The sequence below is a fragment of the Morganella morganii H1r genome (genome assembly GCF_000633515.1).
In the GTDB taxonomy this organism is placed as follows: domain Bacteria; phylum Pseudomonadota; class Gammaproteobacteria; order Enterobacterales; family Enterobacteriaceae; genus Morganella; species Morganella morganii_B.
Genome location: NZ_AYMP01000034.1, coordinates 1 through 44519 on the forward strand (window position 1 = coordinate 1; position 44519 = coordinate 44519).

At 51.9% G+C, this 44519-nt stretch carries 38 protein-coding genes and 1 riboswitch; of the genes, 14 read left to right on the forward strand and 24 right to left on the reverse strand.

The genetic code is table 11. The features are described from left to right. Positions 1 to 399 precede the first annotated feature (399 nt). Together purH and purD are read left to right on the forward strand one after the other, a co-directional pair. Positions 400 to 1989, forward strand: coding sequence for a bifunctional phosphoribosylaminoimidazolecarboxamide formyltransferase/IMP cyclohydrolase (gene purH, locus U868_RS0118290; protein WP_025154561.1), 1590 nt, complete (start codon positions 400 to 402; stop codon positions 1987 to 1989). 16 nt (positions 1990 to 2005) lie between these two features. Continuing rightward, a complete protein-coding gene (gene purD, locus U868_RS0118295; protein WP_025154562.1) occupies positions 2006 to 3289 on the forward strand; it encodes a phosphoribosylamine--glycine ligase in 1284 nt (427 codons plus the stop codon). A 25-nt stretch (positions 3290 to 3314) separates the two neighbouring features. Here purD and U868_RS0118300 read toward each other — a convergent pair whose 3' ends face one another. The 6 genes from U868_RS0118300 to nudC all read right to left on the reverse strand — a co-directional run bounded on the left by U868_RS0118300 (position 3315) and on the right by nudC (position 7782). Further along, positions 3315 to 3947 (reverse strand): DUF1481 domain-containing protein, encoded by a 633-nt coding sequence (locus U868_RS0118300; RefSeq protein WP_345840334.1) that lies wholly within the window; start codon positions 3945 to 3947, stop codon positions 3315 to 3317. Positions 3948 to 4018: 71 nt separating this feature from the next. Next, positions 4019 to 4291, reverse strand: coding sequence for a nucleoid-associated protein HU-alpha (gene hupA / locus U868_RS0118305; RefSeq protein ID WP_004242271.1), 273 nt, complete (start codon positions 4289 to 4291; stop codon positions 4019 to 4021). A 182-nt stretch (positions 4292 to 4473) separates the two neighbouring features. Continuing rightward, positions 4474 to 5064, reverse strand: a complete 591-nt coding sequence (locus tag U868_RS0118310) for a YjaG family protein (protein WP_025154564.1) — start codon at positions 5062 to 5064, stop codon at positions 4474 to 4476. Positions 5065 to 5070: 6 nt separating this feature from the next. Next, entirely contained in the window at positions 5071 to 5805 is a 735-nt protein-coding gene (gene nfi, locus U868_RS0118315) for a deoxyribonuclease V (protein WP_025154565.1), read from the reverse strand. Between the two features lie 34 nt (positions 5806 to 5839). Beyond that, a complete protein-coding gene (gene hemE / locus U868_RS0118320) occupies positions 5840 to 6907 on the reverse strand; it encodes a uroporphyrinogen decarboxylase (protein WP_025154566.1) in 1068 nt (355 codons plus the stop codon). A 92-nt stretch (positions 6908 to 6999) separates the two neighbouring features. After that, positions 7000 to 7782, reverse strand: a complete 783-nt coding sequence (gene nudC, locus U868_RS0118325) for an NAD(+) diphosphatase (protein WP_029991326.1) — start codon at positions 7780 to 7782, stop codon at positions 7000 to 7002. Positions 7783 to 7982: 200 nt separating this feature from the next. On the opposite strand from nudC, the gene U868_RS0118330 reads away from it, so the two are divergent. The 6 genes from U868_RS0118330 to U868_RS0118355 are packed head-to-tail and all read left to right on the forward strand — an operon-like array spanning position 7983 to position 13284. Next, complete coding sequence (locus tag U868_RS0118330) at positions 7983 to 9053, forward strand: ABC transporter substrate-binding protein (RefSeq protein ID WP_025154567.1); 1071 nt, start codon at positions 7983 to 7985, stop codon at positions 9051 to 9053. Between the two features lie 10 nt (positions 9054 to 9063). Further along, a complete protein-coding gene (locus tag U868_RS0118335) occupies positions 9064 to 9888 on the forward strand; it encodes an alkaline phosphatase family protein (RefSeq protein WP_025154568.1) in 825 nt (274 codons plus the stop codon). Positions 9889 to 9910: 22 nt separating this feature from the next. After that, positions 9911 to 10774: an ABC transporter permease gene (locus tag U868_RS0118340; RefSeq protein WP_430623538.1), complete on the forward strand. Its 864-nt coding sequence runs from the start codon at positions 9911 to 9913 to the stop codon at positions 10772 to 10774. 22 nt (positions 10775 to 10796) lie between these two features. Continuing rightward, complete coding sequence (locus U868_RS0118345; RefSeq protein WP_205275535.1) at positions 10797 to 11561, forward strand: ABC transporter permease; 765 nt, start codon at positions 10797 to 10799, stop codon at positions 11559 to 11561. A gap of 10 nt (positions 11562 to 11571) precedes the next feature. Continuing rightward, positions 11572 to 12600, forward strand: coding sequence for an ABC transporter ATP-binding protein (locus tag U868_RS0118350; RefSeq protein ID WP_025154571.1), 1029 nt, complete (start codon positions 11572 to 11574; stop codon positions 12598 to 12600). A gap of 9 nt (positions 12601 to 12609) precedes the next feature. Further along, positions 12610 to 13284, forward strand: coding sequence for an HAD family hydrolase (locus U868_RS0118355; protein WP_025154572.1), 675 nt, complete (start codon positions 12610 to 12612; stop codon positions 13282 to 13284). Between the two features lie 74 nt (positions 13285 to 13358). Here U868_RS0118355 and U868_RS0118360 read toward each other — a convergent pair whose 3' ends face one another. Further along, positions 13359 to 14936: a methyl-accepting chemotaxis protein gene (locus U868_RS0118360; protein ID WP_025154573.1), complete on the reverse strand. Its 1578-nt coding sequence runs from the start codon at positions 14934 to 14936 to the stop codon at positions 13359 to 13361. A gap of 255 nt (positions 14937 to 15191) precedes the next feature. Continuing rightward, positions 15192 to 15311, forward strand: a riboswitch (TPP riboswitch). Between the two features lie 142 nt (positions 15312 to 15453). Between U868_RS0118360 and thiC the strand changes: the two genes are divergently transcribed. From thiC to thiH, 6 genes are read left to right on the forward strand one after another with little or no spacing between them, the layout of a single operon-like run. Continuing rightward, entirely contained in the window at positions 15454 to 17403 is a 1950-nt protein-coding gene (thiC, locus tag U868_RS0118365; RefSeq protein ID WP_025154574.1) for a phosphomethylpyrimidine synthase ThiC, read from the forward strand. Next, positions 17390 to 18055, forward strand: a complete 666-nt coding sequence (gene thiE, locus U868_RS0118370) for a thiamine phosphate synthase (protein WP_025154575.1) — start codon at positions 17390 to 17392, stop codon at positions 18053 to 18055. Before thiC ends, thiE begins: the two co-directional genes overlap by 14 nt. Then, a complete protein-coding gene (locus U868_RS0118375) occupies positions 18045 to 18803 on the forward strand; it encodes a HesA/MoeB/ThiF family protein (RefSeq protein WP_025154576.1) in 759 nt (252 codons plus the stop codon). The genes thiE and U868_RS0118375 overlap by 11 nt, the downstream gene beginning before the upstream one ends. After that, the gene (thiS, locus tag U868_RS0118380; protein WP_025154577.1) at positions 18794 to 18994 is read left to right on the forward strand and encodes a sulfur carrier protein ThiS; all 201 of its coding nucleotides are present in this window, start codon (positions 18794 to 18796) and stop codon (positions 18992 to 18994) included. The genes U868_RS0118375 and thiS overlap by 10 nt, the downstream gene beginning before the upstream one ends. A gap of 2 nt (positions 18995 to 18996) precedes the next feature. Beyond that, complete coding sequence (locus U868_RS0118385; protein ID WP_025154578.1) at positions 18997 to 19764, forward strand: thiazole synthase; 768 nt, start codon at positions 18997 to 18999, stop codon at positions 19762 to 19764. Next, positions 19764 to 20891 (forward strand): 2-iminoacetate synthase ThiH, encoded by a 1128-nt coding sequence (gene thiH / locus U868_RS0118390; RefSeq protein WP_025154579.1) that lies wholly within the window; start codon positions 19764 to 19766, stop codon positions 20889 to 20891. The genes U868_RS0118385 and thiH overlap by 1 nt, the downstream gene beginning before the upstream one ends. Before the next feature lie 68 nt (positions 20892 to 20959). Here thiH and U868_RS0118395 read toward each other — a convergent pair whose 3' ends face one another. The 17 genes from U868_RS0118395 to tuf all read right to left on the reverse strand — a co-directional run. Next, entirely contained in the window at positions 20960 to 21373 is a 414-nt protein-coding gene (locus U868_RS0118395) for a hypothetical protein (RefSeq protein WP_025154580.1), read from the reverse strand. 65 nt (positions 21374 to 21438) lie between these two features. Beyond that, positions 21439 to 22131, reverse strand: coding sequence for a CPBP family intramembrane glutamic endopeptidase (locus tag U868_RS0118400; RefSeq protein ID WP_025154581.1), 693 nt, complete (start codon positions 22129 to 22131; stop codon positions 21439 to 21441). Positions 22132 to 22563: 432 nt separating this feature from the next. Continuing rightward, on the reverse strand, positions 22564 to 23340 hold the full coding sequence (locus tag U868_RS0118410; protein WP_025154582.1) for a hypothetical protein: 777 nt from the start codon (positions 23338 to 23340) through the stop codon (positions 22564 to 22566). A gap of 32 nt (positions 23341 to 23372) precedes the next feature. Further along, positions 23373 to 24152, reverse strand: coding sequence for a hypothetical protein (locus tag U868_RS0118415; RefSeq protein ID WP_025154583.1), 780 nt, complete (start codon positions 24150 to 24152; stop codon positions 23373 to 23375). Next, entirely contained in the window at positions 24139 to 26082 is a 1944-nt protein-coding gene (locus U868_RS0118420; protein ID WP_025154584.1) for a lipase family protein, read from the reverse strand. The genes U868_RS0118415 and U868_RS0118420 overlap by 14 nt, the downstream gene beginning before the upstream one ends. Further along, positions 26063 to 26884: a DUF4123 domain-containing protein gene (locus U868_RS0118425; protein ID WP_051583081.1), complete on the reverse strand. Its 822-nt coding sequence runs from the start codon at positions 26882 to 26884 to the stop codon at positions 26063 to 26065. The genes U868_RS0118420 and U868_RS0118425 overlap by 20 nt, the downstream gene beginning before the upstream one ends. Beyond that, positions 26881 to 28875 carry a type VI secretion system Vgr family protein gene (locus U868_RS0118430; RefSeq protein ID WP_051583082.1) on the reverse strand — a complete coding sequence of 665 codons (1995 nt, stop codon included), beginning with the start codon at positions 28873 to 28875 and terminating at the stop codon, positions 26881 to 26883. The genes U868_RS0118425 and U868_RS0118430 overlap by 4 nt, the downstream gene beginning before the upstream one ends. Before the next feature lie 623 nt (positions 28876 to 29498). Further along, the gene (locus U868_RS0118435) at positions 29499 to 30812 is read right to left on the reverse strand and encodes a polysaccharide deacetylase family protein (protein ID WP_025154587.1); all 1314 of its coding nucleotides are present in this window, start codon (positions 30810 to 30812) and stop codon (positions 29499 to 29501) included. Positions 30813 to 30896: 84 nt separating this feature from the next. Then, complete coding sequence (rpoC, locus tag U868_RS0118440) at positions 30897 to 35123, reverse strand: DNA-directed RNA polymerase subunit beta' (protein ID WP_025154588.1); 4227 nt, start codon at positions 35121 to 35123, stop codon at positions 30897 to 30899. Positions 35124 to 35231: 108 nt separating this feature from the next. Further along, complete coding sequence (gene rpoB / locus U868_RS0118445; RefSeq protein ID WP_025154589.1) at positions 35232 to 39260, reverse strand: DNA-directed RNA polymerase subunit beta; 4029 nt, start codon at positions 39258 to 39260, stop codon at positions 35232 to 35234. A gap of 348 nt (positions 39261 to 39608) precedes the next feature. Next, positions 39609 to 39974: a 50S ribosomal protein L7/L12 gene (gene rplL, locus U868_RS0118450; RefSeq protein WP_004242306.1), complete on the reverse strand. Its 366-nt coding sequence runs from the start codon at positions 39972 to 39974 to the stop codon at positions 39609 to 39611. 66 nt (positions 39975 to 40040) lie between these two features. Then, positions 40041 to 40538, reverse strand: a complete 498-nt coding sequence (gene rplJ, locus U868_RS0118455) for a 50S ribosomal protein L10 (RefSeq protein WP_004242307.1) — start codon at positions 40536 to 40538, stop codon at positions 40041 to 40043. Positions 40539 to 40858: 320 nt separating this feature from the next. Beyond that, positions 40859 to 41560 carry a 50S ribosomal protein L1 gene (gene rplA / locus U868_RS0118460; RefSeq protein ID WP_025154590.1) on the reverse strand — a complete coding sequence of 234 codons (702 nt, stop codon included), beginning with the start codon at positions 41558 to 41560 and terminating at the stop codon, positions 40859 to 40861. Between the two features lie 3 nt (positions 41561 to 41563). Continuing rightward, entirely contained in the window at positions 41564 to 41992 is a 429-nt protein-coding gene (gene rplK, locus U868_RS0118465; protein ID WP_004238484.1) for a 50S ribosomal protein L11, read from the reverse strand. Between the two features lie 149 nt (positions 41993 to 42141). Then, on the reverse strand, positions 42142 to 42687 hold the full coding sequence (nusG, locus tag U868_RS0118470) for a transcription termination/antitermination protein NusG (protein WP_025154591.1): 546 nt from the start codon (positions 42685 to 42687) through the stop codon (positions 42142 to 42144). Between the two features lie 10 nt (positions 42688 to 42697). Further along, positions 42698 to 43075, reverse strand: coding sequence for a preprotein translocase subunit SecE (secE, locus tag U868_RS0118475; RefSeq protein ID WP_025154592.1), 378 nt, complete (start codon positions 43073 to 43075; stop codon positions 42698 to 42700). 274 nt (positions 43076 to 43349) lie between these two features. Then, on the reverse strand, positions 43350 to 44519 hold a 1170-nt coding region (tuf, locus tag U868_RS23770), incomplete at its 5' end, for an elongation factor Tu (RefSeq protein WP_025154593.1).

Sequence of the window (44519 nt, forward strand, 5' to 3'; positions counted from 1 at the left end):
AGGCTGCGTATATTACGTTTTCAGCCCCTTCGAGTCAAGCGTTGTTTTTCAACTTTTCGCTTTTTTTCTTTCTGCCGGACCGCGTGTTAGCGCGTTGTTCCGTGTCAGTGGAGGTGCATTATAGGGAGTCGCTTTCAGAAGACAAGTATTAATTTTATATTTTCTGACTGTTTGCTGCATTCCCCAGCAAAACCCCTGTTTATACCGGGTTACACACAAAGTTATCCACAGATGGTAAAAAATCACAAAATTCACAAGCAACACGCAAACGTTTGCGTTACAATCTGCTGCATTCGTGTACCGTTGCTTTTTACTCCGGGTTTTGAAATCTTATGAGATACACCGATTTCACCTGCAACCTATTGTCATTTATTCGTTGAATTCAAGGGATCCAAACTCATGCAACAGCCTCGCCCTATCCGTCGCGCCCTGCTCAGTGTTTCTGACAAAACCGGCATCACTGAATTTGCTCAGGCTCTTTCCGCCCGTGGTGTTGAATTGTTATCAACCGGCGGTACTGCCCGCCTGCTGGCTGATGCCGGTCTGCCGGTGACTGAAGTCTCCGATTACACCGGTTTTCCGGAAATGATGGACGGACGTGTCAAAACCCTGCATCCGAAAGTACACGGCGGGATCCTCGGCCGCCGCGGCACCGATGATGAAATTATGGCGAAGCATCAGATTTCCGCTATTGATATGGTGGTTGTGAATCTCTATCCGTTTGCGGAAACCGTGGCAAAACCCGGCTGCACATTGGAAGACGCGGTTGAAAATATCGATATCGGCGGGCCGACCATGGTGCGCTCCGCCGCCAAGAACCATAAAGATGTGGCGATTGTGGTAAAAAGCAGTGATTACAGCAATATCATTGCTGAGATGGATGCCGGACAAAACAGCCTGAGTTTCGATACCCGTTTTGACCTCGCCATCAAAGCCTTTGAGCATACCGCAGCCTATGACAGCATGATCGCCAACTATTTCGGTCAGAAGGTAAAACCGTACTTCGGCGATACCACTCAGCCTTCCGGTCAGTTCCCGCGTACCCTGAATCTCAACTTTATTAAGAAGCAGGATATGCGCTACGGCGAAAACAGCCACCAGAATGCCGCCTTCTATATAGAAGAGAATATTCAGGAAGCCTCCATCAGTACTGCTGTACAGTTACAGGGCAAAGCCCTCTCTTATAATAATATTGCGGATACAGATGCCGCCCTTGAATGTGTGAAGCAGTTTGATAAACCGGCCTGCGTAATCGTCAAACATGCCAACCCGTGTGGCGTAGCCGTTGCCGATACTTTACTGACCGCCTATGACAATGCCTTCAAAACTGACCCGACCTCCGCATTCGGCGGTATTATCGCCTTTAACCGCGAACTGGATGCCAAAACGGCGGCTGAAATTATTGAACGTCAGTTTGTGGAAGTGATTATTGCCCCGTCTGTCGCAGAAGATGCGCTGCCGGTTCTCGCGGCAAAACAGAATGTCCGCGTGCTGACCTGCGGTCAGTGGCAGCATCCGGTTGCCACCCTTGATTTCAAACGGGTAAACGGCGGCCTGCTGGTGCAGGATCGCGATCTCGGGATGGTCGGCGATAACGACCTGAAAGTGGTCAGCAAACGTCAGCCGACAGAACAGGAACTGAAAGATGCCCTGTTCTGCTGGAAAGTGGCGAAGTTTGTTAAGTCCAATGCCATTGTTTATGCGAAGAATAATATGACTATCGGCGTGGGTGCCGGTCAGATGAGCCGTGTTTACTCCGCGAAAATTGCCGGGATCAAAGCCGGTGACGAAGGGCTGGAAGTAGCGGGATGCGCTATGGCATCCGATGCGTTCTTCCCGTTCCGTGACGGGATTGATGCGGCTGCCGCCGTCGGTATTACCTGCGTGATCCAGCCGGGCGGCTCTATCCGTGATGATGAAGTCATTGCGGCGGCAGATGAACACAATATCGCGATGATTTTCACCGGCATGCGCCATTTCCGTCATTAATACCCGGAGCTGACTTATGAATATCCTGATTATCGGTAATGGCGGACGCGAACACGCGCTGGCCTGGAAAGCCGCACAATCCCCGCTGGCAGCCAATGTTTATGTCGCGCCCGGTAATGCCGGTACCGCACAGGAACCAAACCTGACCAATGTGGATATCAGCGCGACAGATATTGACGGCCTGGTGGCCTTTGCCCGCGCCAATAATATCGGCCTGACCATTGTCGGCCCGGAAGCCCCGCTGGTACTGGGTGTGGTCGATGCATTCAATGCCGCCGGTCTGACAATCTTCGGCCCGGCTAAAGGCGCCGCGCAGCTGGAAGGCTCCAAAGCATTCACCAAAGATTTTCTGGCGCGTCACCATATCCCGACGGCGGACTATCAGAACTTTACTGAGGTCGAACCGGCACTGGCTTATCTGGACAAAACCGGTGCACCGGTGGTGATCAAAGCTGACGGACTGGCGGCCGGTAAAGGTGTGATCGTCGCCATGACCCTGAAAGAAGCACAGGACGCGGTACATGACATGCTGGCCGGTAATGCTTTCGGCGATGCCGGGCACCGCATTGTGATTGAAGAGTTCCTGACCGGTGAGGAAGCCAGTTTTATCGTCATGGTGGACGGTAAAAACGTCGTGCCGATGGCAACCAGCCAGGATCACAAACGGGTCGGTGATAATGACACCGGGCCGAACACCGGCGGCATGGGCGCTTACTCCCCGGCACCGGTGGTGACCGATACCGTTCATCAGCGCGTGATGGAAAAAGTGATTTACCCGACCGTTGAAGGTATGGCGGCGGAAGGTCATACCTATCAGGGCTTTTTATACGCCGGGCTGATGATTGATGAACACGGCGAGCCGAAGGTGATTGAATTTAACTGCCGCTTTGGTGACCCGGAAACCCAGCCGATTATGATGCGGTTGCAGTCAGACCTGGTTGAACTCTGCCTTGCCGGTGCACAGGGAAAACTGGCGGGAAAAACCTCGCAGTGGGATCCGCGTCCGGCGCTTGGTGTGGTGATGGCAGCCGGTGGTTATCCGGGGGATTACCGCAAAGGTGATGTGATCAGCGGGCTGGATGTTCAGGAAGCAGACTGCAAAGTTTTCCAGGCCGGAACGGCGCTGAAAGAAGGTGTGGTTGTGACTGACGGCGGCCGGGTGTTGTGTGTGACTGCACTGGGTGAGGATATTGCTCAGGCGCAGAAACAGGCTTATGCCGCACTGAAACACATTCACTGGGATGATGCATTTTGCCGCAGTGACATCGGTTACCGCGCTGTTGCCCGTCTGAATAAGTAAACGACGTTAATAACCTGCGGGAGATTTACAGTGAATCTTCCGTAGGTTCCCACTTACAGAAGTTATCATTTGCTGCCAGCAGTATTTCCCGTCCTTCCGGTGAATCCAGCCATGCAATGTAGATAGGTGATGCACTGCTGCGCTGACGCTTCGCCAGGAACTGTTCTGTTTCCGCATCAAATTCAATGTAGGATTTATTACCCCGGCAATCCGTGACATAGCTGTCGCGCCACTGCCCCTGCTTCAGCCGGATATCACCGACCACCAGTGCGCTGTTGAGCATCAGCTGCCTGTCAGCCACAAAGGTCATCCGTGTGATTTCATCCGTGGTCAGCGGGGATTTATGCCCGTCTTTATCACGCTGCATAAAGATGGTATTGCCCTCGTGATCCAGCCGTATCTGTTCAGAGAAGCCATTATCGCCCAGATATTCTGCGCGGATTTGCCAGAGCCGGCCTCTGCGGTATTCATAGACGGTGACGACAGTCTGCTGTCCGCTGCGGTAAGGACTGAAAACACTCATCAGGACACGGGGTTGGTTGTCGGCGTTGAGACGCCACATTCTGACAGCGCCGTCATCCGCGACATAACCGGATGCGCTGAAGGGAGGAAACTCAGGCTGAACAGAGCAGGCGCTGAGCAATGAGCCAAAACCCAATGCAAGCAGCCCCTGTCTGATCAACAAAAGGGGACGAAATCCCCCTCTATCAATCTGTTTTTGCAACGCAATTATTTTACTGAGTCTTTCAGTGCTTTACCGGCAGTGAAAGCAGGCACGTTTGCTGCTGCAATTTTGATTTCTTTACCGGTCTGCGGGTTACGGCCAGTACGCTCTGCACGATGGTTAACTTTAAAAGTACCGAAGCCAACTAATTGTACAGCATCGCCTTCTTTCAGAGAGTCAGTGATGGCCGCCAGAGTTGATTCCAGCGCTGCTTTAGCTTGTGCTTTAGACAGCTCTGCTTTTTCTGCGATAGCATCAATCAATTGAGTCTTATTCATAAAATATCCTTACAGTGTGTTTATCGTTTGCAAAGCATCGAGTGCGTCGGATGTGCCTTTTGACAGCCCTGATACACGCGCCCCGATAGCCACTTCTTTTCGCCCCCCACTGTAGACCAGAGACGGGGCAAATGTGAAGCCTTTAACACCGGCATTTATAGGCTTAAATCACGTTTTTTGATTTAATCGCCTAAACTAACGCCAATATTGCTGATCCCCGCATCACGGAGATCGGATTTCAAGCCTTTTATCAACTCAATATCGCGCTCTTCGCAGGCGGCCAATAAGCGGTAAATTTCCCACTGAATGTCCCACTCTTCTTCCACGGCGGGCAATTCATTTAATTCGTCGTCGGACATTTCGCGTCCGGCGTGTGTCATTTCCAGTACCGCGACAGTGCCGACAGAAATCTCACTGACCGCAATCGCATGCTCCAGTGTTTCCCCGCTCAGACGGGTATGGATAAGCTCACTGAGTGCCGCGCAGGCATCAATCGCCGGATACACACCGTAAATATCATAGTTATCTGCATCAGGGATGACATCTTCCAGCTTTTCCAGCTGGTTATCAAAGTTCACTTTTGCGTCTTTGACGGTCAGGATTTCCCAGATGAGATCCAGAATACGCCGGTAAAGCGATGGATCGGTAAACCCGGTCTGCTGACAAAAAACGGCATAATTCGGGTACATTCTCTCGCACAGACAGGCCGTGAAAGTGAGATGCTGCCAGCTTTCCAGTTTTTCCAGCCGTAAGTGGATCGGGTTCTTTAACATTCCGCTTTACTCGTTACTCTGATGTGAGCCGCAGTTTACCTGAAAATCCGTGATATCCACATCTTTACGTGGAAAATCGGGAAATTTCTGTTTCAACCGGACAAAAAATGTTCGATTTGAGGCAATACCATCAGCCCAGCGGGTCGGTTCCGGCAGGCGGTAACCGCGTGTCAGGGCTTTTACCCAGGTCAGCGCGGTATCGATGCTCATATGATGACCGGGGGAAATGAACAGCGGATTACAGCGGTTTTTGCTGCGCCAGACCCAGCCGAGCGGCTCACCTTTGTCTGTCAGCAGTGACTGCGCCCCGGCCTCTTCCGCCAGCGGTTCAAATGTGCCGCATAACCGGCTTTTGGCCACACCGATGGCGGGTAAGTCCAGCAAAACCCCGAGGTGACCGGCAACACCGAGACGACGGGGATGGGCACGGCCCTGCCCGTCCACCAGCACCAGATCCGGTTTTAACGTCAGTTTCTCCCATGCGGCAAGTGCGGCGGGAATTTCACGGAAGGAGAGCAGCCCGGGGATATAGGGCAGTTGGGTGGGAATACGGGCGGTCTGATACTCCGCCACCTCCAGCTCAGGCCAGGTGAGGATCACCACAGCAGCCCGGGTGATATCTCCCCCGTCCTCAAAGCCGATATCCACCCCCGCAATATAGCGGGGATTAAGCGGCACATCCTGCAGACTGACCAGCTGTGCCAGTTCCGTCTGCCGGGCTTTCAGGGCGCGGGTGTCAATGGCTGTCATGGTGACCTCCGTGGTCTGTCAGTGATCAGCCCTGATGATATTTGGCTGACAGGCGGTGTACCGATTCAACGAATGCCCCGGCATGCTCAGGCGGAACATCCTGGTGGATACCGTGACCGAGGTTGAACACATGGCCTTCGCCCTGACCAAAGCCGGCCAGGATAGATGCCACTTCCGCTTCAATACGGGCAGGTGATGCATAGAGCATGGACGGATCCATATTACCCTGTAACGCCACTTTGCTGCCGACGCGGCGGCGGGCATCCGCGATATCCGTGGTCCAGTCCAGCCCCAGCGCATCACAGCCGGTTTCCGCCATCGCTTCCAGCCACTGTCCGCCGCCTTTGGTGAACAGGGTAACCGGCACACGGCGGCCATCGTTTTCGCGGATCAGGCCATCGACAATTTTATGCATGTAATTGAGTGAAAACTCACGGTAATCACGCCCGGTCAGCACACCGCCCCAGGTGTCGAAAATCATCACGGATTGTGCACCGGCTTTAATCTGCGCGTTGAGATAGAGGATCACGCTGTCCGCCAGTTTATCCAGCAGCAGGTGCAGGGTCTGCGGTTCGGCATACATCATCTTTTTGATTTTGGTAAAGGCTTTGCTGCTGCCGCCTTCCACCATATAAGTAGCCAGTGTCCACGGGCTGCCGGAAAAACCGATCAGCGGCACATCACCGTTCAGGGCTTTGCGGATGGCGCGCACGGCGTTCATGACATAACCGAGTTCCTGCTCCGGGTCCGGCACCGGCAGTTTTTCAATATCACGGGCATTCTGGATCGGATGCAGAAAGCGCGGCCCTTCGCCGGTTTCAAAATAGAGCCCGAGACCCATCGCATCAGGAATGGTGAGAATATCGGAAAAGAGAATGGCCGCATCCAGCGGAAAACGACGCAGCGGCTGCAGAGTCACTTCACAGGCCAGTTCGGTGTTTTTGCACAGCGCCATAAAATCCCCCGCCTGTTCGCGGGTGGCTTTATATTCAGGCAGATAACGCCCGGCCTGGCGCATCATCCACACGGGGGTGACATCCACCGGCTGACGCAGTAATGCCCGCAGATAGCGGTCGTTTTTCAGTTCACTCATGACAGACTCCAAAAAGTTGTTGGCCGCGTAACGTATTGACGTCCTGAATAAAACCCATTGTAGCACGCCTGCCGCCCGGGGTCAGGGCAGTGTTATGCGTCTTCGTCATCCTGACGGCACAGTGCAACCGTATCTTCAATCAGACGGCGGGCAATGGTATCCGGCGGCGGAATAACCGGCAGATTATCATAGCGGTACCAGTCTGCACTGAGCAGTTCTGACGGATCGTGATGAATTTCACCGTCTGCATAATCCGCCAGGAATCCCATCATCAGCGAATGCGGAAACGGCCACGGCTGCGAGGAGACATAACGGATATTCTGAATCTCTATCCGGCTCTCTTCCATCACCTCACGGGCAACGGCTTCTTCCAGGGTTTCACCGACTTCGACAAACCCGGCGAGCACGGTAAACAGCGGCGCGCTTTTGTGGCGGCGGTGCTGTGCCAGCAGGATTGAGTCATGACGGCGGATACCGACAATAATACACGGCGCTATCTGCGGATAGTAACGTTCGCGGCAGCTATCACACAGACACGCCCATTCACTTTCACTGTATTTCATCGCCGCACCGCAATAGCCGCAATAACGGTGCGAACGGTAGAACTCCGCCAGCTGCACGCCGCGTCCGGCCATTTTGAAGAGATCGTCATTTTCTGCGGCAATAATGCGCGGCGAACACATATCGGAACGCATTTTTTCGCGGATAAGCCAGACCGGCAGCCCCTGCCACTCCCCGATACGTACCGCCGGTTTCCCGGTCAGCATCCATTGCGCCGCACTGCCCTCCGGCAGTTGTCCTTCCGGCAACCAGACGCGGTTATCCGCGCTGATCACCCAGTAGCCGGTTTCATTGCCTGTTAAAATCTGCTGCATAATAGAGACATCATGTTAATGAAATAATAATGGATTAAATCATACTCCCTTTGCCGGGAGAATACTCAGCATAACGGGGCATGCATTTCCCTGTCACCCGGCTGTCAGAAAAGTGTCACACGGGTGTCAGTTGCCTGTCACAAACACGTCATACCCTAGCCTCACCACTGATACTGAATCAGTTAACTGACGAGGGTTTTATGACACGTTTTCCTGCTGCCAAAATATTGCTGACCGCCGTTGCTGTTTCCGCCTCTTTCTCTGCATTCTCTGCCGGACAAAACGCCATTCCTGAAGAACTGATTGCCGCCGCCAGGAAAGAAGGCGTGGTTTACAGTGTCGGGATGCCGGATACCTGGGCCAACTGGAAAGGCACCTGGGCTGATCTTGAAAAGCTCTACGGCATCCGCCATCAGGATACCGACATGAGCTCCGCTCAGGAAATTGCCAAGTTCGCCGCTGAAAAAAGTAATGCCACCGCAGATATCGGGGATGTGGGTGCCGCCTTCGGCCCTGTCGCCGTTCAGAAAGGCGTGGTGCAGCCTTATAAACCCACCACCTGGGATCAGATCCCGGACTGGGCGAAAGATAAAGACGGTAACTGGGCACTGGCCTATACCGGCACCATTGCATTCATTATCAATAATGACCTTGTCAAAGAACAGCCGAAAAGCTGGGCTGATCTGCGCAACGGTAACTACCGTGTGACAATCGGTGATGTCGGTATCGCAGCGCAGGCCAACAGCGGCGTGCTGTCTGCGGCCTTTGCCCTTGGCGGTAATGAAACGAATATTCAGCCTGCGATTGACCTCTTTGCCGATCTCGCCAAACAGAAACGTTTATCCCTGAATGACCCGAGTGTGGCAAACCTGGAAAAAGGGGAAGTGGAAGTGGCGGTGATGTGGGATTTCAACGCCCTTAACTACCGCGACCAGATTGACGCCAAACGCTTTACCGTGGTGATCCCGTCTGACGGCTCTGTCACCTCCGGTTACACCACCATCATCAACAAATACGCGAAGAACCCGAACGCCGCCAAGCTCGCCCGTGAGTTTATCTTCAGTGATAAAGGACAGCTCAATCTGGCCGAAGGATATGCCCGCCCTATCCGTGCCGCACACCTGACCCTGCCGGACGATATCAAAGCCAAACTGCTGCCGGAATCCCAGTACAGCAACGCCAAACCGATTACTGATTTTGACGGCTGGGAAAAAACCTCCCGCCAGTTGCCGAAACTGTGGCAGCAGAACGTTATCATCAACATGAATTAACGGAATGACAATGAATAACCCAGTTATCCTGGTTGTTCTGGATGGCTTAAACTACCGCACAGCCCATGATTGCATGGGCTTTATGCAGGGGTTAGCCGAATCCGGGGACGCCACACTGTACCGCCTGAGCTGTGAACTGCCCTCGCTCTCCCGCCCGCTGTATGAATGCATTCTGACCGGTGTGCGCCCGGTTGACAGCGGTGTGGTGCACAATCAGGTGGTCCGCCTGTCAGACAACGACAGTATTTTCTCCCTCGCACAAAAAGCCGGAAAAACCACCGCTGCCGCCGCTTATCACTGGGTCAGTGAGCTGTATAACCGTGCTCCGTTTGATGCAGTCCGTGACCGTTTCACTCACAATGATTCGCTTGCGATACAACACGGCTGTTTTTATCAGGCGGATCACTATCCGGACGACCATTTATTTCTCGATGCGGAATATTTGCGCCGTCAATACCACCCCGACTTCCTGCTTATTCACCCGATGAATATTGATGATGCCGGTCATAAGTACGGTGTCGATTCACAGCAGTACCGCAACAGTGCCCGCCGTGCAGACGGCTTGCTCTCCGCGTATCTGCCTGCGTGGCTGGAGGCCGGTTATCAGGTGCTGGTGACCAGTGATCACGGCATGAATAATGACCGCTCTCACGGCGGAATTCTGGATGAAGAGCGCACCGTCCCGCTGTTTGTTGCCGGTGATGCCTTCTCTCATGAGGCAGATATCCCGGTGCAGCAGACACAGCTGTGCGGCACCATCTGCCGGTTACTCGGCCTGAGCGGACACAATAAAGCTGCGGTACCGCGCCTGCTGCGGGAGATACACCATGGCTGATATTCTGCCGGAGCTGACCGCGATGAAAAGTAAGCAACATACCCACCCTCTGTCACGCCGTCTGCCGCTGAAACCGATGCTGTTACTGTTCCCGGCCGCGCTGCTGTTCGCACTTTTCCAGCTTGCACCGATGTTATGGGTGATTATCAACAGCTTTGTGTATGAAGATGCTTGGTCATTCGGTAACTTTACCGAAATCTTCAGCAGTCCTTTTTATATTCAGTCCTTTGAAAATACCCTGTGGATTTCCGGGGTATCGTCAGTCGGCGGGCTGATCCTCGCCGCACTGTTCGCCGCTTCCTTACAGCATGCCCCGCCGCGCCCGCGCCGCTGGCTGATCGCTTTCACCAATATGACCGGCAATTTCAGCGGTGTGCCGCTGGCATTTGCTTTTATCATCATTCTCGGCGTTAACGGAGCAATCACTCTGCAACTGAAAGCCTGGGGGGTGATTGAGGATTTCAATCTCTACAGTGCCGCCGGACTGATGCTGATTTACCTCTATTTTCAGATCCCGCTGGGGATCCTGCTGCTCTATCCGGCGTTTGATGCCCTGAAACCGGAGTGGGAAGATGCCGCCAAAACCATGGGCGCCGGGCGCCCCGCTTACTGGCGCTATGTCGCGCTGCCGGTGCTCTCTCCGGCGCTGCTCGGCACCTTTATCATTCTGTTTGCCAATGCCGCCGGGGCTTATGCCTCCACCTATGCGCTGACCACCGGGAACTACAATATGGTAACCATCCGTATCGCCAGCCTGGTGTCCGGCGACCTGTTCCTGGAGCCGAATATGGCGGCGGCACTGTCTGTTCTGCTGATGGTTATCCTCGGATTCATCACTGCAGTTTATCACTGGCTGCTGAAACGGAGTTACCATGCCACGTGCTGATCTCACACTTAATCCGCCGTCCATGGCGCGTTATCACAAAATGATGCTCAGCCTGATTGTGATCCTGCTGCTGTTGCCGATTATCGCGACCCTGCTGTATTCCTTCTCCACCCGCTGGGGAGCAACGGTACTGCCGGACGGCCTGACGTTACAATGGTATCTGAAGCTGTGGCAGGATCCGCGTTTTCTTGCCGCATTCGGCCGTTCGCTGTTTATCTGTTTTGTCACCCTTGCCATCAGCACCCTGGTGATCCTGCCGCTGGTGTTTGCTGTGTTTTATTACTTCCCGCGACTGAAAGGGCTGATGGAGATCCTGATTATACTGCCGTTCGCCGTGCCGCCGGTGGTCTCTTCTGTCGGACTGCTGCAACTGTTTGCTGACGGGCCGCTGCCGATTGCAGGGACGCCGTGGATCCTGATCGGTACCTATTTCACCATCACCCTGCCGTTTATGTACCGGGCGCTGGCCAACAGCCTGAACGGCGTGCCGCTGAAAGATCTGCTGGATGCAGCCCATCTGCTCGGGGCAGGCACTTTTAAGGCGTTTCTGCTGGTGGTGGTGCCGAATATCCGCAAAGGGTTGCTGGTGTCACTGCTGATCGCCTTCTCCTTCCTGTTCGGCGAGTTTGTTTTTGCCAATATCCTGGTCGGCACCCGTTACGAAACCCTGCAAATCTATCTCTATAACATGCGCCAGACCAGCGGTCACTTCACCTCCGCTCTGGTGGCAAGCTACTTTATTTTCACCCTGATCCTGACCCTGATCGCGACACGCTTAAGCCGCTGAGGAATCACTGATGAGCTATGTAATTGCTGAAAACCTGACAAAATCCTTTGCTGCCACCCCGGTCTTTTCCGGTCTGAATTTTTCTGTCAGCAAAGGGGAATTTATTACCCTGCTCGGCCCGAGCGGCTGCGGTAAATCCACCCTGCTGCGTTGTCTCGCCGGGCTGGAGCCGGTCAATGACGGCAGAATTTATGTGAATAAACAGGACATTACGTTATCGCCGCCGCAGAAGCGGGAAATCGGCATGGTGTTTCAGAGCTATGCGCTGTTCCCGAATATGACTACCGAACGCAACATTGCCTTCGGCCTGAAGATGCAGAAAGTCCCGGAAGATGAACAGCGCAAAGCCGTTGCAGAGGTGATTGAGCTGGTGGGTCTGAAAGGAAAAGAACAGCATCTGCCGCATCAGCTTTCCGGCGGCCAGCGTCAGCGTGTGGCACTGGCACGGGCACTGGTGATGAAACCGCGTATCCTGCTGCTGGATGAACCGCTCTCCGCGCTGGATGCGCAAATCCGCAAACATCTGCGTCAGCAAATCCGTCAGATCCAGCGCGAACTGAATCTGACCACCATTTTTGTCACCCACGACCAGGAAGAAGCGATGCTGATGTCAGACCGCATCTTTCTGATGAACAAAGGTGAAATCGTGCAGAGTGATACCGCCGAAAACCTCTACACCCAGCCCGCCAATGAGTTTGTCGCGCGTTTTATGGGGCATTACAATCTGGTCAGCGCGCACAACGCCAACAGCCTGCTCGGCCTGAATCTCAGCGGTATTGTGGCGATCCGCCCGGAATCCATTTATGTACGCGAGGCCGGAAGACAATACGGGGAACACATTTCCCACCCGGTTTCAGGTACAATCCGTGACAGTCAGTTACTGGGTAATATTATCCGTTATCAGGTGGATACCGGGCTGGGCGCGCTGACCGTGGATCTGCTGAACCGCTCTTCTGAGCGGCTGTTTGAACAGGGCACTCAGCTGGAACTGATGTTCAATAAAAATGAAATCCGCGCCCTTGCCCCGTCAGTTAATTAAAGGAACGTCATGTCAACATTAGCGGTTTTCGATCTCGATCACACCTTAATCGCTGCAGACAGCAGCCTGTTATGGACAGACTATCTGTGGGAAAAAGGCATTATCACTGATCCGGCCTTTATTGCCGCAGATAAACAGATGATGGCGGATTACAGCGCCGGTAAGCTGGATATGGCCGCGTATATGGCCTTCAGTCTGAAGGCGTTGGGTAATGCCACTGTTGCACAGATTGATGAATGGGTAGCTGATTTTACCGAAAGCAAAGTGCGCCCGCTGGTCTACCCGGATGCGCTCAAAACCCTCGCGTTTTATAAAGAACACGGCGTGCCGGTGATCATCATTTCTGCCACCGCCGATTTTATTGTCAAACCGGTGGCGAAGATGCTGGGGGTGAATCTGGCCTTTGGTATTGAGCTGGAAGTCCGGGATGATCACTACACCGGCGCATTGCAGGGGATCACCACGTTCCGGGAAGGGAAAGTGGAAAAATTGGCTAACTTTTTGGATATTCGTCAGTTTTTACCGGAACGTACGATTTTTTATACCGATTCCGCCAACGATTTACCCCTGTGTCGCTATGCCACTGATGTGCTGACGGTCAACGCCGACCCGGTATTGCAGGCAGAAGCAGAAAAGCAGGGGTGGATGCAGCTGACGTGGTCATTAAACACAATGAGCAACTGACCCCTCGTCACTGATAAGAGCATCATTCAATATGATACCCGCTGACGTCTCTCCGGCAGCGGGTATCTGCCGGATCAGGCAGCGCTGCTTCCCAGCCTGAATTGGGTCATAACCTGCATGAGCTGACCCGCCTGCTGATGCAGACTTTCCGCTGCCGCCGCATTTTCCACCACCAGCGCGGCATTCTGCTGTGTGACTTCATCAATCTGCTGCACCGCAATGCCGACCTGCGAAATGCCCTGAGACTGCTCATTAGCTGCCAGTGTCAGCTCATCAATCATCTGGCTGACACCCTGCGTCTGAGTAACAATCACCTGCATCGACTCACCGGCTTCTGCCACCAGTTTACTGCCGGCATCCACCTGCTCAACGCTGGCGTTAATCAGATTTTTTATTTCACCGGCCGCCTGTGCACTCCGCTGTGCCAGTGTCCGGACTTCGCCGGATACCACCGCAAAACCGCGTCCGTGCTCACCGGCACGTGCGGCTTCCACCGCCGCATTCAGTGCCAGGATATTGGTCTGGAATGCAATGGAATCAATCACGCCGATAATGTCAGTGATTGTGCGGGAAGAGTTTGAGATATCCTGCATAGCATGAATAACCAGATCCACTTTCTCACCACCGTGACGGGCCGTTTCGGAGGCTTCCGCTGCCATCATGTTCGCTTTTGCCGCGATCTCCGCACTGCTTTTTACCGTGGCAGATAACTGTTCCATTGATGCTGCGGTCTGCTGCAGACTGCTGGCCTGGGATTCAGTACGCTGGCTCAGATCCGCATTACCGCTGGTTATCTGCATTGTACCGGTCACAATGCTGTCACTGTTATTACGCACTGTGCCGACGATACCGGCCAGATTCCTCTGCATTGCTTTCAGGGTACTCAGCACACTACCGTCCGGAACCGGATGCGTTTCATCGGACGGCGACAGATCACCGGAGGCCACCCGTTCAGCCACTTCTTTCAGTTGTGCGGGTTCAGCACCCAGCGCACGGGTCAGGTTCCGGATAATCATCACCCCGGAAACAATCGCCAGCGTCAATGCCAGCAGTGCAAACACCAGAATAATGTTGCTCTGGCGCTCAAAATTGGTATTAAATTCCTGAATAAGCTGATTGCCGGTTTCCGTGCCGTGATCGCGGCTGGCACGGAATGACAGGATATAGGCATCCGAGGCCGCATATTCGGCATCCATCATTTTCGCAATCGCCTCCTCATGCCGTCCCTGCTGATCGAGTTCAAGCACTTCCCGGGTCACGGCGGCATAGTGTTTTTCATCCGCTATCATCTTATCAAGCAACGCCCGCCCCTGCGGATCCATGCCAAACTCATTGACCATATCCAGCAGCGCCTGCGTTCTCTTACTGACTTTCCCGTCTTCTTCTTTAAAACGGTTCAGTTCTTCTGTTTTATCTTTCTTATCAGTTGCATTGATCATATCCCGCAACATGATCGCCCGCTCTTCCGTCGCATGGCGGACTTCATACGCCTGAACCTGAAGTGCATATGTCCCGTTAACGTAATTCGTGAACATCTCTTTGTCTTTATACAGGTTTATCACCGCCATGCCGGAAACCAGCGCCAGAATGGCGATCAGAACACCAAATGTGACAGATAACCTGACACGAATCGTCGTATTTTTAAGATTCATCTTTTTTCCTGATGCAGAAAGCAATCAATAAGGCCAATAAATAACCAAATGTCTTTTCTTATATGCCGTAATTAAGGCACGCCGACAAAAAACATCGGCAACTGACCGGAAATTATCAGTTTTAATTTAATTTTTTTTATCTTTCGCCGCCGCGGTATAAGCGCTGACTATCAGGGAGGATGACCGGGAATGCGTCAGGTAAATAAATGATGTTATAAAAAGGTTGTAGTTTCCGGGCAGCTTCTTATACTGAAATCTTTCTTGTCGGAGTGCCCAGCATTTATCCCCGTGATAAATCGGGCTGAGACCGTTAATTCGGGATCCGCGGAACCTGATCGGGTTAGTACCCGCGAAGGGAACAAGAGTAATCTTTCCTTTTTTAACCGCCGTTTTTCAGCCGCCGCCATGCGGATGTTGGGTACAGCCGGTTATCACGCATTACTCCTGACGCACCTCCAGACAAGCAATTTCTCACTTTTTCTTCCGGTTTTGCCGGTTTCACTGTAAGGAATTTGCTATGTCCCGTGAACAACGTATTGATACCACTGATCTCTCCCCGGGGACGGAAACCGCCGCCCCGTCCAAAGCCCGCACCCGCCGTGAGCAGCGCGACGCGGCAGAGGAATATATCAGTACCCTGAAAGGCGTGAATTTCCCGAACTCCTCCCGTATTTATCTCACCGGTTCGCGCCCGGATCTCCGGGTACCGATGCGGGAAATTGCCTTGTCCCCGACCCTGATCGGCGGCGATAAAGCCAATCCGCAGTATGAAGAGAACGAGCCGGTGCCGGTTTATGATACCGCCGGGCCGTACGGCGACCCGCAGGTAAAACTGGATGTCCGCGCCGGTCTTGCCCGTCTGCGTGAACAATGGGTTGCAGAGCGCGGCGATACCGAAGCGGTGACACACCTGAGTTCTGATTTTACCCGTGACCGGCTGGCCGATAACGGCCTTGACCATCTGCGCTACCCGAACCGCCCGGCACCGCTGAAAGCCAAAACCGGAAAATGCGTGACACAACTGCATTATGCCCGGAAAGGGATTGTCACCCCCGAGATGGAATTTATCGCCATCCGTGAAAATATGGGGCGTGAACGCATCCGGGGTGACGTCCTGCTGCAACAGCATCCGGGACAGCATTTCGGTGCCAATCTGCCGGATAATATCACCCCTGAGTTTGTCCGCGATGAAGTCGCTGCCGGACGCGCCATTATCCCGTCCAATATTAACCACCCGGAATCCGAACCGATGATTATCGGCCGCAATTTCCTGGTGAAAGTGAATGCCAATATCGGCAACTCCTCTGTCACCTCCTCCATTGAGGAAGAAGTGGAGAAACTGGTCTGGTCCACCCGCTGGGGGGCAGATACGGTGATGGATCTCTCCACCGGCCGCTATATCCACGAAACCCGCGAATGGATACTGCGTAACAGCCCGGTGCCTATCGGTACCGTGCCGGTCTATCAGGCTCTTGAAAAAGTGAACGGTGTTGCCGAAGACCTGACCTGGGAAATGTTCCGCGATACCCTGCTGGAGCAGGCGGAACAAGGAGTGGATTACTTCACTATTCACGCAGGTGTCCTGCTGCGCTATGTGCCGATGACCGCAAAACGCCTGACCGGCATTGTGTCACGCGGCGGATCGATTATGGCGAAATGGTGTCTGTCCCATCATCAGGAAAACTTCCTGTATCAGCACTTCCGTGACATCTGTGAAATCTGCGCGGCCTATGATGTGGCACTGTCGCTCGGTGATGGTCTGCGTCCGGGCTCCATTCAGGATGCCAACGACGAAGCCCAGTTCGCTGAACTGCATACCCTCGGCGAGCTGACCAAAATTGCGTGGGAATATGATGTGCAGGTGATGATTGAAGGCCCCGGCCATGTGCCGATGCAGATGATCCGCAAAAATATGACCGAAGAACTGGAACACTGCCATGAAGCGCCGTTTTACACCCTGGGGCCGCTGACCACCGATATCGCACCGGGCTATGACCATTTCACATCCGGCATCGGTGCGGCACTGATCGGCTGGTTCGGCTGTGCCATGCTCTGTTATGTGACACCGAAAGAGCATCTCGGATTACCAAACAAAGAAGATGTTAAACAAGGACTTATCACCTATAAAATCGCCGCGCACGCCGCCGATCTCGCCAAGGGACATCCGGGAGCACAAATCCGCGATAACGCGATGTCAAAAGCGCGTTTCGAGTTCCGCTGGGAAGATCAGTTCAATCTGGCGCTGGATCCGGAAACCGCCCGGACTTACCACGATGAAACGCTGCCGCAGGCATCCGGCAAAGTCGCGCATTTTTGTTCAATGTGCGGGCCGAAATTCTGCTCAATGAAAATTTCACAGGAAGTCCGCGACTACGCCGCCGGGATGGAAGAGATGTCTGACGCCTTCCGCGCCAAAGGCAGCGAGCTGTACCACAGTGCAGAGGAGCGTATCGATGAATCTGCCTGACGCGCCGTTTGCCCGGACGGAACACCAATTAGGGCTGTATCCGGTGGTGGATTCACTGGTGTGGATTGAACGGCTGCTGGTATCCGGTGTGCGGACAATCCAGCTGCGCATCAAGGACAAAACCGATGCACAGGTGGATGAGCAGATCCGCACTGCCGTTGCGCTGGGAAAACAGTATCAGGCGCGGTTGTTTATCAATGACTACTGGCGCCTTGCCATAAAGCACCGTGCGTATGGTGTGCATCTCGGCCAGGAAGATCTGGATATTGCTGACTTGCGGGCGATTCAGCAGGCCGGGCTGCGCCTCGGGATTTCCACCCACGATGATACGGAATTGCAGCGCGCCAAAGCGCTGCATCCGTCCTATATCGCACTGGGACATATTTTCCCGACACAAACCAAAATCATGCCCTCATCCCCGCAGGGACTGGAAAACTTAGCCCGCCAGGTTGCGGCCACGCCGGATTTCCCGCTGGTCGCCATCGGCGGTATTTCCCTCGAACGCGCCCCGGCCGTGGCTGCCACCGGGGTCGGCAGTATTGCAGTAGTCAGCGCCATCACCAAAGCCGCTGACTGGCAGGCTGCCACCCGGCAGCTGATGACACTGACCGGGGAAACCACTGAATATCGGGAGGTCAACCATGCTGAATGATCATGATTTTATGCGCTACAGCCGCCAGCTGCTGCTGGAGGATATCGGCCCGGAAGGTCAGCTGAAACTCAAAAAGTCTCATGCGGTGATCACCGGTCTCGGCGGACTGGGCTCCCCTGCGGCACTGTATCTGGCCGCAGCCGGTGTCGGTGAACTGACCCTGATTGATGATGATGAAGTGCATCTCTCCAACCTCCAGCGCCAGATTTTATATACCGAAGCCGATGTACCGGACAATAAAGCCCGTACGGCAGCGGCACGTCTGCGGGCGCTGAATCCGGCACTGACACTCAATGTGATCTCCGAACGTCAGACCCGGGAAACGCTGCAATACATTGTACAAACAGCAGATATTGTCCTCGATTGTACCGACAACATGGCCACCCGCCATGCCATCAACGCTGCCTGCGTGACTCAGCAAAAAATCCTGGTCAGCGGCAGCGCGGTCGGCTTCAGCGGACAGCTTCTGGTACTGCAGCCGCCGTTTGAACACGGCTGTTACTGCTGTCTTTATCCCGATGATGTCATTCCGGAACGCAATTGCCGCACTGCCGGTGTGCTCGGCCCGGTTGTCGGCGTGATCGGCACACTCCAGGCGCTGGAAGCGATAAAACTGCTGGCCGGATTATCTTCCCCGCTGAACGGAAAATTACGCCTTTTCGACGGCAGACAGCAAAGCTGGAGCACTTTACAGCTCCGGCGGGCGGCAGACTGCCCGGTGTGTCAGGAGGCAGCTGCATGCGCATAACGGTTAATGACGAGGTGATGAATTTTGATACACCACTGACTGTCAGTGAGCTGTTAGCATCCCTCGGCCGTCCGGTGACGGGTATGGCTGTCGCGGTAAACCAGACCATTGTTGTCCGTGGCACCTGGTCAGAACACGTTGTCCGCGACGGCGATCAGATTTTACTTTTTCAGGCTATCGCAGGAGGTTAATGATGCTGACGATTGCAGATACCACATTTACATCCCATTTATTTACCGGCACCGGGAAATACACCAGCAGCCGGGTGATGCAGGAAGCAATTGCTGCCTCCGGCAGCCAGTTAGTCACCATGGCGATGAAGCGCATCGATCTTTCTCAGGGACATGACGATATCCTCGCCCCGCTCCGTGAACTCGGTATTAAACTGCTGCCGAATACTTCCGGCGCAAACAATGCCCGGGAAGCGGTGTTTGCCGCACAACTGGCGCGGGAAGCACTCGGCACCAACTGGATCAAACTGGAGATCCACCCCGATGCCCGTTACCTGCTGCCGGACCCGGTGGAAACCCTGACTGCGGCAGAAATACTGGTGAAAGAGGGGTTTGTTGTCCTGCCTTACTGCAGTGCTGACCCCGTACTATGCCGCCGGTTGCAGGAAGCCGGATGCGCCGCCGTTATGCCGCTGGGTTCGCCTATCGGCTCCAATCAGGGATTACAGACCCGCGATATGCTGCGCATTATTATTGAACAGGCAACGGTTCCGGTAGTGGTTGATGCCGGGATCGGCGCACCAGGCCACGCCCTCGAGGCCATCGAACTGGGCGCGGATGCCGTGCTGGTCAATACCGCGATGGCGGTTGCCCGGTCACCGGTCACCATGGCAAAAGCCTTCCGTCAGGCCATTGAGGCCGGGCTGCTGGCACGGGAAGCCGGACTTGCGCCGGTGCAGCAGCAGGCATCGGCATCCAGCCCGCTGACCTCATTCCTGGGAGCATTGTGATGAGTGAAAAAACCTTCAGCGACCGCTGGCAGCAGCTGGACTGGGATGACCTCACCTTACAGCTCAACAGTAAAACTGCGCGGGATGTCGAACGGGCGCTGAGTGCAGACACGCTGACTACCGCAGATTTTATGGCACTGATCTCCCCGGCTGCCCGGCCGTATCTCGAAATTATGGCGCAGAAAGCACAGACACTGACCCGGCAGCGTTTCGGCCATGTCGTCGGGATGTATGTCCCGCTCTATCTCTCTAACCTGTGTGCCAACGACTGCACTTACTGCGGCTTCTCCATGAGCAACCACATTAAGCGTAAGACCCTGACACCGGAAGAAATCCATACCGAATGTAAGGCAATAAAAGCCCTCGGCTTTGACAGCCTGCTGCTGGTCACCGGCGAACATCAGCGCAAAGTGGGGATGGACTACTTCCGCGAAACCTTCCCGCTGATCCGCGATTACTTCAGCACCATGATGATGGAAGTGCAGCCGATGGCGACAGAGGAATACGCCGAGCTGCGCACACTGGGGCTGGACGGCGTGATGGTATATCAGGAAACCTACCATGAGAGCACCTATCAGCGGCATCATCTGAAAGGGAAAAAACAGGATTTTCACTGGCGGCTGCAAACCCCGGATCGCCTTGGTCAGGCCGGGATCAGCAAGATCGGACTGGGCGCACTGATCGGCCTGTCCGGTCAGTGGCGGACGGACTGTTATATGGTTGCGGAGCATCTGCACTATCTGCGCCAGCGCTACTGGAAAACCCGTTATTCCATCTCGTTCCCGCGTCTGCGCCCGTGTGCGGGCGGTATTGAGCCTGAATCCCTGATGAATGAAGCGGAGCTGGTGCAGCTTATCTGTGCCTTCCGCCTGTTCGCACCCGATATTGAGCTGTCACTCTCCACCCGCGAATCACCGTATTTCCGTGATCATATGGTACCGGTGGCGATAAACCAGGTCAGCGCCGGTTCCCGCACCCAGCCCGGCGGCTATGCCGAAGAGGATGATCCGGAACTGGAGCAGTTCAGTCCGCATGACAACCGTTCGCCGCAGCAGGTCGCCGATGCCCTGCTCGCCGCCGGTCTTCAGCCGGTCTGGAAGGACTGGGATAAATATCTGGGAAGATAAGGTAAGAAAGGCCGGTATCACCGGCCTGATTTGGGTAAGAGATCAAAAAACTATAATTTTACTGTATATTATAATCTTAACGTGATTGTGATTATACCCATTAAAATACCTTGATTATATAAAGGAAGAAATAAATTTATGAAAATAAAAACCCAAAAATACTCAAACCCAGAATCATTATATTTTTGTCTTTTGTATATATATAGCGGAGGAAAAACAAACCAGACCCATGATGGACAATAAAAACCATTTTTTTTCAAAAAAACTCTGTCTTTAATAAAGAAAAAAAATGAAACAAGAAAAACAAGAACAGAAATAAACACCTCTGCATTAAAAAAATCAGCGCCACTTATATCCCATTGATTAAAACCAATAAAATACATAAAAATAACAAACCATAAAAAAACAATATTACCTATTGTAAATAACAAATAGGGAAACATCAATAACTTCAAATACACACTATTTTTTTCTTTATTCATTTTAATACCTTAACAAAAATAACACACTTTAATATCTTATTTTCAAATACGGTCTTGAGATATGGTTAACCGTCATATCCATAATGATAAGTTTGAATGTTAAAATAAAAAATATTAAATAGAGCGTGTAAAATAACAGGCAGAAGTACGCCTCCGCTTTTCATTCTGGCCAGTAATAATATTATTGATAAAAAAACAAATAGCACAACTCCGGATAAACAAACGCCAAATCTGATATCATAAGCATTGTAAACAATGAAAAACAGGGTTGAAACAGAGAACAAAATTTTTCTTGAATATTTTATTAACTCATTAAATAACACGCCACAAAAAACAACCCCCTGAATTATTGGCTGAATAACAAAAACAGAAAAATAAAAAAGCACTTTAGATACAGATATTGTTTCATCTATGTCCGAATAATACCTTCCAGCCTCAAACTCAATACCCGTTAATTTTTCAATCAAAAATAAAACAAATACCACTGGCACGATGATAAATGTCAATTCAGTAACTGTTTTTATTTTTATAGTACCAATAAGCACAGGGGTATTTGTTTTATTATAAAAAAATAAGATAGCAAGAACTACTGCTAATTCAATAAAGTCAACTATAAATCGAAGTGACATATAAAATGACTCAAAAATATAACTACTAAATATTATCACATAGTCATCAGAATAAAATAAAAAAACAAGCATAACGACACATAAAACAACGGGTTTACTAAATAATTTGTGATTACTCATATCAATCATAACTCTGCATTAATAATATTAAATTCATTATGTTAATTAGCTTTTAATTTCCAAAAAAAATCTTAAGGCATCGTTTAACACAAAGTGTAAAAACCACCGGTCAGTACCATAGAGCGGGCAACAGCACAGTAAGACGTACATTATTTTGTTAATTCACGGGTATTCTCCTCAAACCGTGTCAGGGCTGTTTTACTGCTGTTATTGCTGTGCTGATATCTGAACAGTTCACCCGGCACACTTTCCCTATGGAGAAAGGTATTATTCCGCGCTTATTATTTGCAACAATCACCGGTGTGTGACCGTAAAATATCAGCAGCCGGTCAGATAACCGGAATATACTTTCCGTTTACCCGTGAGAATATCGGGGAAAAAGGAGGATGATTTATCACCATCCTCATCCGTGCAACACCCTCCGGAAGGTGATTGCCTGTTTTAAGGTTGTGCCGCCCGGCGCGCTTCCCGGATTTTCAGTAATTTCTTATAGTCCGGGTAGATTTCGCCTTCTCTTTCTTCCTCTCCATCCGGATAGGTGATAACGGTTTTATTTCCCGGTTTGTTTTCTTTTATATCTGTCCAGCGGCTGAGCATCCCCTGTTCATAATCCACCGTCAGATGAATATTTTCCGCCCCCGCCAGCCGGTACGTGACCATGTCGTTTTCACCAATCAGATTAAATGTTTTTTCCTGTTTTCCGAGAAAAAATTCATTGATTAGCGGAAACAGCAACAAATTGCCCCTGAAATCACCCCGGTGCGGAATATAGCCGCCGTTAAACACCGCCGGGGCATAATTTCCGGTGATAAACACCGTTTCAAAACCATAATTTTTCGTGATTGCCGGGTCAACGGTATGAGGATGTTTCAGTCTGACCTCATAGGTGAGACTGCTGAGTGTCCAGTCACAATATCCGCCCCCGGACACCGGTACCGCTGCACTCACCCTGCCATTCACTGCGGTCAGCGGGTAATCCGCCCGGTTCGTTTTCGCCACCTCATAAGGCTTATCGCGACTGTCATATTCGGTACGGGTACATTTTTTTGAACGGTAGACGGCCGATAACGGCAGCGATTCCAGTGCGTCCGGTACCGTGGCGGAAAAATGAATCATCCGGCTGTCTGCCGGCGGCGACAGCGCCGTGTTGTAGGAACAGCCCGTCAGGGCTGATGCGGCCAGAATGACGGCCACCGGGATACGGTTATATAAATTCACGGGTATTCTCCTCAAACCGTGTCAGGGCTGTTTTAACGCTGTGCCGCCGCCCGGCGCGCTTCCCGGATTTTCAGTAATTTCTTATAACTTGGATAGATTTTTCCTTTTCGTTCTTCCTCTCCGTCCGGATAGGTGATAACGGTTTTATTTCCCGGTTTTTTTTCTTTTATATCTGTCCAGCGGCTGAGCATCCCCTGTTCATAATCCACCGTCAGGTGAATATTTTCCGCACCCGCCAGCCGGTACGTGACCATGTCGTCTTCAGCAACCAGATGAAATGTTTTTTCTTGTTTTCCGAGAAAAATATCACGAATAAACGGGAACAACAGCAAATTGCCCCTGAAATCACCCCGGTGCGGAATATAGCCGCCGTTAAACACCGCCGGGGCGTAATTTCCGGTGATAAAAACCGTTTCAAACCCGAAATTATCAGTGATTTCCGGGTCAACGGTATGAGGATGTTTCAGTCTGACCTCATAGGTGAGACTGCTGAGTGTCCAGTCACAGTATCCGCCCCCGGACACCGGTACCGCTGCACTCACCCTGCCGTTCACTGCGGTCAGCGGATAATCCGCCCAGTTCGCTTTCGCCACCTCATAAGGCTTATCGCGGCTGTCATATTCGGTACGGGTGCATTTTTTTGAACGGTAGACGGCCGATAACGGCAGCGATTCCAGTGCGTCCGGTACCGTGGCGGAAAAATGAATCATCCGGCTGTCTGCCGGCGGCGACAGCGCCGTGTTGTAGGAACAGCCCGTCAGGGCTGATGCGGCCAGAATGACGGCCACCGGGATACTGTTATATAAATTCACGGGTATTCTCCTCAAACCGTGTCAGGGCTGTTTTACTGCTGTTATTGCTGTGCTGATATCTGAACAGTTCACCCAGCACACTTTCCATATGAAGAAAGGTATTATTCCGCGCCACATTCGGCGGATAAGCATCAGTGCTGTCAATCCGGGAAATAAAATCCGTCCGCTTCCGGTTCTGTTCCGGGGTGTTCTTTTCATTAATCTGCCTTATCACCTGATTACTGATGATACGCATATACTGGTCGCTCATACTGTGGGCAGCAAAGCTCATTCCCACCGTATCAAGCGCCGGGTTGGTGTACTGAGGGAAGGTCTCTCCCAGCACGTTTTTATCCGCCGAGCTTATCAGGTATTCCTGCTGCTCTTTTAATGTGTCACTGAGGTCTTCCCGGATCCCCGGCACCAGATAAAACTTAAAGCCGGAATCAAAACGCCACCGGGCTTTAACGGTGCTGTTTCCTTTTCCTGCCGGATGTGCACGGTCTTCCCCTATCTGTCTGGCCTCAAAAAAGGCCACCGGCTGACCATGATGCCAGTATACCTCACCAAAATCCGGCAGCGCTTTCTGTACCGGCAGTGTCGGCGCGGAGGCAATGGTCCATGCCGTGCCGAGAGCGATACCAAACCATCCCCAGGCTTCAAACAGCCAGCTGTCCATGTTGGTATCGCTGGGCACACTGGTGACCGCATCCGCATCGTTGACATGCCTGAAATGGGGAAGGTCACGGAAGGCGAGCACGGCTGTTCTGGTGAAGACCCGCGGCATACCGTAGGTGTACACCAGCGGGTCCTTGTCTTTTAAATCGGCGGCATGCAGCAGCGCCCCGGTTCCGCCGAGGCTGTGACCGCAGACGAATAATTGTTTATCCCTGGCGGCAACAGGTATCCTGCCTAACTGTTTTCTGAAATATCGGCCCATACACTCATAAGCGTCGAGAAATCCGTAATGAGCCTTTGCGTTCTCTACCCGGCTGTACGGCACCGGCTTGTAAGAGGCATCAGTCATCACATCCCGGCCGCCGTCCGTCCCCCGCCAGGAAACAATAACGTGGGTGTTGTTCTCCACAAAAAACATCCTTCTCTTATGTTCCAGGGTCGCCGTATCCCTGACCTGCGAACTGTCGAGAAAGATAGCCGGGCGGTAGCGTTCTCTGAACGGAACATCGGTGGTGACAGCATAAAACCGGGCCCCGTCCTCAAACGAAGGCGGGGCGGACAAATCAAAGCAGGCATTGTAAAAAAAGGACGAGACGGTATTTTTCTCATCCAGTACCGGCCGCATGTCCGTTCCCTTCGCATCCGGATCCCGCATGATTTCATTGCAGTAGGAGAGCAGCGCCATCAGGGCCAGATTATAAGCGTTGACCAGATCATACGTTCCGGTGTGATTCAGTATCAGCGACCAGGCCCTGAACGGGCAGATTTCAATCATATGACGGCGGTTAAAGTCTTTACCGGAAAAACGGATCCCCGGAAAATCGGTCTCGCTTTTAAAATGGTAACGGGGCAGCCCGAATGCCGCGTAATTCCACTCTTCAATCTCCGGGGCGCGGTCACACAGCTCACCAATGACCACATAGCGGTAACTGTGGTCATTCAGGGCCGCCAGGGCTTTTGCCTCAGAATGTTCCGGTCCGCGTCCTTCACGCAGCGGCCGGAGTTCCATCTCATCCGCCAGTTCCTGTGCATCTGTTTTTAATATCACAGAGGTCAGCGGCAGGTTTTCCTCCCTGATGAGACCATCCTTCCCGGAGCGCCCCTGCCGGGTTTCACCGCCGTAAATCATTAATGAATAAGGGATCCCCGCCACAGGGGCGTTATGTTCATCGACCAGCATAAATTCAATCCATGCCTGTCGTTTACTGCAGTCAGTGCAGTAAGGGTCATTATACTGTACGGTCTGAAATGTCTTACTTTGCTCTGGCTGCATCGGTGATCCCTGTCTGCGGGTGAATAATATTCTGGTCTGTCAGATAACGGATAAAGAGCGCATTGCCTGCCCAGGTCACATCCGTCAGATCCTCCCGGCAGGTATCCATGTAATCATTAATCAGCGCCATCAGGCGGCCGGGAGGTTCATCCAGCTGAAGAGCCAGCTCAGAATGATCCTCCCAGAACTGGATATAAAAATTATCGGTGATATTACGCCGTGACTGCGCAGAGTTATTCCAGGCCTCTGTCAGGTGGCGGCCCGGAACAAAAAGACCGGAAGGTACGATTGTGCCGGTATCTGCGGGACGGCTCAGGATGATATTGCCGTCCGGGGACGGGATACAGCAGCCGGCGGCCGGCGCCAGCAGGGAAGCCCAGTCTGCCGGTTTGCAGGCAGGGATAATCACAGCCGCAATTCTTGCATCGAACAGCCGCAAAATGCAGTCCTCCCCCTCAAACAGCATCCGCTGATAGTGCTGCCAGTGAGTTATCTGTGCATCCCAGCTGCCGGTACTGTGATATGCCCAGCCCCAGCTTTCATCCGGAAACGGGTTGTTATCCAGATATTGCCCCATTCCGGACAGGGCCTGCCATTTGACGCGGACAAGCCAGGGACCGGCTGAGCCCAGGTGTGACAACGGTGTGCCGGCATACAGCGGCTGTGCCTCATCAATCCAGTCATACCGGTAAAACAGGTCTGACGGATCAGGGCGGGCCAGCTTATTCAGCAGAAAATAAACGTCGTGCTGACTGTCCGATGTCAGCCATGTCCGCCAGTCTGTTGTCTTCATACCTTTCATGCCTCCCCGGCCGGTTTAACCATCAGGCCGCCCGGATGCTGTGAGGCCAGCGCACAGTGTTTTTTCGCCGGATGCGGCGGTTCAGCCGGCGGTACCCCGTCCGGCGGCTGCAGCCGGACAGGGATACCACCGCCGGGTGCATTGTCGCCGACATTCATATTACCGGACGAAAAAATCGCCCCCGGGGTAATACGGATAAAACTGTCGCCGACTTTGAGGGTGATTTCTGTTCCGGCCTCAATGATGATTTTTCCGTCGCTGACGAGATGTGTCTGCTGTCCGCTGGATGTCACCAGGTTTCTGTCTGCCCGGGTATGTTGTTCGCCTTTGATATGCAGCGAGGTATCCCCGGTAATCTGATGTTTTTGTGAACCATCAATAATGACATGCTCATCACCGGTCAGTTCGGTATAACTGTTATGATCAATTCGCCGTTTCAGGTCATTTTGTATATGCCAGGTCGCGTTATCTTCGACATGCACATTCATGTCTTTCTGAGCATGAATATACACCTCTTCCTGACCGGCCAAATCATCAAAGCGCAGCTCATTAAACCCGTCCCCTTTATGGGTTTTGGTGCGGAACGTGGTGCGGGTTTTCTCTTTCGGCAGGTTCAGCGGCGGACGGTTGCGCCCGTTATAGGTGCAGCCGGTGATGACCGGACGATCAATATCCCCGTTAAGGTATGAAATAATGACCTCCTGCCCGATACGCGGTACCGACATAAAACCGAAACCGTCCCCGTTCCAGCCATGGGCAACCCGTACCCAGCAGGAAGCGCTGTGATCCGGTCTGCCGTAGCGATCCCAGTGAAAAAACACTTTCACCTCACCCTGATCGTTAGTGTAGATTTCCTCTCCTTCCGGCCCGACCACCGTTGCCAGCTCGTCACCGTCCGCCTGCGGGCGGAAACGGTACGGCGGCCGCCATTCGCGGGAGCCGGGAATGAACTGCACGGTATTACTGAAGGTTGTGCCTTCACCACCGCTGTTGTCTGCCAGCGGCTGGCGACCGTGATGATTCACGGTGACTACCTGCCACGACTGATTCATCACCCCTGACGGGTGGTTTTTCAGGGTGAAGATTTTCCCCGGCCTCAGGGCAAAGCAGTTGGTGCCCGCACTGCCGGTCTGGCGTTCATTCTGGGACTGTTCATAGCGCAGCATCGTAAAGTAGCCGCCCGGCTCATCCTGCTGAAAACGACCGTAACTTTCAAAAGTACCGTGCTGCCGGTGTATATCCCCGGTCAGCTGATGCTCAAGGGGGTAAGAGGGATTCTGCGGGTTGTAATCTTTCCGGATCTGAATATCACTGCACAGCTTTTCGGCGTAGCGCCAGGAGAATGCCGTGCTGTCACCGGTGTCCGTATCCGCCTGCGGGTTGTAGGTCAGGTGAATACCGGCGGTCATGCCGAGATGACTGTCACTGTAAAAGAGTACCGGGCCTTCCTCAAACCAGAAATTAATACCCTCTTCTGCCGCCAGACGGCACCAGAAATCATACGCGGATTCCCGCTTCTGAGTGATGTAATCGCGCTTCCCGTGCAGTTCACCGTCGTAAAATTTCAGGTCATTTTTGACGTGTGCCTCATCCAGCAGGGTAGCGAGAACTTCCGGTACGGATTGCTGCCGGAAGATACGGCTGTCCTGGTTAAGAGTCATGATCCACATTTCCGGGCGGATCAGAAAGTGATACCAGGTTTTGTTGCCATCGGTATTGCCCTGTTCAGCGGAGGCCAGCAGCCCCTGCACGGTACGCACTTTAACACCGTTGCGGGTGACGGTCAGTGAGGCGGCAGAGCCGAGATGCTCTTCAAAGGCAACGGACGGCAGCAGGCTGACTGCACTGAGGGTCAGCGAAAACAGTGAGGACAGGGATTCACTGAGTGAAAACTCGGTGACCTGAAAGGTCTGCTCCGGCAACCGGCCGATTTTGCAGGTAAACACCAGGCCGGACTGCCCCGGCAACAATTCAGAAACGGACGGGATCATGCCGGCTCCATAAATAAGGACAGACGAATTCTGCACACCGTTGTCGCCAGACAGTGCTGTGCAGAACCCATCACTGAAAACAAACCGGCACGGCAGAAATACCGTCCGGCACGGTATCATTACGCTTCATCCGGCACACCGGGCAAGCGCGGGAGGGAATAATAGATTTCACATAACAGGCTGTAAAGCATGGCTGACCAGCGGTATGGCACTAAATATTTATCTTTCGTTGAAAATGGTGTGAGAATAGGAATATAACACTGAGAAAAAGGCTGATTATGATATTTTTGGCATGATAATCCGATAATCAGTATTCACTGCGCGGGTAAATAAAGAAAAACGCATTATATTACAATTTGTTATGCTCACTTTAAATGACAGCCAAAAAAACAAAGATGTAATGAAATATGTCACTTTTATAATATGTTGAATATTAATAATTAAATTAACAGATTATCGTTAAACAGGAAAAACGCGCTTTTTGATAGTGGATATTTCTGAACTAATAAAAATATTAAGATTTAAATTATTCCGTTACTGTCAGGCAAAAAGCGCGCTATCCCGCAAAAAAACGGCCTGATAATCGTGATTATCAGGCCATGAGTTGTTATATAAAAACGGGATTATCTGTCAACAACAATATCTTTATTCACCACTTCCGGACCACTGTTGCCAATCATGGTGGCAAATTTCTCAATCGGGTCGGTGCGCAGTGCATACAGGCGTTTCAGCGCATACGGGTTATCGCCGAGGCGGACTTTCCCCTGAATGGTGGTGACAGCCATCGTCATACCCGCCTGCTGTGCGGCATCCATCGCATCCTGATTATATGCCCCGAAAGGATATGCCAGGTAATGCTGTTCCGGATTCAGTTTCGCCAGCACGCGCTGTGAACGCTGGTAATCCAGCAGGAGTGTATGTTCTTTACGGCTGAAAATAATCGGGTTTTTGCGGTTATCCAGACGGTGCAAAAAGTGGGTATGTGACTGAATATCAAACACATCCCGTGACTGCATCAGCTCCGGCCAGCACATAAACTGTAATCCGTCCGGTGCCCATTTCTGCGGCTTTGATTTCACCCGTGAGGAAATCACAAACAGGGTGGCTTTCTGATCATTTTGCTTCAGGATCGGATAAGCATAACGGTAAACCGATTTCAGGCCATCGTCGAACGTCAGCGCCACCACTTTGCCCGGCAGGTTATTTTCCTTCGCCAGATAACCGGCCACGTCATCAAGGGAAATCGTCTGGTAACCGGCCTGCTTCAGATAATCCATCTGCGCCTTAAAGGCCTCAACGGATGTGGTGGTCGAGGTATGGCGGAAATTCCTGTTTTCACTGTCTTTCAGAATATGGTGATACGTCAGGATCGGGATCCCTTTATCCAGCTCCACATCCGATAAACGGATGTACGCCAGTCTGTCTGCCAGGCGAATAGTCAGCCAGACATTTTTTTCGCCTTCCCGGTTTTCCCTGACCATTTTGGCCAGTACCGGATAACGCAGATCACCAAACAGAGTAGCAACCGGGGATTTCGATTCATCCGGTGTGCCGAAAACATTGGTGTTACGGATGGTTATCAGATAATCATAAATAGGATTATTGAGTTCATTCAGTGTGTCCAGCGGCGGCACGACTTTAGGTTTTTTATCTGACAGATGTTCGCTGCTGATAAAACCGCGGTCATTGCCAAACTGTAACTCACGGAATTCCCCTTTCACCGGATAAATATAAAAACCGTGTGACGGGTTCAGTTCCGCAACTCCCTGCATCACACCGGCGACCGGTGCAAAAATCATCTGCGGCTCTTTCACCTGAATCAGTGCCGGCGGTTCATCTTTCAGTAACCATTCCTGTGAATCGGAAGGGGCTTCCGCCGCCCGGCTGATACCGGCAACAGAAAATAAAATCATAAAAATAAACAATACGTTGCGCATAATATGCCCGTTTGCTTGCTGTTCTGCACAAAAAAGCCCTCCTTAAAAAGGAGGGCTGTTCAGTCAGTTACATTGCTGTATCACTTACTCTTTGCTGCCACCGAAGCCCGCGTTCAGAAGCTCAGCTAAGTTAGCTGTTGCTTCATCAGCGCTGACCGGCTGTGGTGCTGCATCGGCAGTCTCTGCCAGATGACGGCGGCGGATACGATCCTGGTGGTACGCGAAACCGGTACCGGCCGGGATCAGGCGACCCACAATGACGTTCTCTTTCAGACCGCGCAGTTCGTCGCGTTTACCCGCAACGGCCGCTTCGGTCAGAACGCGGGTGGTCTCCTGGAACGATGCCGCAGAGATAAAGGACTCTGTTGCCAGAGACGCTTTGGTGATACCCAGCAGATCACGTTCGAAGGTTGCAGGAATTTTACCTTCCTGCTCCAGCAGACGGTTTGCCACTTTCACACGTGCATATTCAACCTGCTCACCTTCGAGGAACTCAGAGCTTCCCGCAGAGGTGATGGTGACTTTACGCAGCATCTGACGAACGATAACTTCGATGTGTTTATCGTTAATCTTAACGCCCTGTAAGCGGTAAACTTCCTGGACTTCGTTCGCGATATAACGGGCAACCGCATTCACGCCGCGCAGACGCAGGATATCGTGCGGTGATTCCGGACCATCGGATACGACGTCACCACGTTCAACCATTTCGCCTTCGAACACGTTGAGCTGACGCCATTTCGGAATCATCTCTTCATACGGATCGCTGCCGTCGATTGGTGTGATCACCAGACGGCGTTTACCTTTGGTCTCTTTACCGAACGAGATGATACCGCTGATTTCAGCCAGGATCGCAGGCTCTTTCGGACGGCGCGCTTCGAACAGATCCGCAACGCGCGGCAGACCACCGGTAATATCCTTGGTACCGACAGATTCCTGCGGGATACGTGCCAGCGTGTCACCGGCGTTGATGGTAACACCATCATCCAGCTGAACAATCGCTTTACCCGGCAGGAAGTAAGCGGCAGGCATATCCGTGTTCGGGATCAGAACATCGTTACCCTGTGCATCGACGATTTTCAGTGCCGGACGCATTTCTTTCGCACTGGTGGTACGTTCTGCAGAATCCAGAACAACCAGTGAGGACAGACCGGTTAATTCATCAGTCTGACGGGTGATGGTCTGGCCATCGTGCATATCTGTGAAGCGGATAACACCGGACACTTCACTGACAACCGGCATGGTATGCGGATCCCAGTTAGCGACCGTTTCACCGCCGTTGACAGCTTCACCGTCACCTTTGGAAAGCTGAGCACCGTAAGGAACTTTATAGCTTTCTTTGGTACGGCCGAATTCATCGATCAGACGCAGTTCAGTGTTACGTGAAGTCACCACCAGTTTACCGGCAGTGTTACCGATAAGCTTCGCGTTGAACAGTTTCACTGTACCTTTGTTACGGACCTGAATACTCGATTCCGCAGCAGCACGGGATGCCGCACCACCGATGTGGAACGTACGCATCGTCAGCTGTGTACCCGGTTCACCGATTGACTGTGCCGCGATAACACCCACCGCCTCACCGGCGTTGATGATGTGACCACGCGCCAGGTCACGGCCGTAGCATTTCGCACAGACACCGAAGTCAGTTTCGCAACTTACAACGGAGCGCACTTTCACGCTGTCGACAGAGTTTTCTTCTAACAGGTCACACTGTTTTTCATGCAGCAGGGTGTTACGCGGGATAAGAATATCCGCAGTACCCGGCTTCAGAATGTCTTCAGCAGCCACACGGCCTAATACGCGGTCGCGCAGAGGTTCTTTAACATCACCACCCTCGATAACCGGGGTCATGACGATACCTTCGTGCGTACCACAGTCATCTTCAGTGATGACGAGGTCTTGTGCCACGTCAACCAGACGACGGGTCAGGTAACCGGAGTTTGCTGTTTTCAGTGCGGTATCCGCCAGACCTTTACGCGCACCGTGGGTTGAGATGAAGTACTGGAGTACGTCAAGACCTTCACGGAAGTTCGCAGTGATTGGCGTTTCGATGATGGAACCATCCGGTTTCGCCATCAGACCACGCATACCGGCCAGCTGACGAATCTGTGCGGCAGAACCACGCGCACCGGAGTCGGCCATCATAAAGATACTGTTGAAAGAAACCTGCTGTTCTTCTTCGCCGTCACGGTTAACCACGGTTTCAACAGACAGGTTTTCCATCATCGCCTTGGCAACACGTTCGTTAGCCGCGGCCCAGATATCGATAACTTTGTTATAACGTTCGCCGGCGGTAACCAGACCAGACTGGAACTGTTCCTGGATTTCGGCCACTTCCGCTTCCGCTTCCGCGATGATCCCGGCTTTTTTCTCCGGAATAACCATGTCATCGATACCAACAGATGCACCTGAACGGGCAGCGTAGGCAAAACCGGTGTACATGATCTGGTCAGCAAAGATAACGGTCGGCTTCAGACCCAGAATACGGTAACAGGTGTTCAGCATTTTGGAGATTGCTTTTTTACCCAGCGGCTGGTTAACCAGTGAGTAAGGCAGACCACGCGGAACGATACGCCATAAGATGGCACGGCCGACAGTGGTATCAATCATGCTGGTACGCTTGGTGACATTACCTTCGCCGTCTTTCACTTCTTCAGTGATACGGACTTTCACACGGGCATGCAGAGACGCATGACCGGCGCGGTATACACGCTCAGCTTCAGTTGAACCGTTCAGTACCATGCCTTCGCCTTTGGCGTTAACACAGTCACGGGTCATGTAGTACAGGCCCAGAACAACGTCCTGAGAAGGTACGATAATCGGATCGCCGCTTGCCGGTGACAGGATGTTGTTGGTGGACATCATCAGGGCACGGGCTTCGAGCTGCGCTTCCAGGGTCAGAGGGACGTGAACCGCCATCTGGTCACCATCGAAGTCGGCGTTATACGCCGCACAAACGAGCGGGTGTAACTGGATAGCTTTACCTTCGATAAGGATAGGTTCAAACGCCTGAATACCCAGACGGTGAAGTGTCGGTGCACGGTTCAGGAGAACCGGGTGCTCACGGATAACTTCATCCAGGATATCCCATACGACCGCTTCTTCGCGCTCAACCATTTTCTTGGCAGCTTTGATGGTGGTAGCAAGACCACGCAGTTCCAGCTTACCGTAGATGAACGGTTTGAACAGTTCCAGTGCCATTTTCTTAGGCAGACCGCACTGATGCAGACGCAGGTAAGGACCTACGGTGATTACAGAACGACCGGAATAGTCAACACGCTTACCGAGCAGGTTCTGACGGAAACGACCCTGTTTACCTTTGATCATGTCTGCCAGCGATTTCAGCGGACGCTTGTTAGAGCCGGTAATTGCACGACCACGACGGCCGTTATCCAGCAGCGCATCCACGGCTTCCTGCAGCATACGTTTTTCGTTACGTACGATGATGTCAGGTGCAGCCAGATCCAGCAGGCGTTTCAGACGGTTGTTACGGTTGATCACACGACGGTACAGATCGTTCAGATCTGATGTCGCAAAACGACCACCATCGAGCGGAACTAACGGACGCAGATCCGGTGGTAACACCGGCAGCACTGTCAGGATCATCCACTCCGGTTTGTTACCGGACTGAATGAACGCTTCCAGCAGCTTGATACGCTTGGTCAGTTTCTTACGTTTGGTTTCTGAATTGGTTTCATTCAGTTCTTCGCGCAGGTTTTCGACTTCCTGTTCCAGATCCATTGCTTTCAGCAATGCCTGGATGGCTTCCGCACCCATTTTCGCGTCGAACTCATCACCGAACTCTTCCAGAGCGTCGAGATACTGTTCTTCTGTCAGGATCTGGCTGCGCTCAAGGCTGGTCATCCCGCCTTCAACAACAACATAAGATTCAAAGTACAGAACACGTTCGATATCACGCAGCGGCATATCCAGCAGCAGGCCGATACGGGACGGCAGTGATTTCAGGAACCAGATGTGTGCGGTCGGTGATGCCAGTTCGATGTGACCCATACGCTCACGGCGCACTTTAGTCTGAGTCACTTCAACACCACACTTCTCACAAATCACACCACGGTGTTTCAGACGTTTGTACTTACCGCACAAACATTCGTAATCTTTTACCGGCCCGAAGATACGCGCACAGAAAAGCCCGTCACGCTCAGGTTTGAACGTACGGTAGTTAATGGTTTCCGGCTTTTTCACTTCACCAAATGACCATGAACGAATCATGTCAGGTGAGGCCAGACCAATTTTGATCGCATCAAACTCTTCGGTCTTGGTTTGCGCTTTCAGAAACTTTAATAAGTCTTTCACGAAATGGCTCCTGTCGGAGTTAGACCTGTGAGACAAACGGTCGTCTGTTTGTCCCTTAAACCAGATTTACTGGTGCTGCCCGTGTACCACGGGCAGCCACAACGGTAATTACTCGTCTTCCAGCTCGATATTGATACCGAGGGAACGGATTTCTTTCAGCAATACGTTGAAAGATTCCGGCATTCCCGGTTCCATCTGATGACTGCCGTCAACGATGTTTTTGTACATCTTCGTACGACCGTTAACGTCATCCGATTTCACCGTCAGCATCTCCTGGAGGGTGTAAGCGGCACCGTATGCTTCCAGTGCCCACACTTCCATCTCCCCGAAGCGCTGACCACCGAACTGTGCCTTACCACCCAGCGGCTGCTGGGTAACCAGGCTGTAAGAACCGGTAGAACGCGCATGCATCTTGTCATCAACCAGGTGGTTCAGTTTCAGCATGTACATATAGCCGACGGTAACCTGACGCTCGAACTGCTCGCCGGTACGACCATCAAACAGTGTGATCTGACCAGAAGTCGGTAAGCCACCCAGAGTCAGTAATGCTTTGATTTCCTGCTCTTTTGCACCATCGAATACCGGTGTTGCTGTCGGCATACCTTTTTTCAGGTTATTCGCCAGACGCAGAACTTCTTCATCACTGAAGGTGTTCAGATCCACTTTCTGACGCGGGTCATTACCCAGGTCATAGGCTTTCTGGATGAATTCGCGTAATTTCGCGATTTCCTGCTGCTCTTTGATCATCTGGTTGATTTTGTCACCGATGCCTTTCGCAGCCATACCCAGGTGGGTTTCCAGAATCTGACCGATGTTCATACGCGATGGTACGCCCAGCGGGTTCAGTACGATGTCAACAGGGTTACCTTTTTCATCGTATGGCATATCTTCGATAGGGTTAATTTTGGAGATAACCCCTTTGTTACCGTGACGACCCGCCATTTTATCACCAGGCTGGATCTGACGTTTAACGGCCAGATACACTTTAACGATTTTCAGCACGCCCGGTGCCAGATCATCGCCCTGGGTGATTTTACGGCGTTTCGCTTCCAGTTTCTTGGCGAACTCAGATTTCAGTTCGTCATACTGCTCGGCCAGCTGTTCTAACTGATTCTGTTTTTCTTCATCAGTCAGAGCCAGTTCCAGCCAGCGCTCGCGCGGCAGTTTGTCCAGTTTGTCCGCTTCCATACCGCCGTTGATCAGAACAGAACGGATACGGCTGAACAGACCGGCTTCCAGAATCTGGAGCTCTTCGGTCAGGTCTTTCTTCGCGTCACGCAGCTGCATCTCTTCGATTTCGAGAGCACGCTTGTCTTTTTCCACGCCATCGCGGGTAAAGACCTGGACGTCGATAACCGTACCGGAAACACCGTTCGGTACGCGCAGAGATGAATCTTTCACATCTGACGCTTTTTCACCGAAGATAGCACGCAGCAGTTTCTCTTCCGGGGTTAACTGTGTTTCACCTTTCGGTGTCACTTTACCGACCAGAATGTCGCCGCCTTTCACTTCCGCACCGATATACACGATACCGGATTCATCCAGTTTGGAGAGCGCTGCTTCACCCACGTTAGGGATGTCGGCGGTGATCTCTTCCGGCCCCAGTTTGGTGTCACGGGACACACAAGCCAGTTCCTGGATGTGGATAGTGGTGAAACGGTCTTCCTGAACCACACGCTCGGATACGAGGATGGAGTCTTCGAAGTTGTAACCGTTCCATGGCATAAATGCCACGCGCATGTTCTGACCCAGTGCCAGTTCGCCGAGGTCAGTTGACGGACCATCAGCCAGCACGTCACCGCGCTCAACCGGCTCACCCAGCGATACGCAAGGAGTCTGGTTGATACAGGTGTTCTGGTTAGAACGGGTATATTTGGTCAGGCTGTAGATGTCGATGCCCGCTTCGCCGGCATACATTTCATCTTCATTTACCTTGATTACGATACGTGATGCGTCAACGTACTGAACCATACCGCCGCGTCTGGCTACGGCTGTAACACCGGAGTCAACCGCTACCGCACGTTCCATACCGGTACCAACCAGCGGCTTGTCAGCGCGCAGAGTCGGAACCGCCTGACGTTGCATGTTCGCACCCATCAATGCACGGTTGGCGTCATCGTGTTCCAGGAACGGGATCAGGGATGCACCGACAGAAACCACCTGCTGGGTGGAAACGTCCATGTACTGAACCTGATCACGGCTGAATAAGCTGGATTCACCTTTGTTACGGCAGGTGATCAGTTCATCAACGAAGTGACCTTCGTCATCTAACACGGTGTTTGCCTGTGCAATGATGAAGTTACCTTCTTCGATTGCAGACAGATAATGAATTTCATCGGTAACAACATCGTCACGCACTAAACGGTACGGGGTTTCCAGGAAACCATATTCGTTAGTCTGTGCATAAACAGATAAGGAGTTGATCAGACCGATGTTCGGACCTTCAGGGGTCTCGATAGGACATACGCGGCCGTAGTGAGTCGGGTGAACGTCTCGTACTTCGAAGCCGGCACGCTCACGGGTCAGACCGCCCGGGCCTAATGCAGAGATACGGCGTTTGTGCGTAATTTCTGACAGCGGGTTGTTCTGGTCCATAAACTGGGACAGCTGGCTGGAACCAAAGAACTCTTTAACCGCAGCAGAAATCGGCTTGGCGTTGATCATATCCTGAGGCATCAGGTTATCCAGATCACCCAGAGACAGACGCTCTTTCACCGCACGCTCAACACGGACCAGACCGACACGGAACTGGTTCTCTGCCATTTCACCGACAGAACGGATACGACGGTTACCTAAGTGGTCGATATCATCCACTTCACCGCGGCCGTTACGGATGTCGATCAGTTTCTTCATGACATCAGTAATGTCCTGCTGGCTCAGGATCCCGGTACCGTCAGAGTCATCACGACCCAGTGAACGGTTGAACTTCATGCGGCCGACCGCAGACAGATCGTAACGATCTTCAGAGAAGAACAGGTTCTCGAACAGGTTTTCAGCAGCTTCGCGGGTTGGCGGCTCACCAGGGCGCATCATACGGTAGATTTCTACCAGTGCGCTTAAACGATCGTTGGTCGGGTCAACACGCAGGGTTTCTGACATGTAGGCGCCGTGATCCAGGTCGTTGGTGAACAGGGTTTCAATGGTTTTGTGACCGGACTGACTCAGACGCGCCAGCAGATCCAGTGACATTTCCATGTTCGCCGCACAGATTAATTCGCCGGTCGCTTCATCGATGTAATCACGCGCAACCACTTTACCTGCGATATATTCGACAGGCACTTCAATCTGGTTAACTTCGTCTTTTTCCAGCTGGCGGATATGACGGGCAGTGATACGACGACCTTTCTCAACATAAACTTTACCGTTCGCTTCGATATCGAAGGACGCGGTTTCACCACGCAGACGCTCAGGAATGAGGGTCATGGTCAGTTTATTGTTGCGGATTTCAAAGGTGGTTTTTTCGAAGAACAGATTCAGAATGTCTTCGGTGCTGAAATTCATCGCACGCAGAATGATCGATGCCGGTAATTTACGGCGGCGGTCAATACGGACAAATAAGTTGTCTTTCGGATCGAATTCGAAATCCAGCCATGAACCACGGTAAGGAATGATACGTGCGTTATACAGCACTTTACCGGAAGAGTGTGTTTTACCTTTGTCACTGTCAAAGAACACGCCCGGGCTGCGGTGTAACTGAGAAACGATAACACGCTCAGTACCGTTGATAACGAACGTTCCGTTTTCAGTCATGAGCGGAATCTCGCCCATGTAAACTTCCTGTTCTTTAATATCTTTAACTGTGCCTTCCGGTGCTTCACGCTCGTAAACAACCAGACGCAGTTTTACGCGCAGCGGTGCGGAAAAGGTCACGCCGCGGATCTGACATTCTTTAACGTCAAATACCGGCTCACCCAGACGGAAGCTGACATATTGCAGTTCAGCATTACCACTGTAGCTCTGAATCGGGAAAACGGAACGGAACGCGGCTTCCAGGCCGTTCTGACCGTCCGGATCGAGTTCAATGAATTTCTGGAATGAATCCAGCTGGATAGAAAGGAGATACGGTACATCCAGCACTTGCGGACGTTTACCAAAATCCTTACGAATACGTTTCTTCTCGGTATAGGAGTAAACCATAGGGTTCCTCAGCTCGCTTGATCAGTGACCCGGCCTGCCCGTATCGGACGGACAGTCGCTACAACTATCTAATTTGGACAGAAAATTGAACATTTTCTGTTAATACCCATTGCTATTACTCTTAAATCATTTCATTGCGCTGCTGACTACCGAGCTACCCGAGCGAATCGCAGTCATAAACACAGTATATTAAGTCGTCAATAGCAAAAAGTATTCGGAGAGTTTGCGGGTGTCAGATAACACAACTGTTACCCCGAAAACACACGCATGCGCATTAGCGCAAAAAGGCTGGTGACCAATAAGTCACCAGCCATCAGCCATTTTCAGGCTGCTACTGCAAAAAGTGGCTTATTTAACTTCAACTTCCGCGCCAGCTTCTTCCAGAGATTTTTTCAGAGTTTCAGCTTCATCTTTGCTCACACCTTCTTTCAGTGCAGCAGGTGCGCTTTCAACTAAGTCTTTAGCTTCTTTCAGGCCCAGACCAGTTGCGCCGCGAACAGCTTTGATTACTGCAACTTTGTTAGCGCCTGCAGCTTTCAGAATAACGTCGAACTCAGTTTTCTCTTCAGCAGCTTCAGCAGGACCCGCAGCAACTGCTACAGCAGCAGCAGCAGAAACGCCGAATTTTTCTTCCATCATGGTGATCAGTTCAACAACGTCCATTACAGACATTTCAGCAACTGCGTCCAGGATTTGTTCTTTAGTGATAGACATACGATATGTTCCTAAAATTCAGAATAAGTTTATACGTTAAAAAGCAACGAAGAAAAGAAAGAGCAATTAAGCAGCTTCTTTCTGATCGCGTAACGCTGCCAGAGTGCGAACCAGTTTGCCTGCAGAGGCTTCTTTCATGGTTGCCATCAGGCGCGCGATTGCTTCTTCGTAAGTCGGGAGTGTTGCTAAGCGATCGATATCTTTCGCTGCAATTAACTCACCTTCAAAGGCTGCGGCTTTAATCTCGAATGCAGGGTTCGCTTTCGCGAATTCTTTGAACAGACGAGCAGCAGCGCCCGGGTGTTCATGAGAAAATGCAATCAAGGTAGGACCGACGAATACGTCTTTCAAGCACTCAGAAGAGGTACCTTCAACAGCACGACGCAGCAGGGTGTTACGTACTACACGTACAGTAACGCCAGCTTCACGACATGCTTTACGCAGACCGGTCATTTTATCTACAGTCACACCACGGGAATCCGCGACAACTGCAGACAGCGCACCTTTGGCAACTTCGCTGACTTCAGCAACAATCGCTTGTTTGTCTTGAAGATTTAATGCCATTAGCTTCTTGCTCCTGGTTTAGCCGGGTAATACAACCCCGGAACTCACTTCACTCAGCACCGGAAGGTGGAGAGCGCTAAAACACGGTGAGCAGAATACTCGAATAAAATTCTTGTGGCTCTGTCACCGTCTACGCAGGAAAATTAAGTAATCACTTACACCTGCGGTCTTGGACGGGGCCCGGAAAAGGCCGGGCTCCAACCGAAATTCTGGGCTGTGCCTGATTCCGTGATATTTCACTAAATCAAATACAGCAAACATTGGGCGTCAGATTCTACAGAAACCTGACCCCAATGTAAAGCGCTTACTATCCGCAGATATTAAGCAGCAGCAGTCAGACCGGACTGGTCGATTGCAACACCCGCACCCATGGTGGTAGACAGGCTGACTTTCTTGATGTACACGCCTTTCGCTGAAGATGGTTTTGCTTTTTTCAGCGCAACCAGCAGAGCTTCCAGGTTTTCTTTCAGTTTATCAGTGTCGAAATCTACTTTACCGATAGTGGTGTGGATGATCCCGTTTTTGTCGTTACGGTAACGAACCTGACCCGCTTTAGCGTTGTTCACAGCTTCAGCAACGTTAGGCGTTACAGTACCTACTTTCGGGTTTGGCATCAGGCCGCGCGGGCCTAAGATCTGACCTAATTGGCCAACAACGCGCATTGCATCCGGAGATGCGATAACAACGTCAAAGTCCATTTCGCCGGCTTTGATTTTATCAGCCAGGTCTTCCATACCAACCAGTTCTGCGCCTGCAGCTTTAGCAGCTTCAGCGTTAGCGCCCTGTGCGAACACAGCGACACGGACAGAACGACCGGTACCGTTTGGCAGTACAGTTGCACCGCGAACGTTTTGATCAGATTTACGTGCATCGATACCCAGGTTAACGGCAACGTCAACGCTTTCAACGAATTTAGCAGTCGCTAATTCTTTCAGCAGGGCTACGGCTTCATTGATGTCGTACAGTTTGGTCGCATCAACTTTTTCACGGATATTGCGCATGCGCTTGGTCAGTTTAGCCATCGATTAACCCTCCACTACCAGGCCCATGGAACGAGCAGTACCTTCGATAGAACGCATCATAGCTTCTACATCGGCACCAGTCATATCCGCTGCTTTAGTCTCAGCAATCTCACGAACCTGAGCAGAAGTAATTTTACCTACTTTCTCTTTGTTCGGTTTGCCGGAACCAGATTTCAGACCTGCAGCTTTCTTCAGTAAAACTGCCGCCGGCGGAGTTTTAGTGATGAAAGTGAAAGAACGGTCAGCATAAACGGTGATAACAACCGGGATTGGTAAACCTTTTTCCATGCTGTCTGTTTTGGCGTTAAACGCTTTACAGAATTCCATGATGTTCACACCCTGCTGACCCAGTGCAGGACCAACCGGCGGACTTGGGTTTGCCATACCAGCTGCAACCTGCAGTTTGATATAGGCTTGTACTTTCTTAGCCATTTAAAAAATCCTCAATATGGGTAATAGCGCCGGTTATCCCGGCTCCCCTATGAATACAGGCCCGCGTAAAAAACGCGAACCCCTGAAAAACAAAAGGCGCGAAATTGTAGATAAATTTCCCGCCCTTTGCAAGCCCGGAAAAAAAACCGTTACGGTTTTTCGACCTGACTGAAATCCAGTTCGACCGGTGTTGCACGACCAAAAATAGAGACTGATACCTTCAGGCGGCTCTTCTCATAGTCGACTTCTTCAACAACACCATTAAAGTCTGCAAACGGACCATCGGAAACACGGACCATTTCGCCCGGCTCGAACAGCGTTTTCGGACGCGGCTTATCACCCACCTGCTGCAGGCGGTTCATAATCGCATCAACTTCTTTATCGCTGATCGGTGCAGGACGATCGGATGTTCCGCCGATGAATCCCATTACACGCGGTACGTTACGCACCAGATGCCAGGATGCATCGTTCATCACCATCTGGACCAGGACATAGCCCGGGAAGAATTTGCGCTCACTTTTGCGGCGCTGACCGCTGCGGATCTCGACGACTTCTTCCGTTGGCACCATGACTTCGCCAAATGAATCTTCCATCCCGTTGATTTTGATATGTTCACGCAGAGACTGCGCAACCCGGCTCTCGAATCCGGAGAAAGCCTGGATGACATACCAACGTTTTTTAGGAGAATCCGACATCTTTAGAACCTCAGAAGGATGTTATATAGGAAACAAGACGGACAAGGATACCATCAAGGCCCCATAACACTAACGACATAACCGCTGTGACTGCCGCAACGATCAGTGTTGTATGCAGTGTTTCCTGACGTGTAGGCCAGATCACTTTACGCATTTCAACCCGTGCTTCGCGGGCAAAAGTCAGTGTCGCTCTGCCTTTCGTTGTCCACAGTGCAATACCACCGGCTAATGCGATGACGACAACAACTGCCAGCGCACGCAGCGCAAGATTAAATTCGCGGAAGTAGTAGTTCCCGCCGATGGCTGCGATCAGCAGAACTGCGACCACTAACCATTTGGCAATGTCAGCACCACGGCCGTTTTGTTGAGCTTCGCTATTCGCACTCATAAACCAACCTGTAACCATGAAATAAAAAAGTCAGCCGGACTGCCTCGCTGTTGCAAAACAAATCAGACCAAAATTAGGGACAGATGCAATTGTATCTGACTTGGCGTCATAATCCAGCATGAGTTTCGTATTCTTCGAGATACTCACCATTCGTTGCGTGAGAGCCTATCTCACCAGTAGTTGATGATCAACTAGTGATGAGATAGGTTCTTCATAAAACAACGCAGAAAAAGGGCATCAAATGATGCCCTTTTTAGGATTATTACATCCGTAATTAACCCATTACTTTCGCTACAACACCCGCGCCAACGGTACGGCCGCCTTCACGGATTGCGAAACGCAGACCATCGTCCATCGCGATTGGGTGGATCAGGGTGACGATCATTTTGATGTTGTCGCCCGGCATTACCATTTCAACGCCTTCCGGCAGTTCGATCATACCTGTTACGTCTGTGGTACGGAAGTAGAACTGTGGACGGTAGCCTTTGAAGAATGGAGTATGACGACCACCTTCATCTTTGCTCAGAATATAAACTTCTGATTCAAATTTGGTGTGTGGTTTGATTGAACCTGGTTTAGCCAGAACCTGACCACGTTCGATTTCTTCACGCTTGGTACCACGCAGCAGAACACCGACGTTCTCACCAGCACGGCCTTCGTCCAGCAGTTTGCGGAACATTTCAACACCGGTACAGGTCGTTTTGATCGTGTCTTTGATACCCACGATTTCAACTTCTTCACCGACTTTAACGATACCGCGCTCAACACGACCGGTAACAACAGTACCACGGCCGGAGATTGAGAATACGTCTTCGATTGGCAGCAGGAACGGCTTGTCAATTGCACGCTCTGGTTCCGGGATGTAAGAATCCAGGAAGCCTGCCAGTTCAACGATTTTCGCTTCCCACTCTGCTTCGCCTTCCAGTGCTTTCAGCGCTGAACCGCGAACGATTGGAGTGTCGTCGCCAGGGAAATCGTACTGAGACAGAAGTTCACGAACTTCCATTTCAACCAGTTCCAGCAGCTCTTCATCATCAACCATGTCACATTTGTTCAGGAATACGATGATGTAAGGAACGCCAACCTGACGACCTAACAGGATGTGCTCACGGGTCTGTGGCATAGGGCCATCAGTTGCAGCAACAACCAGGATAGCGCCGTCCATCTGTGCAGCACCGGTGATCATGTTTTTAACGTAGTCGGCGTGCCCCGGGCAGTCAACGTGCGCGTAGTGGCGGGTCGGAGTATCGTACTCTACGTGAGAAGTAGAGATGGTGATACCACGTGCTTTTTCTTCAGGCGCGTTATCGATCTGGTCGAATGCACGAGCGTTACCGCCGTAAGTTTTTGCCAGAACGGTAGTGATTGCAGCAGTCAGGGTAGTTTTACCGTGGTCAACGTGGCCGATAGTACCAACGTTAACGTGCGGTTTCGTACGTTCAAA

Excerpts from the sequence above, each read along its gene's own strand:
- U868_RS0118360 (WP_025154573.1), bottom strand. The coding sequence starts at position 14,936 with ATGAATCTTAAAAATACGACGATTCGTGTCAGGTTATCTGTCACATTT.
- hemE (WP_025154566.1), bottom strand. The coding sequence starts at position 6,907 with ATGAGTGAACTGAAAAACGACCGCTATCTGCGGGCATTACTGCGTCAG.
- rplL (WP_004242306.1), bottom strand. The coding sequence starts at position 39,974 with ATGTCTATCACTAAAGAACAAATCCTGGACGCAGTTGCTGAAATGTCT.
- thiE (WP_025154575.1), top strand. The coding sequence starts at position 17,390 with ATGAATCTGCCTGACGCGCCGTTTGCCCGGACGGAACACCAATTAGGG.
- rplK (WP_004238484.1), bottom strand. The coding sequence starts at position 41,992 with ATGGCTAAGAAAGTACAAGCCTATATCAAACTGCAGGTTGCAGCTGGT.
- rplA (WP_025154590.1), bottom strand. The coding sequence starts at position 41,560 with ATGGCTAAACTGACCAAGCGCATGCGCAATATCCGTGAAAAAGTTGAT.
- U868_RS0118330 (WP_025154567.1), top strand. The coding sequence starts at position 7,983 with ATGACACGTTTTCCTGCTGCCAAAATATTGCTGACCGCCGTTGCTGTT.
- rplJ (WP_004242307.1), bottom strand. The coding sequence starts at position 40,538 with ATGGCATTAAATCTTCAAGACAAACAAGCGATTGTTGCTGAAGTCAGC.
- secE (WP_025154592.1), bottom strand. The coding sequence starts at position 43,075 with ATGAGTGCGAATAGCGAAGCTCAACAAAACGGCCGTGGTGCTGACATT.
- purD (WP_025154562.1), top strand. The coding sequence starts at position 2,006 with ATGAATATCCTGATTATCGGTAATGGCGGACGCGAACACGCGCTGGCC.
- U868_RS0118355 (WP_025154572.1), top strand. The coding sequence starts at position 12,610 with ATGTCAACATTAGCGGTTTTCGATCTCGATCACACCTTAATCGCTGCA.
- hupA (WP_004242271.1), bottom strand. The coding sequence starts at position 4,291 with ATGAATAAGACTCAATTGATTGATGCTATCGCAGAAAAAGCAGAGCTG.
- nusG (WP_025154591.1), bottom strand. The coding sequence starts at position 42,687 with ATGTCGGATTCTCCTAAAAAACGTTGGTATGTCATCCAGGCTTTCTCC.
- U868_RS0118395 (WP_025154580.1), bottom strand. The coding sequence starts at position 21,373 with ATGAATAAAGAAAAAAATAGTGTGTATTTGAAGTTATTGATGTTTCCC.
- U868_RS0118375 (WP_025154576.1), top strand. The coding sequence starts at position 18,045 with ATGCTGAATGATCATGATTTTATGCGCTACAGCCGCCAGCTGCTGCTG.
- U868_RS0118340 (WP_430623538.1), top strand. The coding sequence starts at position 9,911 with ATGAAAAGTAAGCAACATACCCACCCTCTGTCACGCCGTCTGCCGCTG.
- thiS (WP_025154577.1), top strand. The coding sequence starts at position 18,794 with ATGCGCATAACGGTTAATGACGAGGTGATGAATTTTGATACACCACTG.
- rpoB (WP_025154589.1), bottom strand. The coding sequence starts at position 39,260 with ATGGTTTACTCCTATACCGAGAAGAAACGTATTCGTAAGGATTTTGGT.
- U868_RS0118425 (WP_051583081.1), bottom strand. The coding sequence starts at position 26,884 with ATGAAAGGTATGAAGACAACAGACTGGCGGACATGGCTGACATCGGAC.
- U868_RS0118335 (WP_025154568.1), top strand. The coding sequence starts at position 9,064 with ATGAATAACCCAGTTATCCTGGTTGTTCTGGATGGCTTAAACTACCGC.
- U868_RS0118350 (WP_025154571.1), top strand. The coding sequence starts at position 11,572 with ATGAGCTATGTAATTGCTGAAAACCTGACAAAATCCTTTGCTGCCACC.
- U868_RS0118430 (WP_051583082.1), bottom strand. The coding sequence starts at position 28,875 with ATGATCCCGTCCGTTTCTGAATTGTTGCCGGGGCAGTCCGGCCTGGTG.
- thiC (WP_025154574.1), top strand. The coding sequence starts at position 15,454 with ATGTCCCGTGAACAACGTATTGATACCACTGATCTCTCCCCGGGGACG.
- U868_RS0118400 (WP_025154581.1), bottom strand. The coding sequence starts at position 22,131 with ATGATTGATATGAGTAATCACAAATTATTTAGTAAACCCGTTGTTTTA.
- nudC (WP_029991326.1), bottom strand. The coding sequence starts at position 7,782 with ATGCAGCAGATTTTAACAGGCAATGAAACCGGCTACTGGGTGATCAGC.
- thiH (WP_025154579.1), top strand. The coding sequence starts at position 19,764 with ATGAGTGAAAAAACCTTCAGCGACCGCTGGCAGCAGCTGGACTGGGAT.
- U868_RS0118420 (WP_025154584.1), bottom strand. The coding sequence starts at position 26,082 with ATGCAGCCAGAGCAAAGTAAGACATTTCAGACCGTACAGTATAATGAC.
- U868_RS0118345 (WP_205275535.1), top strand. The coding sequence starts at position 10,797 with ATGGCGCGTTATCACAAAATGATGCTCAGCCTGATTGTGATCCTGCTG.
- U868_RS0118310 (WP_025154564.1), bottom strand. The coding sequence starts at position 5,064 with ATGTTAAAGAACCCGATCCACTTACGGCTGGAAAAACTGGAAAGCTGG.
- U868_RS0118435 (WP_025154587.1), bottom strand. The coding sequence starts at position 30,812 with ATGCGCAACGTATTGTTTATTTTTATGATTTTATTTTCTGTTGCCGGT.
- purH (WP_025154561.1), top strand. The coding sequence starts at position 400 with ATGCAACAGCCTCGCCCTATCCGTCGCGCCCTGCTCAGTGTTTCTGAC.
- U868_RS0118385 (WP_025154578.1), top strand. The coding sequence starts at position 18,997 with ATGCTGACGATTGCAGATACCACATTTACATCCCATTTATTTACCGGC.